Raw genomic sequence first — 55357 nt, 5'->3', positions numbered from 1 at the left:
TGCCGACCGACTGGTGCGCGCCTCCTTCGGGAGCCAGCGTAATACCGGATGGCGTCGCAACGACGATAAAACGGGCATCCTGGTAGCAGGCATAATTCAAGGCGTCCAGACCGCGGCAAATAAAGGGGTCGTAGAGGGTTCCAATCGGCAGAAGGCGAGCGCCAAATAGCGAGTGCGACAGCCCGAGAGCCGCCAGCAATGTAAACAGATTGTTCTCGGCAATTCCCAGCTCCAGGTGTTGCCCCTGAGGCGACAAAGCCCAACGTTGGGCCGACACGACCTTTTGTTCCTTGAACACGTCCTCGCGTCCACGGCGATCGAATATGCCGCGTCTATTGACCCAGCCTCCAAGATTCGTCGAGACGGTAACATCGGGAGAGGTCGTGATGATTCGGCTCGCGAGTTGGCTGTCCTCACGGGCGAGGTCGGCCAGAATTTTGCCGAAACCTTCCTGAGTCGACATGCGTTCACCGACAGGCCGCGGAAACGCTTCTGGGACAGGAACATAATCGGCTTTGTAGCGGCGCGTTCCCTCCGCATTGAAGGGCACCGCTTTGATATAAGCCTGGAGCTTTTCCGCGGGTTGCTGCAATCCGGCGAACTTATCCCATTCCTGGCCCGGCGGCACGCCCATGCTTTCCTGGAAAAGTTGCATCTGATCCGGGTTCATGAGGCCCGCGTGGTTATCCTTATGTCCGGCAAAAGGTAGATTGTACCCCTTGATCGTGTAGGTGATGAAGCAGGTCGGCGTTTCGCTTTGGGCCGCAGTGAAAGCCTCTAGAACCGTTTCCAGGTCGTGCCCTGCAAGATTACTCATCAATCCATGCAGCGCCGCGTCGTCATAGTCATCAAGCAAACCGCGCACGCCACTGGCAGAGCCAATATCTACTTGGAGCTGCTTGCGCCAAGCAGCACCGCCTTTAAAGACCAGTGCGGAATAAAGTGAATTCGGGCAATCATCAATCCAACTACGCAAGGCTCCGCCGCCCAGCTTTTCAAAGGCGGCCTGCAATTTCTTCCCGTACTTGAGCGTCTCCACGCGCCAGCCCATGTTATCGAACAGTTTGTCGATTTGGCCGAACAAGCGATCTGTTACCACCGCATCCAGGCTCTGCCGGTTGTAGTCGATCACCCACCAGGTGTTTCGAAGGTCGTGCTTCCAGCCTTCCAGCAAGGCCTCATAAACGTTGCCTTCGTCCAGTTCCGCATCGCCCACCAGTGCAACGGCTCGCCCCCAGGGACGGTCACCATCGATTAGGTTTTTGAGCCGGACGTAGTCTTGAACCAAGCTGACAAAAGAGGTCATTGCGACGCCCAACCCCACCGACCCGGTTGAGATATCGACGTCATCTATGTCCTTCGTGCGCGACGGGTAGGATTGAGCGCCGCCCATCGCGCGGAAATCCTGCAGCTTTTCCAGGGTTTGGTTGCCGAACAGATACTGTATTGCATGAAACACCGGAGAGGCGTGCGGCTTCACTGCGATCCTGTCTTGCGGCCGTAGGACGTGAAAATAAAGCGCGGTCATCACCGTTACCAGGGATGCGCAGGAAGCCTGGTGGCCGCCGACCTTCAAGCCATCGCGGCTCGGACGGAGATGGTTGGCGTTATGAATGGTCCAGGCGGAAAGCCATAGAATCTTCTTTTCCAACTCCCGAAGACATGCCAACTGATCTTCACCCGGGAGCCGACTTTCATTCCCAATGTCACGGGTCAGAATAGTGCCCGCCGTCTTCTTAGCCACGCGACTCCTCCATCAACTCGCCTGGCAGCCCGCCCATCCAATAAGAGTGGTTAAGGCGCAGACCTGCCCAATGAGCAGCAGTCTGCCCCGCAGCGCCGGGCGACGCAACGCGGTAGGACCACAATAATCCATCGACTGGAAAACAGTTTGTAGAACCGTGCTGATTACATTCAGGCCGAATGCACTGGGTCGCTGAATCGCTCTGTGAAACTCTGCAAGTTAAGCATTCTAGGGCCGGTTTCCACAGGCGACCGGTAGCGACTTTCAATAACCACCGTGAACCGCACATGCGGAATTCCCATTGGATCGGCGGTAATAGCCAACACCTCGGCGGTTTCGATTACTTTTGAACTGATATGACGAAAGCGGGCCCCCGGCACAATCTCCGCAGCAAAGCGGCTCTTGCGAAACAGCCCAATGACGCGAGAATCGGAAATCATCCGCTCACCTAGCCCCCACATCCTGCCCCAACGGCTTTTGTTACAAAGCTCTGTTTTACGAACGGGCGCAGACTGCCTTACCGACAGATCACCTTGATTTATATTAGGGAAGGCGTTGACGTGCAATGCTTTTCCCCTTTCACATCCGTTAGTTTCCGGCTCCTGGAAAGAACCCTCCGCGAAAAAGGTAACCGCGATTCAATTAAAACATTGTTAAACAGCCGAGTGATACGGCGCCAAATGCTGCAACACTTCAGGAAGAACATCGGGCAAATCTTCGGCGATCAGTCCGGGACCGAACAAGCCGGCTGCTTCACCATGCAGCCAAACCGCAGCAGCTGCGGCCTCGAAAGCTGGCATGCCCTGAGCCATCAAGGCGGCTATGAACCCCGCCAGCACGTCACCACTGCCCGCGGTTGCCAACCACGGCGGCGCGTTGGCGTTGATTATCGCCCTGCCGTCGGGAGCCGCCACGACGGTGTCATAGCCTTTCAAGACGATAACGGCGCCGGCACGCTGCGCCGCATCGCGTGCGCGCTTGAGCTTTCCGCCATTTGGCGCCTTGGACGCATCAGGGAACAAACGCGCGAACTCGCCGGCATGTGGCGTCATCACGGTCTTCCCCGGGATGGATTGAAACAATAGATCAGCCTTGTCTTGGAATGACGTGAGCGCGTCGGCGTCAAGAACCATGCCTCGCGTGCCATCTTGCGCCATGCAGGCAAGAACCTTTTCGCGTGTGTCCGCACCGACGCCCAGCCCTGGCCCTAAAAGAATGCAGTTGATCCGCTGGTCAGCCAGAAGATTTGCCCAATCCTCAGCGTTCTCTACCGACGCCAGCAACGTGCTCGGCCCGGCGAGCGCAAGCATCGGAAAAACGCTGCGCGCACCTGCCAGCGTGACCAATCCGGCACCGGCGCGCTGGGCCGCGCGAGCAGCCAGACAGGCGGCTCCGGTCATTGTATCTCCAGCACCGATAACCAGGTGTCCATGGTGATACTTGTGGCTGTCGGGTCTGCGCCAGGGGAAACAGGAGATCCACGCATCCGGCCCATTGAGCCAGCACTCCGGGCCGATACCCGACAGTATTGCAGCATCAATTCCGATGTCGGACACAACAAGGTCACCGACCAACTGCCGTCCCGGCAAAAGGTAATGACCCGGCTTGGCACGGAAGAATGTCACGGTGACGTCTGCTTCGATTGCGCTAGTGCCCAGCACCTCGCCACTATCACCGCTCACGCCGCTCGGGATATCGATCGCAACGACCGAAGCGGAGGAACGGTTTACAGCCGCGACTACATCCTTTGTTACTCCAGCTAGCGGTCTGGAAAGACCAGCGCCGAACAACCCGTCGACGATCAAACCGACACCTTCCGGAACCTGGGGGGCAAGCGGCTCGACTACCCCTTGCCAGCGCTCAGCGTGAATAGCAGCATCACCTCGAAGTGCCTTTACGTCACACGCGCTCATCACCGTGACCGGCCAGCCCGCATCCTGCAGGCGCCGAGCAACCACGAAGCCATCGCCACCATTGTTTCCGGGCCCGCAAAGAACCAGCGTTGTCATCGAATTCCAACGCTCTTGGATGAGGGCTGCAACCGCGGCGCCGGCGTTCTCCATCAGGACCTCACCTTTGGTGCCGGCTGCGATGGTCATTCGATCGGCGACAGCCATTTGCTCGCCCGTCAGAAGGGCCGGGCCAGGGGCGTTCACCCTGCCTAAAGGCCGATCTGACATGAGACCCCGTCCCCTATATGGTTCCTGTGAGGCTGCGAAAGGCTTCGATGGAGTTCCTAGCGCCATTGCGCAGCAGCGCAACGTCGGCATCCGTCAAAATCAAACTGGCTCCGCTTTCCACAAGCAGTTTTACCGGCCGCTTTGGCGTCGGAATATGGCCAATTAGCTTTCCAGCAGACTTTGCGGCAGCCTCCACCTTCGCAATTGCTTCATGAACCTGCGGGTGGTCGACCTGCCCTATCAGCCCCATTTCCGTGGAAAGGTCAGAGGGACCGACAAACAACATGTCCACTCCTTCAACCTCAGCAATTGCGGCGGCGCTTTCAACAGCTTTACGAGTTTCTATCTGACAAATGACGAGCAGCTCGTCTTGAATCGTATTCAGGTACTCGGCCGCATTCACGCCATATCCGGAAGCGCGAATAATGGAGGCAGCGTTTCCCCGTCTGCCCCCGGGCGCATAGCGGCAGGCCGCGACTGCCTGACGCGCCTGCTCGGCACTATCTACGGAAGGCACCATGATACCGCGCGCACCAGCATCCAAAGAGCGTTTGATCGCAACGTGATCATTCCAAGGCACGCGGACCAGCGGCACGCAGTCGGTCCCCTTCATGGCCTGCATCACAGAAATACAATCCAGGAAGCCGCCCGGCCCGTGCTCCATGTCGAGCATCGCGCAATTGTACCCAGCTTCGGCCATGACCTCGGCCGCCATCGGGCTGAACAGTTCAAGCCAGAAACCGAGCAACTGCTCGCCGTTGTGCATCCGAGATTTAAGGTTATTGGCCATGCTGGATTCTTCCTTTTACCTATCCGTTGTTCATGAATCGCACGCTTGGCGATCTTGTATTGCAAAGCACTGTCCTTAGAGCGCGAGCGCTGCACAGTAGGCATTTTCAATACCGGCCCGAAGCGTTCTGCAGAAAACTTCGGCATCCGCCCCATCGACCATACCCTGCGCAAACACCCGGTAGCCGCTGCTCCCTCCCAATGGCACAATGCTGATTGGATGTCCTGCAAAAAGACCTTTGTACAGGGCCAGTGTCTTGCGGCGGAACTCCTCCGCGTCGTCCCTGTCGCCGAATGTACCCAACCAAACGACAATTCCCTTGTCCGATCCTAAGGAGGCGTCGTCGTCCGCCCCGCTCTCTGCAGCCGGTTCAACAGGTGCCGATACAGAAGCTTGCTGTTCTATCACTTGTGGCGCCGGGACATCCGTCTGACTTGGTTCAACTATGGCCGATTGCGCGTCGTCGGGTAGAATTTCTTCATTGGGTTTGGGCGCAGCCGCTTCCACAACGGCAACACTATCGGTCCTCTCTTCTATCTCCGTTGAGGCAGCCATTTCTTCCTGCAGCCCAACGCCGGTCTCTCGCAATTTGCGGGCTTCCTCGGCAGCCGCCTCGTGGCCCTGCCGCTCCGCCAGCGAGAACCAGGTAAGCGCCGCAACACTGTCCGCATCGACCCCGACCCCCAACAGATAAACCTGCCCCATTGCAAACTGCGCATCTGCCAAACCGGACTCGGCGGATTGCTTGAACCATTCGCGCGACTTGGCAATGTCTGCCAGGACCCCCTCCCCTCGATAGTAAGCAAGACCGAGGTTGTAGGCAGCGAGCGCATTGCCGAGGTTCGCGGCCCGTGACCAAAGCGAGAAAGCCTTTGTGGTATCCCGCGCGACACCCGACCCTTGCGCATAGAGCCCACCCAAGTTTGTCAAAGCATCTGGGTGATTCTGCGCGGCTGCGCGGCTGTACCAATGGATCGCTTTTTCAAGGACCACCTCGTCAGCGCCGGCCTTCGTTTCATAAAGTACGCCCAGCGCGTACTGCGCGCGCGCGTCACCGTCTTCCGCCAAAGGTTCCCATATGGTTTCAGCCTGCGCGTAGGCCGCCGCATTGAATGCGCGCAACCCTTGTTCGTAATTCGCGAGAGCCGTAGACGTTGGTAAGACCAAAACGGCAGCGGCCAGGAGCAATAATCCAAAAGCCGCAGTCTTATGCATTCAATATTCCTCCTCACGGGCACCAACACACAAACCGACAAACAAAGTGCCAGTCTCTCGGAAAAACTATATCTCAGTTAACCAAGGATCAGCTTACCTTGCATCGAATTTTCCTAAGATTCTCGTATTAGTTTTTTTAATTTTCACAAACATATGAATTTGGTAATCTGACAAAACTTGGTAAAAAGGGCTGTCTCGGACACAAGAGACGTAAAAAAGAAAATACCTTGAGGGGGCAACTATCGTGAAAGCCGGAATAGAACCCAGAAAAGAACCAAGTCGTTCTGGCGCCATCTCTCCAACAAGGTTTTTTTAGATCCCAGACGGTGCTTTGCCGTTTGGAGGGGGCTGGACTGCTGCATCTATTCCATCGGGAATTGACTGTGGCGTCTCAGGGTGAAAGGAGTATTGGCGTGTACAATAGCCAAACGACACAAGACCGGGACACAAAGAATCCCGGCAAAGACCACATCATCGATGAAGGACTCAACAACGAAACCAACGGGACGCTGCTAAATCGTATCTTACTTATAGAAGATGAGTCCGATCTTCGTGCCGAGCTTGCCGAATATCTTCAACGGCACGGATTCGTTGTAACCAGTTACGCAGATGGGCGCACTCTTCGGAACTCCGGCGGCAAGCTCCCATTCGATCTGATCCTGCTCGATCTCATGATCCCGGGTGACGATGGCATCACGCTAACCCGCGAAGTTCGCGCCCGGTCCAATGTACCCATAATCATAATTACCGGCCGCAACGACGTGGTGGACCGAGTTGTCGGCCTTGAGATCGGGGCGGACGACTACATTAGCAAACCTTTTGATTTCCGTGAGTTGCAAGCACGAATCAAAGCCGTTATTCGCCGCCATGCGATCGCCAGGGTAAGTGGCATCCGCGCCAGCAATCGCGTATGGGATTTTTTAGGTTGGCAGGCCGATGGGCGTAGCCGAACCTTAATGCGCCCAGATGGTGAATTCGTTGATCTTACGACGGCTGAGTACATGTTGCTCGAGGCGTTTCTCATCAGACCGGGGCAACTCCTCTCCCGCGACCTTTTGTTGGAGTATGTTTACAACCGACGCTGGTCGCCGCTCGATCGCAGCATCGATAATCTCGTCGCCCGTCTCAGGAAGAAACTGGAAGACCGTCATAAAGGTCCAATAATGATCAAGACGGTTCGCAGTAGAGGTTATCTATTCACACCCGAAGTCGTTGAAACCAAAGTGAAAGAAACTTCATAAGCTGAATCTAGATTGAAAGCGTAAGGCAGAGCCCAAAGAAATGGCCAGCCTATCCGAAACCCTTCGGCGTCATGATACCGTGGTGGCCGGGGCATCACGCACCGTCGCGCCGTTGGGAAGCCGAGGGCGGTGGTGGCGGATATTCTTGGTGCTCTGCCTTCTGCTTCCCGTCCCTGCCACCGCCTGGCACCGCGATCACCATGATTGGCAACACAAGCGAAGCCCCGAAGAAGTCAGGGGCTGGGCCATCATCAATTTGGTGCGCTTTTCCGCTTGGCCGTCCCGCGCCTTCACGGACCAGTACGCACCTGTAAAAATTTGCAGCAAACCAAATGTGATAATCCTTCCCAACGAACCCGGCGCATTGGGCTCCGCCATTCGAAGAATCAATGGGCGCCGGGTCGTCATGCGGCAGATTCACAACTATGAGCATCTGGAAGGATGTCATGTTCTTTACCTGACCGCAGAAGACAGCGGTGACCTTCCATACATTCTGGACCCCATTCGTGATCTACCTATTGCGCTCGTCAGTGATGCCGAGGGTTTTGCGCAAAATGGCGGCGCATTTGAACTGATCCGCAATGAAAACACAGCCTTCTTCAAGATCAACGCGGCGGCGCTCCAACAAACGGGCATCCATTTGGCCCAAGCCCTCATGCGTCTTGGCCTGAGCCGCAGTCATGGGAGCGTGCCATGATGGGTGTTTGGATGGGGCACAGCTTGTTGCAGCGCTTGCTCAGGGCATCACTTGCAACAACGGTTCTGGCGCTCCTCGTCGCTAATCTGACGTTCAGCTTGTTTCAGTATGATCGAAACCGGGTCACCGCGATCGACGAAGCCACGGCCATCGCTGATATCCTGATCCAGAATCTGGCGGCGGCTATCGTATTCGAAAACGAACTCGCTGCGGAGGAAGTCATCCAATCGCTGGCGTTGAAGCCTTCGGTGCGGGCGGCTTATATATTTCGTAATGACGGAACAATTTTCGCGATCTTCGGTGACCCGACATATATCGACACGTTTCACGGGACGGAGACCCGGTCGATAGAGACACCCGTTAGGTTCAACCAAGTTCACATCAGCAGGGAAATAAAGGCTGCCGGAGAAGTAGTTGGACGACTCGGTCTGATAATCAGAGTCGAATGCTTTGCCTCTTGGTTTCTTCACACGATCAAGTTCATGTTGCCCATCCTGGTCGTATCGATCTTGATCGCCACGCTGATCTCCCGACGCCTGATGCGCGAGATCATGAGGCCCTTTGAAAGGCTGGTGGAAGGATTGAGAACGATTGGCACCTCAAGCGACCATGTCACGCTTCTCGCCGATGTTGATGCGGGTCGTGAATTGACCCCCCTCTACAGTCGTTTCAACGAACTCGTTGCGGAGATCGATAAGCAGCGTCGACTGCTGGCAGAAAGCGAAGCCCGCTATCGCAGCATCGTTGAAACGCAAAGCGAAGCGATCTGCCGCCTTGATAAGAATTTTCGCTTGCAGTTCGCCAACAAGGCTTTCCAAGACATCGTCGGCATCCGCCTGGGGGATCTAATTGGAACCCGCCCGACAAATCTGGTGCCGGCGGAAGACTGCAACATCATTGAAACGGCGCTCTCCAAACTAAGCCCGACAAGTGAAACACAGGAGATAAACTGCCGCATCAATGGCGGGAAACAGGAGCTGAGATGGATACAGGCAACAATCCGGGCCTTCTTTGACAACCAGGGCCGGCCCAGCGAATACATGCTGGTCGGTCGAGACATCAGTGAGAAGAAAATCGCCGAGCAAATTGCCATCCAAACGTCAAAACTCGCAACTCTGGGCGACATATCCACCAGCATCGCGCACGAGCTGAAACAGCCGCTGGCGGTTATCGATCTCGCCGTACAAAACACACTCAGCGCCCTTGAGGATAGAACTCTTACGGAGCAGGAGATAAGGCGCTATCTGAGTGATAAAATGAACCGGCTCGCCAATAACAGCGAGCGCATCCGGACTATTATTGATCATTTGCGGGTGTTTGGCCGCAAGGTTGACGATCAGCGCTTTGCCTTCGATCCGCGTGAGAGTATGAAAGCAGCCCTCATGCTGATCCAGCACAGGTTGGAACAGGCTGGGATCACACTGCAATACTCTTCTGGAGAGGCCCCACCGTTGGTGCGCGGCCATCCGATCCTTTTCGAACAGGTCTTGCTCAATCTCCTGACCAACAGCATTGATGCCATAGAGAGTGGAAAGGCAGCGGCAGGCGGCTCATCCGACTCCTACATTCTCGTATCGCTTGTCAGAAATGACTTTGGACTCTGCTGCATATTGGAAGATAGCGGCGGCGGCATCCCCGGCCCCCTGATGACGCGCGCGACAGAGCGCTATTTCACCACAAAACCCGCCGGTAAAGGAACAGGCCTGGGGTTGGCGATCAGCAGCGATATCGTTAAGGAAATGGGCGGCAAGATGCGCTTGGAGCAGGGAAAGAAGGGGCTGAAAGTCACAATCGAATTGCCCCTTAGCTGCAGCGACAATCACGACAACGACTATGCTGTTGCCTAATCCCTCTTGCTGGGGACGAAGGGTCGTATCTGTCGGGGTTCATCAGAAATAGTGGGGTGGCTGATGGGATTTGAACCCACGACCTCCTGGACCACAACCAGGCGCTCTAACCAACTGAGCTACAGCCACCACAGCGAAGACATCTCAGTAATGCCGCGTCTTAAAGGCTCCCCCTGCTGCCGTCAAGTATCCCCTTGATTAGCGGCCTGCGTTCAGCCTGCTGAGACGTTGGCCATTCAGTCGGCGGCCCGGGAACCAGTACTTTCCCTCCGTTACAAAAATTAGCCCTTTCGGCTGTTCTGGCCCGATAGGGCAAACGCACATTAGAGGCTGTGGGCCGATGAGAATCCTTGCCGAGCGATCCTCCTACGGCCTAGCTTCACGAAACACCAACCGGAGATGGGCGAATAGAGAATGACGACGCTGCAACAAGCCAATGCCATGTCACGACTGGGTACAGAAACTGCTTTCGAAGTTCTAGCCCGTGCCAAGGCGTTAGAGGCCCAGGGCCGTTCCATCATCAACCTTGGTATTGGTCAGCCTGACTTCCTTACGCCCGACCATATTGTGGAAGCAGCGGTCAAGGCCTTGCATGACGGCCAGCACGGTTATACGCCCGCCAACGGAATTCCATCGCTTCGGGAGGCTGTTTCCGCATACCTGCATAAACAGTACGCAGCAGACGTGGATCCTTCGCGGGTCGTGGTGGTACCCGGCGGTAAGGTCACCATGTTTTTTGCGATTCTGATGTTTGGGGAACCCGGTGCCGAGATCATCTATCCTAATCCCGGCTTTCCGATTTATGAGTCCATGATCCGTTTTACCGGTGCAAAACCTGTCCCCCTGCCCTTACTTGAGAAGAATGGCTTTGGTTTCGATGCCGAAACGCTACTCAGCCTTATTACCGTCAAAACACGGCTCATAATTCTCAACTCACCAGCCAATCCGACCGGGGGGGTCACAGAGAAATCCGAGATCGATAATCTGGTGCGCGGGCTCGAAGCGTTTCCAAAGGTCGCTATCCTGTCCGACGAGATTTACAGCAGATTGCTTTATGATGGCCGCAAGCATACCAGCCTTCTGAGCTATCCAGAGTTGGAAGACCGACTGATTCTTCTGGAAGGTTGGAGTAAGACTTACGCAATGACCGGATGGCGGATGGGATATGGTGTCTGGCCCAAACAATTGGTCGAAGGGGCTACCAGACTCGCGGTCAACAGCAACTCCTGTGTCAACGCGGCTGCACAATTTGCGGGCATTGCGGCCCTAGAAGGGCCACAAGACAGCGTCGACGGCATGCAGCGGGCATTTGATGCCCGTCGGCGTTTCCTTGTCGAGCGATTGAACCAGATACCCGGCGTCTCATGTGTGGAACCAGGTGGAGCCTTTTACGCTTTTCCAAACATCGCAAATACTGGATTAACGGCCAAACAGGTCGAATTGGGCCTTCTTGATCAGGCTGGGGTGGCAACAATTGCCGGAACCTCGTTCGGCGCGCACGGCGAAGGCTATGTTCGTCTATCTTATGCAAACTCGATGGAGAACATCGAAATAGCATTGCAGCGCATACAGGAGTGGCTTGAATCTCACCAGGAATAGAACGGGCAACCCTTTGACTGCTGTATACTGCACAGCGCCACGGCACCCTGCCTATTTTTTGTGCAGAAAAGAACTGCGAGCCAATAGAGAGCGCCCACCCACGGCTAAGTTGATGAGGATTTCTGCCATTTATACTAATTTGGCATGATTCTTGCTTATTACACTACCAAGGAGCGGGCCTGCTGCCCGGTCCGAAGCGATTATGGGGTCCCGAAAGCAATGAAGAAAATCGAAGCGATCATCAAACCCTTCAAGCTCGACGAAGTGAAGGAAGCCCTTCATGAGGTCGGCATCAAGGGCATCACGGTCATCGAAGCGAAAGGCTTCGGTCGCCAAAAAGGCCATACGGAGCTTTATCGTGGCGCAGAGTACGTCGTCGACTTCCTGCCCAAGGTGAAAGTCGAAGTGGTCTTGGACGACGACCTAGTCGAGCGCGCCGTCGAAGCAATCCAACAGGCCGCGCAAACAGGCAGGATAGGCGATGGAAAGATTTTCGTATCAAGCATTGACGAGGCGATCCGTATCCGCACTGGCGAACGCGGTTCCGACGCAGTTTAAGCCGGGCATACACCCAACCCTTTAGAAAACCCCTACCACAAAGAGGAACCATCATGTCCGAGGTCAAAAAAGTTCTAGATATGATCAAGGAAAACGACGTGAAATACGTCGATTTCCGTTTTTCAGATCCACGCGGCAAATGGCAGCACGTCGCTCAGCACATCGATACGGTAGACGAAGAAATGCTGACCGAGGGTATCATGTTCGATGGCTCTTCCATCGCCGGATGGAAGGCAATCAACGAGTCCGATATGGCACTGCTGCCGGATCTCTCCACCGCTGTGATGGATCCCTTTGCTGCACAACCGCAGTTGATCCTGACCTGTGATGTCTTGGAGCCTTCGACCGGCCAGCCCTACAACCGTGATCCGCGCACGACTGCGAAAAAGGGCCTTGCCTACCTGCAGTCTTCCGGCATTGGCGATACTGCCGTGTTCGGACCAGAAGCAGAGTTCTTCGTGTTCGACGACGTGCGCTTCGGGGTCAACATGAACCACTCCTTCTTCCAATTCGAAAGCGAAGAAGGCCCCTATATGTCCGGCGTCGAGTATGAGGCGGGAAACATGGGACACCGACCGGTGGTAAAGGGCGGCTACTTCCCCGTGCCTCCCGTCGACTCAGGCACCGACCTGCGTGCAGAGATGGTGACGGTCATGAAGGAGATGGGCGTCAACGTAGAAAAGCATCACCATGAAGTGGCGCCCAGCCAGCATGAACTGGGTATCAAGTACGATACCCTGCTCAAATGCGCCGACAACATGCAGATCTACAAGTATGTCGTCCACAACGTTGCCCATTCCTATGGCAAGACGGCTACTTTCATGCCAAAGCCGGTTTACGGCGATAACGGATCCGGCATGCACGTTCACCAGTCGATTTGGAAAGACGGCAAGCCCTTGTTTGCAGGTGACGGCTATGCGGGCCTTTCGGAGATGGCACTCTACTACATCGGCGGCATCATCAAGCACGCCCGCGCCTTGAATGCTTTCACCAACCCCAGCACCAACAGCTACAAGCGCCTGGTGCCCGGTTTTGAAGCGCCTGTGCTATTGGCCTATTCAAGCCGCAACCGTTCGGCCTCCTGTCGCATTCCCTTCGGCGCCGGCCCAAAAGCCAAACGCGTCGAGATTCGCTTCCCGGACGCTATTGCCAACCCTTACCTCGCATACACGGCAATGCTCATGGCTGGCATCGATGGGATCAAGAACAAGATCCATCCCGGCGACCCAATGGACAAGAACCTCTACGATCTGCCGGCCGAGGAACTAAAGGACATTCCGACCGTTTGCGGCTCCTTGCGTGAAGCATTAACAGCTTTGACCGACGATCACGACTTCCTGTTACAGGGTGACGTGTTCGACAAGGATCAGATCGAAGGCTACATCGATATCAAATGGGAGGAGATTTACGCTTTTGAGCATGCTCCGCACCCAATCGAGTTCCAGATGTATTATTCGTCCTGATACAATTCTAACAACCGAACGAAAATGGGGCCGCCTTTCCAGGCGGCCCCTTCTATTCCAGCGAGGCCAATCCGCTATTCAGCGCCGCAGTTCAATCTCGAACTCCTTGCCGCCATAGCCATGAATCGAGTCACGTGCCCTCACCCGAACGACCTTAACGTCATCCGGTATATGCACGTTCTCCAAAGACCGTGTGAAGGGTTGCTCCGTGACGTGCGGGTGATAGATTACCCGTGTCGCCAAGACTGTATCGTCCGGCCCCATTACCTCCCAGCGATCCGCATAGTGTTCCCAGCCAGCATCCGCGTGGGCGACCGTCACATCAAAGCGCCAGGTGTTGTTACGATCTTTATAAGCAACCGCGTCTACAATATCGGCTTCGGCCGCAAAGGCCTGTGCTGTGAAAACCGAAATCAGCATCAATAAAAATGTGACGATCGTTCGCTTCATAATGCATACTATCGCAGCACCTGTTCAAAAAATAAAGTCATTCGCGTACTGGTAGCGGTCTTTTCCCGCCATCAGCATCAATGGCGACATAAACGAACATACCTTCGGTCACCTTCATGATCTCATCTCCAGCGCTTCTTTCGACCCAGGTTTCAACCCGAACCTGCATCGACGTTGCGCCCTCAGCGAGAATTGTCGCGTAACAACTCACCAGATCGCCAACGAAAATGGGCCGGTGAAATCGCATAGCATCAATGGCCACCGTTGCGACCCTACCGCGCGCGCGCTTGACTGCTGGAACGGCCCCGGCCAGATCCATCTGCGCAAGGACCCAACCGCCAAAGATATCACCGTTTGGATTCGCATCGCCCGGCATGGCCAGAGTCCTGAGAGCGGGCTCCCGATCCGGCGGCCTAATCTCTTCATCCATGATTTTCCCCCAATAAAAGCCAATATCTAGTAGATTGGGGATGCAAATGCCACAGCATTTGCTTGCTCCACCCCTCGGGGCTCCTATAATGCGGCTTATGAGCGATCTCTTCCAGAATCTAGCCCATAAAGACGATGGCTATAGCGCCAAGGACATTGAAGTTCTTGAGGGTTTGGAGCCAGTACGCCGTCGTCCGGGTATGTACATTGGCGGCACCGACGAGCGGGCCCTTCACCATCTTGCAGCCGAAGTTCTGGACAATGCCATGGACGAAGCAGTTGCGGGCCATGCGAGCCGGATCGAGCTGGAAATGTCCGAAGACGGCTGTGTGACGGTACGTGACAACGGACGCGGCATTCCAGTCGACCCACACCCTAAATACCGTGACAAGTCAGCATTGGAAGTGATCCTCACGACACTCCACTCAGGCGGGAAATTCGGTGGGAAGGCTTATGCTACTTCAGGTGGTCTTCACGGTGTCGGCTTATCAGTTGTCAATGCACTAGCCGACCGCTTGGTCGTCGAGGTCGCGCGCGATCGGAAACTCTGGCGACAATCTTACAGTCAAGGGCATCCGGTTAGCGCGTTGGAGGACTGCGGCCCGGTTCATAACCGGCGTGGGACGACCGTGACATTCCACGCGGACCCGGAGATTTTTGGCCCCACTGCGCGTTTCAAGCCGGCAACACTCTATCGTATGACCCGATCAAAGGCCTACCTGTTCAAGGGTGTCGAGATTCGTTGGGCATGCGCACCGGGGTTGTTGCTGGGAGACGACAGCACGCCACCGAATGACATCCTCCATTTTCCCGATGGTTTGAGAGATTTCCTGCAAGCGTCCCTGGGCCAGCGTCGAAACCTGTCACCAAATGTGTTGGCAGGTGAAGCGGCCTTCCCTGAAGACAAGGGGCGCGCAGAATGGGCAATGAGTTGGCCTGCTGACGAGAACGCTTTTCTAAACTCCTACTGCAACACCATCCCGACGCCTGAAGGAGGCAGCCACGAACAGGGGTTCCGCCAGGCGGTGTTGCGCGCCTTCAAGGCGTATGGCGAGATGATCGGCGTCAAGAAGGCGCAGCAGATCACCGCGGACGATGTTTTCGGTGGCGCGATGTCCCTGCTCTCGGTTTTTATCCGCGAGCCGCAGTTTCAAGGGCAAACCAAGGAAAAACTCGCGTCCCCGGAAGCCACGCGATTGGTGGAAACCGTTGTAAAGGATCACGTCGATCACTGGCTGTCGGGCGACCCCGAGCAGTCCCGCTTGGTGCTGGAGCGCATCATCGAACGTGCCGAGGACCGGTTGCGCCGCCGCCAGGAAAAAGAACTTAACCGCAAAACCGCAACCAGCCGAAAGCTGCGTTTGCCCGGAAAGCTGGCCGATTGTTCACGCAGCCGCGCTGAAGGTACCGAGATTTTTCTTGTCGAAGGCGATTCCGCGGGCGGATCTGCAAAACAGGCGCGCAGCCGTGATGTGCAAGCCATTCTGCCACTGCGCGGTAAGATTTTGAACGTCGCCAGCGCAACCAGCGACAAGCTGAAGCAGAACCAGGAACTGAACGACTTGGTACAAGCCCTTGGCTGCGGAACCCGAGGTTCCTTCGACAAGGATAAACTGCGCTATGAGCGTGTCATTATCATGACTGATGCCGACGTGGACGGCGCACATATCGCATCCTTGTTGATGACCTTCTTCTATAGGGAAATGCCTGGAATCATTGATGCAGGACGGCTTTATCTGGCTCAGCCCCCACTCTACCGACTGACGCAAGGCAGTAAGAGTTTCTACGCCCGCGACGACCTCCATAAAGAAGAACTCATTGAGCGGGAATTCAAAGGTAAGGGAAAGGTCGAGATCAGTCGATTCAAAGGATTGGGCGAAATGCCGCCCAAGCAATTGAAGGAAACAACAATGGACCCCGCCACGCGGACGCTCTTGCGTGTGACGGTTGTCGAACCGGATGATGTCGACCCGATCGGTGAACAGCGCCGGGCCGGAGATATCGTCGAGCAGTTGATGGGGCGCAAACCAGAGTTGCGATTTGCCTTCATACAAGAGCATGCGCGCTTCGTTGAAGAGCTCGACATCTGATCAACATGACGGTGCAGCGATTGGCGGGGTCTGCTAAAATCCGCCTCATGAGACAAATCCTGGAGCATATAATCGTCATGACCGCTCGTAGGAACCGGCTGGTTAAGGCGCGGGCGACTGGCCTGCTGGCCGGTGTATTGCTGACAATGCTGGCCGGCTGTACAGCGCCAGCCGGTAGCGGATGGGTGATCTATAATCATCGATTGGACGCCTACAACCCGGAAGCCCGGAACTATGCAGCAAGCCGCGGCGGCATGCTGCTGGAGCTCCCAAACAACCCCTTTGCTGCGTCGGACCAGGAGTTAGGAACCGTAATCGCCGATATGCTCTATGGCGCCCCCTCGGGCCAGGACTTTCCCTTCTTTACCGAGGCTGAGAAGCCCGACGGCTACGCATCCCCTTACCGACTTGTCGTTTTGCTGGATGCGACGCCAGGTGCAAAGAGCGAGATCGTTTGTAGAGAGCCCGGCCAGCCAGTCGCAACCGATCCCCTGCAAATGCGTGTGCTGATGGCACTTTGTATTGGAGATCGACTGATGAGTACCGCCAGTGGCGCAGTGGCACGCCCGGACAGGCCACGATCATTGCCGCTGTCAAATCTCTTGCGACGGATGGCCTATGTGATCATGCCGCACTACGACCCGAATCAAGACGATTCCCGCCGGGCTAACTGGCTAGACTAACGTAGCAACCAACACCTGAGTGCAGCCGTCACGTCAGCGGGTCGCTCCAAACTGGAGAGGTGTCCGCAACCGCCCAGAACCACCAGATCGGCATCCATAATCGCCGCCGCCATTTCCTCGTGCCGGTCAGGCGGTGTCAAAACGTCATCGCGCCCACAGAGCACCAGCGTCGGCACCTTGATTCCCGCCAATTCTTGCAAGCTGTCAGGCCGCGTCATGATGGCCTTTTGCTGATTAAGAAACCCATCGCGCCCTATGCGTCCGGCCATCCCCAAAATGACAGACTTCAGTTCGTCATTTTCGAGAAACCGCTCAGCGATCAGCATCGGTAGGAGCCGCGGCGTCACACCTTTGAAGTTGCCTTTTTCCGCAAGTTGTATCAGCCCACGACGGCGACGTGTTTGTTCGGCGCTGTCTGCGCGTGCGGTTGTGTCCAGCAACGCCAACCGCTGAACACGCTCTGGCGCACGGCGCATAATCTCAAGTGCGACATAACCGCCCATGGAAAGCCCGGCCAAACAGAAAGTGCCCGGCATCTGATCGAGAACCGTGGCCGCCATTTCGCCAACCGTCTGCTGGCTCTTGAAATCGGCCACATGACACTCAGCAATATCCGAAAGCCCTTCGATCTGCGGCCTCCAAAGCTCAGCATCGCAAAGGAGGCCTGGCAACAATGCCAGTTGCATGGGCTCTGCAGTCATCTCTTCCATCCTTTTACCTTGTATCGCGTTCATTCGGTCAGCTCGCATAGTCCACACTGATGGGGTTGAAGCAACAGTCACTGACGTTTGATTTCCCTTTAACAAGGGTTTAATTGACTTTAGCGGCTTTGTTCTTATATTAGCGGCCAGTTGAGGCAGAAATTTTTTCGCCTTTTGAACTGAGTTAAGAAAATCAATCCAGTAAAAGAGAGTTCATGAGTTTTAATGACCTTGGCTTGAGCCACGAACTGGTTCAAGCCGTGGGTGAGCTTGGCTATGACAAGCCTACCCCGATTCAGGAAAAAGCCATTCCCTACGTGCTGATGGGACGTGATGTCCTCGGCTGCGCCCAAACAGGCACGGGAAAAACGGCATCCTTCACCCTTCCAATGATCGATATTCTCGCTTCCGGCCGCGCAAAGGCAAGGATGCCGCGCTCGCTCATTCTTGAGCCGACGCGCGAGCTTGCCGCCCAGGTTGGCGAAAGCTTTGAGAAATACGGCAGTCATCACAAGCTTTCCATGGCGCTGCTGATTGGTGGCGAGTCCATGGCTCAGCAGGAAAAGAAACTCGACCGAGGCGTCGACGTCTTGATAGCCACGCCAGGTCGTCTGATCGACCTATTCGAGCGCGGCAAGATCATTATGGCCGACGCACGCATCCTGGTTATCGACGAAGCTGATCGCATGCTGGATATGGGCTTCATTCCCGACGTCGAGAAGATTGTGGCCCGCCTGCCCTTCCCGCACCAGACGCTGTTCTTCTCCGCAACGATGCCGCCGGAGATCAAGAAACTGGCAGACAAGTTCCTGTTGAACCCGAAGGAAATATCCGTCGCGCCACCCGCATCGCCCGCGGAAACGGTCGTACAGCGCCTCGTGCGCTGCCGACGCGAACCCCAGGCAAAGCGTGCTATGCTAAGGCAGTTGATTGAGCGGGAAGAAATTCAGACCGCTTTGATTTTCTGCAATCGCAAGCGTGATGTGGATATCCTGAGGCGCTCCTTGGAGCGGCATGGGTACGACGCCCAAGCGTTACACGGTGACATGGCTCAGCCCAAGCGAATGGAAACCCTGGATGATTTTCGCAAAGGGAAAATCAAATTCCTGGTGTGCTCGGACGTTGCCGCCAGAGGATTGGATATTCCGGCGGTATCTCACGTCTTTAATTTCGATGTTCCCAGCCATGCCGAAGACTATATTCACCGGATCGGGCGCACGGGTCGCGCGGGCCGCAGCGGTGCGTCCTTTACGATCGCGACATCGGAAGACGGAAAGCTGTTGGCAGCTGTCGAACGCATGTTAAAACGCAAGATCGAAGAGTTGAAGCTCGACGGCACAAGTACGGACGTAGCAAAGCCGCAACAAGCCGAGGAGGCAAACGTGGGCAGGAACATGACCGAAGCTTCCGTGGAAACCGAGGCTGAGAAACAAGCCGCTACTACGCCGCAGGAAGCCGCAGCGGAGTTGAGCACCGAAAAGTCAGCCGCAACCAAGCCCGCCCGCAGCCGTCGTCGCAAATCTACCTCTAAGGCCTCGCCCAAGGCTTCTGTAGCCGAAGATGGCACCATGCCTGAAGCAAATGTCGAAGCAAAAACAGAAGCAAAGCCAAAAACGCCTGCACGTGCTGGAAAGAAAACTGAAAGCAAACCGCAGAGCAGCAGTAAGAACCGTTCGGATCGTTACACCACGCCTTTCGGTGACGATACTCCGGCCTTCTTGCTCCGCCCCGTCCCGCTGGTTGCTTAACGGCGCTGCACATTCGATCCGGCCGTTCTAGACGTGCCGGATCGCGATCTTCCCAACGAAATCCTTTTTAAGGAAGGCTGTCTGCGCAGCCTGAAGTTCCTTGAGTGGAAACTCCCTGGCGATTAGCGGCCTTAGTTCGCCGCGTTCGATGTAACTGATGACGTCGGGCAGTATCCGATCCGGCTGGAGCGTTGATCCAAAGAGGCTCAAGTCTCGGAGATAAAGCGTGCGTACATCCAACTCCACCAGCGGACCGGCAATCGCCCCCGATGCAACATAACGGCCGCCGCGCCGTAGTGCGGTAATCATATCCGGCCAGCGCGGGCCCGCGGTCAGATCGACAACAGCGTCGAAGAAGTCCTTAGGGAGTGGATCGTCTCGCCCGACGATTTCATCGGCACCGATGTCGCCCAATGCTTTGGCTTTCGATGGGTTGATCATAGCCGCAACATGCGCACCTCGTCGTTTTGCCAGCTGCACCGCAGCGGAGCCGACTCCTCCGGATGCGCCCGTTATCAAAACGCGCTCCGCGCCCAACGCGATACGCTGCAGCATCCCCTCCGCCGTGGAGTAGGCACAAGGGATCGAGGCCAGTTCCTCGTCGGTCCAGTCACAGTTAACCGGTAAAGCATCGAAGGAAGATACCTTGGTGTACTGAGCAAACGCACCGTCGCTCTCCGAACCGAGTGTCCTGCATTGCAGTTCACCACTCTCCGTCTTGACCGTCTGCATCGCGCGCAACAGCACGCGCTCACCGATCCTGCTCTCGGGAACATCTCTTCCAACAGCCACAATTCGACCGCAGCAGTCGGCGCCCTGGATGCGTGGGAAAACCAAGGGCTCCCCTGACCAAGCGCCATCGGCCTCGGCGGCCTCGGCGACCTGCTTTGACGCAGAAGCCGTATCGCCACGCACCGACTTCGAATACCAGGCAATACGCGTGTTGATGTCGGTATTGTTAACCGACGAGGCGAGCACCTCGACCAGCACTTCATTGTGCTCTGGTTTTGGCACCGGAATGTTATCGCGCCACTGAAGTTTATCGAGGCCGCCATGGCCTGTTAGAAGCATACCGCTCATTAGTTCGGGAAGTTTCATCACGTAATCCCTAATGTTTGAACCATTGGAACCTTACGGATTTTATAGTCGACTAAGCAAAGATGATCCTTTGATGCTCCGCTTTCCTCTTTGGCCCGGACTGCCTATGCGATAGGATTTCGCGCTTTCGGGCATGACAAACAACCGCAGGGGAGGCTAGAGGTCCCATGAAATTTGGTTTGAAGAGCATAGCTGTATCGGCAGCCATCGTATTGAGTTGGGGTGCCGCCACAGTTGCAACGGCAAAGGCAGAGGCCGTCAAGATAGGCATGATCACCACGCTCTCGGGCGGTGGCAGCGCATTGGGTATCGACATTCGCGACGGCTTCCAGTTGGCGGTTGATCAAGAGGGCGGCAAGCTAGGAGGCGCGGAGATCGAGCTGATTATTGAAGACGACGCCCGTGAGCCGGACCGCGCAACGGAGATTGCTTCGCGAATGGTCGATCGCGATCAGGTCGACATCATGACTGGCCTTGTTTGGTCCAACTTAGCCATCGCCATTGTCCCCAAGGTGGTACGCGACGACATTATCTACATCAGCCCGAATGCAGGCCCCTCGCTGCTTGCTGGCGCCGGGTGCAATGCAAATTACTTCAACGTTGCCTGGCAAAATGACAATCTGCATGAGGCCATCGGCCAGTATCTCCAGGACCGTGGCGTCGGCAGCGCCTTTATCCTGGCGCCGAATTACCCTGCTGGCCAAGATGCTCTTACAGGCTTCAAGCGCTACTACAAAGGCGACATCAAAGGCGAACTCTATACGAAGCTTGGTCAGACCGACTACGCCGCCGAGATCGCGCAAGTTCGCGATGCTTCCCCCGACGCCGTGTTTTTCTTCCTGCCCGGCGGCATGGGTATCTCCTTCATCAAGCAGTATAATCAAGCCGGGTTGGATAAATCCGTCCCTCTGTATGGGCCGGCATTCTCCTTCGATCAGGCGATACTGGGCGCAGTGGGAGATGCAGCTCTAGGCGTTATCAATTCCTCGCAGTGGAACAAGGACCTGAACAACGAAGCGAATAATCGCTTTGTTGCCGATTTCCAGAAAGCCTACGGTCGCCTGCCGTCGCTTTATGCAAGCCAGGGGTATGATGCGGCCCGACTGATAGCCAGCGCTTTGTCGGCTACCGGTGGTAACGTTTCGGACAAGGACGCGCTGCGGGCAGCAATCAAAGCCGCCAATTTCGATTCCGTCCGGGGTGAATTCCGTTTTGGGAACAACAATCACCCGATACAGGATATTTACGTGCGTCGGGTGATCAAAGAAGGCGATGTTCTGACCAATGAAATCATTGGCAAAGCGTTCCACGATCATCAGGACGCCTATGCCGCAGACTGCAAGCTCTAAAGCCTTGCTATTTTAGAGGCAGGGGCGGCATTAAGGCCGCTCCTGCCTTTTCCTTTGATGGGGGCCCACAACCACAATGCTTCTTCTGCTGGAGCAAATTCTCAACGGCTTGCAGTTCGGTGTCATGCTGTTTCTTTTAGCGGCGGGACTGACCTTGGTTCTGGGCATTATGAATCTCGTCAATCTAGCGCATGGTTCGCTTTATATGGTTGGTGCCTTCGTGACGGCGGCCGTCACGAGCTGGAGCGGCTCCTTCATGATCGGTCTGGCGATCGCCTTACCCGCCACGATGCTGGTCGGCATGCTGGTCGAAGTTATCGTGCTGCGGCGGCTTTACCCCCGCCACCACCTTGACCAAGTGTTGGCTACCTTTGGTTTGATCCTGTTCTTCAACGAGTTGGTGCGAGTGCTCTGGGGGCCTCGGCCGGTGTTTTTGGATGTCCCAGAGTTTCTGAACGGGTCGGTGGAACTGCTGCCCGGCATTCCCTATCCCGCCTATCGCCTCGCGATAATCCTAGTGGGGTTGCTTGTCGCGTTATTCCTCTATTTTCTGACCCAACGCACGCGAATCGGCATGCTAATTCGCGCTGGTGCCTCCAATCGAGAAATGGTCGGTGCCTTGGGCGTCAACGTGGGGCTCTTGTACACAATCGTTTTTGGAATCGGAGCGATGCTCGCTGGCCTCGCAGGCGTCATGGCTGGACCCGTCTACTCTGTCGAAATGGGGATGGGCGAAGCTATCCTGATACAGGTTTTCGTGGTCATCGTGATTGGTGGCATCGGCTCGATCCGCGGCGCTTTGATCGGCTCAATATTGGTTGGGCTTGTCGATACCTTGGGGCGCTCGTTCTTGCCGACCGCCTTGCGTTTGATTATGGATCCCTCGCGCGCTGATGGCATGGGATCGGCGCTTTCTTCCATGTCGATTTACATGTTGATGGCATTGGTGCTCTTCGTAAAACCGCAGGGGCTGTTCCGCGCGCATGGTTGACCGCAAGTACGCCACACTCCTCCTCCTCTTCTTCCTGGTTCTGCCTTTCGTTGCAGAGGCATTGGGTTACGGCTATGTCACGGGAATTGCCACGCGGATACTAATCTTGGGAATTGCCGCCAGCAGCCTCAATTTCATCTTGGGTTTTGGCGGGATGGTCAGCTTTGGGCACGCGGCCTTTTTGGGCGCTGGCGCCTATATCGTTGGCATACTGAGTTACCACGCGACGCTAGGGAGCCCTATATCCCTGGGATTCATTCAATGGAGTGCGACCGAAGAAGCTCTGATCGCCTGGCCTTTGGCAATGCTCGTTTCGGGGATTCTGGCGCTGCTTATAGGTGCGATTTGCCTACGCACCAGCGGTATTTACTTCATCATGATCACGCTGGCCTTCGCGCAGATGCTCTTCTTTCTTTTCATCTCCTTTCGCGACTATGGCGGTGAGGATGGCCTGTCACTTTGGAGCCGCTCTACCTTGCCGGCGCTCGACCTCACGGATGACCGGCAATTCTACTATCTGACACTGGCGCTGACCGCCTTGGTCGTGCTGTTTCTCGGACGCGTTGTCCGTTCCCGTTTTGGAATGGTGCTCAAGGGCGCGCGCGATAACGAGCAGAGAATGCTGGCGCTCGGATTCCCGGTTTATCGCTATAAGCTCGTCGCCTTTACTCTCGCCGGTGCAATTGGTGGCCTATCCGGCGCTTTGATGGCAAACCACACGGAATTCATCAGTCCGGGCTTACTATCTTGGCACCTTTCCGGTGAATTGCTGGTTATCGTGATCCTGGGTGGCATCGGCAGTCTTCTTGGACCTATCCTCGGCGCTCTGGCCTACATCGCGCTGGAGGAAGTGCTGTCGGCTTGGACAACGCACTGGATGATATTCCTGGGGCCCTTGTTGATCTTTATCGTGTTGTTCGCACGCAGCGGCCTATGGGGTTGGATCGGCGGTAGGGAGAGCGGGCATGACTGAGGCACTGCTGCAAGCCAGGAGCCTAAGCCGCCGCTATGGAGCCATAGCAGCTTGTGACGCCGTCGACCTTGACCTGCTCCCCGGTGAGATTCACGCCGTCATTGGCCCGAACGGTGCGGGTAAGTCCACCTTGATCAACCTCCTTTCCGGGCTGCTGAAACCTGACAGCGGCACCGTCAAACTGCTGGGTCGTGATGTGACCCGTTCAAGCGCCCCGCAGCGAGCGCTGTTAGGCATGGCCCGCACGTTTCAGATAACCTCGATCTTCCCCCACTTCACTGCACAACAGAACGTGGCGTTGGCGGTGCAGGCAAGACAGGGCCATTCCTTTCGTTTCTGGCAACCCACCGTCAAGGACTACCCGCTTAACGACGAAGCGCGCGAATCGCTCCGCAAGGTTGGCCTGATAATGCGCGCGGACCAGCGTGCTTCCAGTTTGGCGCACGGAGAGCGCCGACAACTCGAGTTGGCCATGGCGCTCGCTCAAGCGCCGAAGGTACTCCTGCTGGATGAGCCCATGGCCGGCATGGGCCGTGAGGACAGCCAACGCATGATCATACTGCTGTCACGCTTACGCATGACCGCGCCAATATTGTTGATCGAGCATGATATGGACGCCGTGTTTGCGTTGGCCGACCGGATCTCGGTTCTCGCAGGCGGGCGTGTGATCGCCAATGGCACGCCGGATGCAATCCGCCAGGATTCTTTGGTTCGCGAGGCCTATCTCGGCGCTGGCCATGAGGAGATCGCCGATGCTTGAAGTGCACGGTCTTGAGGCGGCCTATAACGAAAGCCAGGTTTTGTTTGGCGTCGATCTGACAATCGGATCGGGAGAACTTGTGACACTTCTGGGCCGCAATGGTATGGGCAAAACCACGACCGTGCGCTGTATCATGGGACTGCTGAAGCCAAAAAGTGGAGTGATCAATTTCGCGGGGCGCAGTATCGCGGGCAAGGCATCCTACCGGATTGCCCGTACCGGGTTGGGCCTTGTACCGGAAGGACGGCAGATATTCCCGAACCTGACTGTGAGAGAGAACCTCATCGCCACAGCTAGATTACCGCACAGTGCCGGCGAACAGCCTGAGAGGCCCTGGACCCTGGACCGGGTCATGGCCCTCTTCCCGATATTGCGGGAACGCTCCGCCCACTGGGGCAATCAACTCTCCGGCGGCGAACAGCAGATGCTGGCCATTGCCCGAGCCCTGATGACCAATCCACGATTACTGATACTCGACGAAGCCACCGAAGGCCTGGCGCCCCTGATTCGCGATGAAATTTGGTCTACCTTGGCCGAATTGAAAGCTCAAGGTTTGGCATTGCTGGTCATCGACAAACACGTAAGCGCCCTCGCGGACATGGCCGATCACCACGTGATCCTGGAACGGGGTCGGGTTGTATGGCAGGGCAATAGCGATGATATGCGGCGCAATGCCGACCTGACGCAGAGCTACCTTGGTGTCTGAGGAGACGGCATGAATCGACAGGACTTGGAGACATTCGACCCGGAGATGCTGCGTTTGGCTCGGCAAGCGCGGGACAATGCCCATGCCCCTTACTCCGGCTTTCCGGTTGGTGCCTGCATCCGCTCATCCGACGGGCGCTATTTTGTCGGATGCAATGTCGAGAATGCCAGCTACCCGGAGGGTGCCTGCGCGGAAACCGGTGCGATATCGCAAATGGTCGCCGCAGGTGATCGCAACATAACGGCTGTCGTGATTGTCGCCCAGGGCGACCGGCTTTGCACACCTTGCGGCGGCTGCCGACAGCGGTTGCGTGAATTTGCTGGGCCGGAAACACCGGTGTTCATTTGCAGCCCAGAGGAATTGCGAAAGGCCTTTACGCTCGGCGAATTGCTGCCGCAAGCCTTTGGTCGGCAAAACGATGGGTGAAACGGCGCACAGAGTAAAATCGAAAGCGTGACACCATGGAATTCTTCCCTCAGGAAGTCATTCGCACCAAGCGCGACGGAAAAACCCTTTCCGGCAAGGAGATCACGCAATTCATCAACGCCATGGCCTCTGGAGCGCTGGAAGACTCACAAGCGGCGGCTTTCGCCATGGCTGTATATTTTCAAGGCATGAGCCGCGATGAAACCGGCGCCCTCACGCTCGCTATGGCGAACTCTGGACAGCGGCTTTTCTGGCCCGATAATGACCAGGTCACTCTCGACAAGCATTCGACCGGCGGTGTCGGCGATAAGGTAAGCTTAATTCTGGCGCCTTTGCTTGCGAGCTGTGGTGCGAGAGTTCCTATGATCGCCGGGCGTGGCCTGGGACATACCGGGGGAACGCTGGATAAACTCGATTCCATTCCAGGCTATGATACCCAACCATCTCTAGAAAAATTCCAGGCGGTGGTGGCGCAAGCCCAGTGTGCCATTGTCGGCCAAACCGCAGAATTGGCGCCGGCGGATCGGAAGCTCTATGCCATCCGGGACGTCACGGCGACGGTTGAATCCATCCCTCTTATAACAGCGTCCGTCCTTTCGAAGAAAATCGCGGCTGGGCTTGATCACCTGGTGATGGACGTCAAGGTAGGCAGCGGGGCCTTCATGAAGGACTTGGACAGTGCCAAGGCTCTTGCCACGTCTCTGGTTGAAAGTGGCAACAAGGCTGGCCTGCCTGTCCGTGCCCTGCTGACGGATATGAACGAGCCGTTGGGGTTGACGGTCGGGAACACACTTGAGGTCTTGGAAAGCATTGATTTTCTCGCCGGAAAACAGCGCGAATCACGATTGTTGGAAGTCACATTGGAACTGGGCGCGGCTGCATTGGAAATGGCCGGTCTTCATCCAGACTCGAAAATGGCCAAAACCGCTTTGCTGACGGCGTTGGATAATGGCAGTGCCGCCGAAACCTTTGGTCGCATGGTCGCAGCACTCGGCGGCCCCACAGATCTTATTGAACGGGCTGAGCAACACCTTAGGGTTGCTTCGGTCCGACGCCCCGTTACTGCTGGGGCGACCGGCTATCTTTCATCCTGCGATGCGCAGGCCTTGGGGCTTGCGGTCATGGCGCTCGGTGGTGGTCGCAAACAGCGTCAAGACAGAATCGATCACAGCGTGGGTTTTCGTAACATTCTACCGCTGGGCAGTAGGGTCGAATTCGGTCAACCCATTGCCGAGGTTGTTTCCAATGATCCGGAATCTGCTGAAATTGCCTGCGATGCCTACCGCTCCGCTATCGTCTTTGCCTCAGAGTGCCCTGCCCCATCCTCAGTGGTGATATCCCAGGTCGATTCATGAGCATCTCTAAATCGGTCGCAATGCCTGGGCCCAGATTTAGCCTCTACTATGGCGCGTTGTTCTTTGCCGCAGGAGTGCAACTTCCCTTCTGGCCTATCTGGCTCGATTCCAAGGGCCTAAGCGCAAATGAGATCGCCTTTTTCCTGGCTGCCACCACTTGGGCAAAAATTTTGGCAACACCCTTCGCCGGGACACTGGCGGATCGGTCCCGGAATCTTCGGGCACTTCTCGCCTTTTGCGCAATTGGCAGCCTGTGTTTGATCGCGACCATGGCACTCAGCCACAACTATTGGCTGCTTCTCGCATTGCAGATTCTGGGGTTTGCGCTGTTTCAACCCTTGATACCCCTGGGCGAGAGCCAGGCGATGCGGGCGGTTCGCCAAAGTGGGATGGATTACGGCCGCGCCCGTCTTTGGGGGTCTTTAACATTCATTCTGGCAGTACTGGCAACCGGACGCGCGGTCGAGACCCAGGGGCCCAATGTTATCGTCTGGGTGTTTTGTGCAGGTATCGCAGTTACCGGATTCTCTGTGCTCTTGCTGCCGTTGCGATCAGGAGCAGCCAGCATTGAGCGGCGTAGCTGGCTCTCCCTCCTCCGCCATAATGGCTTTCTTTGGCTTTTACTCGCCGGAGCGCTCTTGCAGGCGAGCCATGCTGTCTATTACGCCTTCTCCGCCATACACTGGCGGTCTGTGGGTATGAGCGAAACATTGGTGGCCGGGCTTTGGGCGGAAGGCGTAATCGCAGAAATCTTCCTGTTCTTCCTGGGCCGTCGGTTGTTAACCCATATATCCCCCCTCAGCTTTCTAGCGATCGCCGGAATTGCCGGTGTATTTCGCTGGACAGTGATGGGTTTGACCGACTCGCTGCTACCACTGGCATTTTTCCAAGTGCTTCATGCGCTGACATTCGGGGCGGCCCATCTCGGCACCATGCATCTGCTGTCCGATCTCCTCCCCGAAGACAAGGCTGCCAGCGCGCAGAGCCTCTATTCTGCTGCCGTTGGCGCAACGATGGGCCTAGCTATGCTGTTGTCCGGTACACTCTATAGCGCTTACTCAAGCGCGGCCTATTATGCCATGACATTGGTTTCGTTAATCGCGGTCCTGGTGATATGGCACCTTTGGATAAAGCTTGGTGGGCGCCTTGGCGACGCCTGACTACTTCGTACCGTATATACGATCGCCCGCATCGCCGAGCCCAGGGACGATGTAACTGTTCTCATTCAAACACTCATCGATCGAGGCTGTGAAGATCGGTACATCGGGATGCGCCGCGCGCATTTCCTTGATGCCCTCGGGGGCTGCAAGCAGACAGGCGAAGCGAATATCCTGCGCCCCGGCTTTCTTCAAACGCGTGATCGCGGCAACAGATGTATGACCAGTAGCCAGCATGGGATCGACAACGATGACCCGCCGTTCCTCAAGATGGCCCGGCACCTTGAAATAGTACTCAATCGCTTCCAGTGTCTCGTGATCGCGGTATAGGCCGATGTGTCCTACAACGGCATTGGGAACCAAGTCCAACATCCCCTCAAGCAAACCATTTCCCGCCCGCAGAATGGAGATGAGGCAGAATTTTTTGCCGTCGATTACATGCCCAATGGTTTCGCTCACAGGCGTTTCGATCGGCTGATCCGTTAAAGGTAGATCGCGTGTCAACTCGTAAGCCATTAGCAGGCTTATCTCGCGTAGCAGGGTTCGAAAGTTCGGGCTTGAGGTTTCCTTGCGCCGCATCCAGGTCAACTTGTGCTGAACAAGCGGATGATCGATGACAGTGACGCCCTGGTTCATTGGCGCTTTCCTCTTGTAAGATCGGATCGAATACCGGGGAACAAATAGCAGCCTATTGCAGGGCAGGAAAGTCCCGGAGGATATCTTGAAGCAGGTTATCAGCCGCTTGCCGCGCCACCGTGCCGGAACCCAAGTACAAGCGATTATACTGCGCGCAAGCCCAGCGGTTCCTCTTTCGGGCGGCTATGCCGTACCAAACCAGTGCTTCTACGTAATCGGCTTCGCCGCCTGCTCCCCGCTCCAGATAATCCGCTAGATTAATCTGCGCAACGACACTGCCCGCCTGGGCCGCCAAACGGTAATACCGACGCGCAGCGGAAATGTCTTTTCCTACCCCTTGCCCCCTTTCCAACAGTTCCGCCATTGCCACCAGCGCATCTCTGTCCCCAGCCAAGGCTAGAGGATTCCAAAATTGAACAGCTTGTGAATATTGGCCGGCGTCATAAGCAGCCAGGCCGTCCGAAAAATCGGCTCGACCATGATTGGGAATGACTAGGGATAAGGCCGATAAGAAGACGGCGGCAAGGAAATGAACCCTTGCCGCCGCAGAATCGCCGATACCGACAGTAAGCATCGATACGTGGCTATTTCACCCGGTATTCTTCGGGCAAGAAGAACATTGAGTCGGTGTCGGTTGCCATGTGGCAATCTGCGCAGAATTGCACATTATCCGACCCTTTGCCGCCGGTGACGCCAAAGACCGCACCATTCGGCATGATCATGGAATACCGCCAGTCGTTCGTCTCGGCAGCGAAGCCGGCGCCCATCTTCTCCATGATAAACAGCGGGCCGATACTAACCTGCCCCGCAGCTGTTACCGAGAAGCTGTCTTTAGCAAGCGTTGCACCCTCCGGCATCACGCCGGAGCTTTCGTAGGCACCGTAGGCTTTTGCCGCGGCGTTCGCGTAGTTTGTCACGTAGCGTTCACCGTGTGTGAAGGAGACGTAGGGAACCTTACTGTAAAGGCGCCATGACTGATAGGACGCCGCGATGTCGGAGCCCGACTTGCCATAGGCTTTTTGCAGTTCTTCCATCGCGCAGCCATAGACCGCCGCAGCTTCAGCATCCGTGATCTCTACGCCACCGCCTGCACAGGGATTGCAACCACCACAGGGGTTGCAAGGATTGCAGGCCGCTGCGGCACAGGGGTTGCAGGGATTGCAGGCCTTGGCCGCACAGGGATTACAGGGGTTGCAGGCCTTGGCCGCACAAGGATTACAGGGGTTACAACCTTCTGCAGCGCAGGGGCTGCAAGGATTGCAGGCCTTGGCCGCGCAAGGATTGCAGGGGTTGCAGGCCTTGGCCGCACAGGGGTTGCAGGGGTTGCAAGCTGATGCCTTTTGCAGTCGCGGCACGAAGCAAGCACTCTTCGCGCCGGCAGCGGCGCAGGGATTACAACCACCACAGGGATTGCAAGGATTGCAGGCCGCTGCGGCACAGGGGTTGCAAGGATTGCATCCCTCGGCCGCGCAAGGGCTGCAAGGATTACAGGTCTTAGCGGCACAGGGATTGCAAGGATTGCAGCCGGCTGCCTGCTGAAGCGCCCGCGGTTTTGGTTGCGCTTGAGGCAAACTCCCCTTTGCTACAGGCACTTTCGTAGCTGTCGCCGCCTGGGATGCCGTACTACCGATGACCGATCCGACTGTGATTACGCCGACACCCGCGGCCACACCAACCGCTAAGGCCAAAGGCATGACCGTCGAGTTCAAAAGTCTCGCTTTAGTGCTTCTCATGATGTCTCCCCGATTTCCACCTATTGACCAGCACAGTCAATGATCGATTATGGAAAATAATGTTCACCCATTCAGCGTAGGCGCGACCCGCAGTGGCTTGAAAATCAAGCTGCGTCACGAAGTCGTGAGAGAGTTCGCGGGTACCGCGAGGCCGCGACCAATCGGCGGCCTTCGTCTTCAATCGGATATCTACTCTCGTTACTGGGTTTCCAAATACGTGATGACATTTTCACGGTCCTGTCGCTCCTTCAGACCGCGAAAAGTCATCTTGGTTCCAGGCACGGTGCCGCGTGGATCCGCCAGGTAGGTATCGAGCGTTGCAGCATCCCAAACCACACCATATCCGGCCATCGCAGAGGAATACCGGTATCCATCCGCAGTACCGGCAGTGCGGCCAGCGACCCCAGCCAGGCTTGGCCCCACTCTGTGCTTGCCTGCGTCCGTTGTATGGCAAGCGGCACAATTACGCTTGAAGAGCTTCTCACCCGTCGCCGCGTCCCCAGCCGCGCCGGCAGAAATTGGCAGGAAAGCCGTTCCCACAAGCATGACGGCGGCAAGTGCCAATCCTTGTCCAGACATTGTGTATTGCTCCAGTTCTGTATTTTCTGCTTTGGAATGCTATGACAAATCGTCGCGCCGCCACTGTCTCTACCCTGGGTCACTTGTGCAATAGAATGGGCTGTAACCTTTGGACACGAATACGCGAGTTACCTCATCGGCATGCATCTAGAGTCCTAAAAGGAAAGAAAGATTCCATTGAATTCATACCAATTTACTCTTGATTTATGATAAGAAATCGATAAGTGAGTAATACACGACCGTATTGGTAGGAATTGAGGACAAGATGTTCCGCCTGAATCGCCTGACAGACTACGCCGTCGTGGTCATGACACAACTGGCCACGCGCGGTGATCAGACGACACTCTCTGCACAACAGTTGTCGAGGGATACAGCCGTTCCATTACCGACGGTTTCAAAGGTTCTGACATTGCTGGCAAAGGGTGGGTTGATTACGTCTCACCGCGGCGCCAGCGGCGGCTACGCCTTGACCCGGCCAGCCGTGGAGATCTCCGTTGCAGCCATCATCGAGGCCATTGAAGGGCCAATTGCCCTGACGGCTTGCGTAGATGGGTCGGCGGATTCCTGCGGCGTTGAATCGCTCTGCCCGATGCGGGGTACGTGGGACAGGGTCAATCACGCCATACAGTCGGCGTTGGACGAGGTGACGCTGCAAGAGATGACGGCATCTTTTTTTGATTTTCCGGCGGTTTCACCCGTATCGGCCCCCTTAACCAGTTCGGCAGGCAAGAGCTCTGGTCGCGCGGATTGAACAGAAGGCACTGACTTATGGCAGCGAACAGCCAAACGATTGAACAGGTACGCGCTCTCGGGGAGCAGAAGTACAAGTATGGCTTTGTCACCGATATCGAAGCGGATACGGCGCCCAAAGGCCTGAGTGAAGACATCATCCGTTTCATCTCTGCAAAAAAAGATGAGCCCGAGTGGCTGCTGGAATGGCGTCTCAAAGCCTATGCTCACTGGCTAAACATGCCCGAACCCGATTGGGCGCGTGTCGGTTTCCCGCCAATCGATTATCAGGATGCCTATTACTACTCCGCGCCCAAGAACAAGGACGACCTGCCCAAGAGCCTGGATGAAGTCGATCCGGAGCTCCTCAAGACCTACGAGAAGCTCGGCATCCCGTTGCGCGAGCAGGAAGTGCTGGCGGGCGTTGCCGTGGACGCTGTTTTCGACAGCGTGTCGGTGGCCACGACATACCGTAAGAAACTTGAGGAAGTGGGCGTTATTTTCTGTTCCATTTCGGAAGCCGTGAAAAATCATCCGGAATTAGTGCGCAAGTACCTCGGCTCTGTGGTTCCGTATGGCGACAACAAGCACGCCTGTCTGAATTCCGCTGCTTTCACGGACGGCTCCTTCGTTTTCATCCCCAAGGGCGTTCGTTGCCCGATGGAACTTTCCACCTACTTCCGGATCAACGCCGCAAACACGGGGCAATTCGAACGGACCTTGATCATCGCGGACGCTGGTTCCTATGTGAGCTACCTTGAGGGCTGCACCGCACCGATGCGCGACGAAAACCAATTGCATGCTGCCGTCGTGGAGCTGGTCGCGCTCGACGATGCCGAGATCAAGTATTCGACGGTCCAGAACTGGTACCCCGGCGACGAGAATGGTGTCGGCGGAATCTACAATTTTGTCACCAAGCGCGGTGCTTGCAGGGGCCGAAATTCGAAGATCTCCTGGACGCAGGTGGAAACCGGATCGGCCATCACCTGGAAATACCCGAGCTGTATTCTCCAGGGCGACAACTCAGTCGGCGAGTTTTATTCGATCGCCATCACCAACAACATGCAGCAGGCCGACACCGGCACAAAAATGATCCATTTGGGCAAGAACACCCGGTCTCGCATTATCTCGAAGGGCATCTCGGCCGGACGATCAAACCAAACCTATCGCGGCTTGGTCCGGATGAGTGCTAAGGCAGAAGGCGCGCGCAACCATACGCAGTGCGATTCGCTGTTGATCGGCGATCAATGCGGCGCGCACACCACACCTTATATCGAGAGCAAGAACCCAACCGCACAGATCGAACACGAAGCTACGACCTCACGGATCAGCGAAGATCAGCTCTTTTACTGCCGGCAACGGGGTCTATCCGCGGAGGACGCCGTGGCGCTGGTCGTCAATGGCTTCTGTCGGGAGGTGCTGCAGCAACTCCCGATGGAGTTTGCCGTTGAAGCGCAAAAGCTCGTCGGGATCAGTCTCGAAGGTAGCGTTGGTTAATAAGTTAGGTTAGGGAAATCTATCAAATGCTTGAAATAAAGAATCTTCATGCCAGCGTTGACGGGAAAGAAATCCTGAAAGGCATAGACTTGACGATCGCGGCCGGTGAGGTCAATGCGATCATGGGGCCGAATGGCTCAGGCAAGTCCACGCTGTCATACATTCTGACAGGACGTGAAGGCTATGAGGTAACCGAAGGAGAGGTTCTGTTCAACGGTGCCAACCTTCTGAAAATGGAGCCCGAGGAGCGCGCCGCCGCCGGTGTTTTCCTGGCTTTCCAATACCCGGTCGAAATTCCCGGAGTGCTCAATTCGACGTTCCTTAAGGAAGCCGTCAATGCGGTGCGCCGTGCGCGTGGTGACGGCGAAATGGACGCCATGCAGTTTCTCAAGATTCTGCGCGCCAAGTGCAAGGAGCTTCATATGTCAGACGACATGCTCAAGCGTGCCGTCAACTCTGGGTTTTCCGGCGGCGAGAAGAAGCGGAACGAGGTTCTGCAGATGGCGATGCTCGAACCCAACCTTGCCATTCTCGATGAAACCGACAGCGGGCTGGATATCGACGCATTGAAAACCGTCGCAGAGGGCGTCAACGCTCTGCGTAGCCCGGAGCGTTCGTTCCTGATCATCACTCACTATCAGCGGTTGCTGGATTACATCGTGCCGGACCGTGTACATGTGCTGGCCCAAGGCCGCATCGTTCGCTCCGGCGACAAAGAACTGGCCAAGGAGCTGGAGGCCAGCGGTTACGCGGAGTTTAAGCAGAGCGCTGCTTGAAAGTTGATCGATAGAGGTTTGAAAGAAAAAAAGATTATGCAGACGAGTGTGGAAGAAAAACTGATGGGCGCCCTATCCGGGGCTGGTGCCGAAGCGGCCGCGCTTCCAGCCCAGGATTGGCTTGCCGAATCACGGCACCAAGCGCTTGAACGCTTCCGCCAGAAGGGTATGCCATCGCGGCAACTGGAAAGCTGGAAGTACACCAGCCTGAATGCACTCGCCAAGCTGGATTATGCGGGCGGCTCGGCCGAGCTTGCCCTGCCCGACCGTCTTCCCAGTCTCCTCGCCGATGATGCCCACGGCTATAGGCTGGTCTTCGTCGATGGCCGCTTGCAAGAACAAACCAGCCGTTTGGACGGGATACCCGACGGGGTGACACTCAACGGTTTGAGCATCATCAGCCAAGGCGAACGACCCGCATGGCTGCAAAGCTCACTGGGGCAGATTGCAACGGAAGAACGGGAAGCGCCGCTGCTGGACCTCAATAACGCCTTTCTGTCCGATGGCGCCGTGTTGAGGATCGCTTCAGGTCTTGAACTCGATCGACCTGTAGAACTGATCTTCCTTTATAGCGCCGCGGCCAACGAAGTTCGGGCCAGCCAGCCACGCTTGTTGGTGGTGCTGGAGGCAAACAGCCGGGCAACCGTGATTGAGCATCATCAAAATCTCGGGGGCGGCACATCGTTTTCAAACGGCGTCGCGGAGTTTAGCTTAGCATCAGGAAGCGCTCTTAAGCACTTGCGGTTACAAGAACTTTCACACAGCAGCCACTATTTTATGAACAGCCAGGCAAGCCTCGAGCGTGATGCGAGTTACGAGGGATTTCTGCTGGCTCTGGGTGCTGCCGTGGCGAGAGAGGACTTCAGAATCCGGCTCGCGGGCGGAGGCTCTTCCTGCAAGCTGAACGGCGTCTATCTGCTAACTGGTCGCCAGCACAGCGACATTACCAGCGTAATCGATCATCTAGCGCCCCACACCTCCTGCGACGAGGTCATCAAGGGGGCCTTGGATCAGCAATCTCGCGGCGTTTTCCAGGGGCTTATCAAAGTTGAGAAGCACGCCCAGAAAATAGAAGGCAACCAATCTCATCGGGCGCTGTTGCTGTCACGCGGGGCCGAGGTCAATGCAAAGCCTGAGTTGGAAATTTATGCCGATGATGTCGTGTGTTCTCATGGCGCAACGGTAGGAGAACTGGATGCCGACGCCCTCTTTTACTTGCGCAGTCGCGGAATTCCGCCCCACCAGGCCCGTAAGCTCCTGATTGAAGCATTTCTGCGCGATACCGTTGAGCTTTGCAGCGACATTGCGCTGCGCGCCGGCCTGACGGACCGTTTGGGTGCCAAGTTGGCGGCAATGACAGGAGAAGACCTATGAGCCTGTTGAAAACGCCGACATTGCCGAACGACTCAAGACCTGGCGACAACTCCATCGCAGCCTTTGATGTCGAACGCGTGCGTGAAGATTTCCCGATCCTGAAGCGAGAGGTCTATGGCCGACCGTTGGTTTACCTGGACAATGGAGCCAGCGCCCAGAAGCCACGACAGGTCATTGATGCCATGACCAGGGTCATGGAGGAGAGTTATTCCAACGTGCATCGGGGCGTTCACCGTCTGAGCCAGGAAGCCACAGACCTTTTCGAAGGGGCCCGTGAGAGGGTTGCGGCTTTCGTCAATGCCGGCTCGCCCGACGAGATCATCTTCACACGCGGCGCCACGGAGGCCATCAACATGCTGGCCGCTTGCTTTGCAAGCCAAGTCCAGCCTGGCGACGAAATCATCATCTCCGAGATGGAGCATCATTCCAACATCGTGCCCTGGCAGTTCTTAAGGGACCGCAGCGGTATCGTTCTCAAGGCCGTGCCCATCGACGACGATGGCAACTTCGACATGGACGCCTATCGCGGGCTTTTGTCCCCTCGCACGAAGCTAGTAGCCGTCACTCATATTTCCAACGCACTCGGCAGCATCACGCCGCTCAAGCAAATCATCCAGGAAGCGCACGCCGCAGGCGCACAGGTGATGGTTGACGGGTGCCAGGCCCTGCCGCACATGCGGGTCGACGTCCGGGAGCTGGATGCTGATTACTACGCTTTCTCCAGCCACAAGATGTACGGGCCCACCGGCATCGGTGCGCTCTATGGCAAGAAAGACCTGCTCAACCGCCTTCCGCCTTATCAGGGTGGCGGCGACATGATCGCAACGGTGACCTTGGAGAAATCCACGTTCAAGGCCGCCCCTCACCGCTTTGAGGCAGGCACGCCCGCAATCATCGAGGCGGTCGGCTTCGGCGCGGCGGTCGATTACCTGAACAGCATCGGGATGAATGCCATTGCCGCACACGAGGAAGGCTTGCTGGCCTACGCAACGCGCAAGCTGGAAGCGATAGAAGGGTTGCAGATCATTGGTAAGGCGAAGGAGAAGGCGGGCATCATTTCTTTCGTGCTGGAGGGCGCGCACGCGCACGACATCGGCACGATTGTAGATCGCAGCGGCGTGGCCCTTCGCGCTGGACACCACTGCGCACAGCCGGTCATGGATCGCTTTGGCCTATCTGCTACGGCCCGCGTTTCCTTCGGCTTGTATAATACGCCGGCCGAGGTAGATGTCCTGGCTGAGGCCTTACAAACTGTCAGGGATTTCTTTGGATAATGTTAGACGAACTGCGAGAACTCTATCAGGAAGTTATCCTCGACCACGGGAAGAACCCTCGTAATTTACGCCGAATCGGGGATGCCAATCACCACGCGCAAGGCAACAACCCCATGTGCGGCGACACCCTGAGTGTTTATCTGCTGACGAACGGCCAGAACTTGATTGAAGATGTTTCCTTTATTGGGAAAGGTTGCGCAATTTCAATGGCATCTGCCTCAATGATGACTGAAATTCTTAAAGGAAAGACAGTTGAGGAGGCTGAAACTCTGTTCCATGGTTTTCACGACCTCTGCACCAAAGACGACGCCGATTTGAGTGAAGCCGAGGCGACAGACGCCGATGCCGTGGAGCGCCTGCAGGTGTTGTCGGGTGTTCGGACATTCCCGGTGCGGGTCAAGTGCGCGACGCTTGCTTGGCATACGATGGATGCAGCCCTGAAAGGCGATGCGGAGATTTCGACCGAATGAATGACGGCGACGAGGACCAACTGGCGAATGATGAAGGAGAGACGACCATGATGCCCGGCCACCCAATGTACTTCATGGGCGAAGGCGAGGATACCGAGGGTCTGACCGCTCGGGCTGGCGAAGCATTGCCCAAGGGCACGCCGCTCGCCAACCGGGAGAAGATAGAAGAGGCGTTGCGCAGCGTTTATGACCCTGAGATTCCAGTGAACATTTATGATTTGGGACTGATCTACGAAATTGATCAGAAAGACGACGGCGCCGTATCGTTATTGATGACCCTGACCGCGCCGGCCTGTCCGGTCGCCGGTGAGATGCCCTATCAGGTTGCCGAGGCGGTAGCCAAAGCGGACGGCGTCGGTGAAGTGGAAGTGACCCTGACTTGGGATCCGCCTTGGGACAAGGAGCGCATGACAGAGGATGCAAGACTGGCACTGGGCATCTTCTGATCCCATATGAAAAGCGCTATGATGATTTTTGCGCTTTGACTAAAGAGACGGCTGTACAACCCTACGAGAACACAGATGGAGACTGCAGAATGGCCCAATCCCTCATCACGCTGACCGATGCTGCGGCCGCACGCGTTCGGAAGCTGATGGCAGCTGCGGGCGACGAACCCGTGCTGGGCTTGCGTGTCGGTGTGAAGACGCGCGGCTGCTCAGGCCTGTCTTATTTTGTCGAGTACGCCAAGGATCAAAAGAAGTTTGAGGATGTCGTCGAAGACAAGGGCGTCCGGATTTTCATTGATCCAACGGCGGTTATGTTCCTGATCGGCACCGAAATGGATTATGTCGAGGACAAGCTTCAGTCAGGTTTCGTTTTCTCAAACCCCAACGAGGCAGCGCGTTGTGGCTGCGGAGAAAGCTTTAGCGTTGCTAACTGATCCGAAACAGCGGCGCCGGATGCTTTAGCTCCGGAGAAGCGTTCCTTTTCCTCTTATGGCAGGCAGCGCCGAACGGCTTCATGGCGATATCACCCCACAATAAGGACCACGCACTTCCCTTTCGCGGTAGAGCAAAGGTCATCGCCAAGGATGCGCTTACTTCTCAGGTATGTAGGCTTCGTTTGGAATTGCCTGAAGGCAGCGCTTTTCGATTCAAGGCTGGGCAGTATTTACGCCTTTATCTCAGCACGTTTGAACCGCGCGACTACTCCATAGCCAATCAACCAGACGAAGGTTTCCTCGAGTTTCATATTCGGGACCAGGGAGATGGAGGAGCCTCCAGCTTCGTGCAGAATGAGCTGCAACCCGGCGACGAGTTCGATGTCGAGGGTCCTTTCGGTGCCTGCACGCTTCGCCCTGATCATACTGGCCCTATCCTTGGTATTGCCGGCGGCACGGGGCTAGCTCCAATAAAAGGCATTATCGAAGAGGCTTTGCGGGCGGGTTGGGACCACGAAGTTCGGCTTTATTTTGGCGTGCGAAGCACCGATGAACTCTACATGCTCGATCATTTTGCCGCTCTTGAGGCAGAGTTTTCCAATTTCCGCTTTGTGCCTGTCGCCGGCGACGGTCACCGTTTGACCAACGGGTGTCGACCAGGATTAGTGACGGACGCGCTTGCCGAAGATATAAATGCCGCGGAGCTTTGCGCCTTTAGCAAAAGCGAAGCCTATGTCGCCGGGCCTCCCGCGATGGTAGATGCCACTGTGGCGCTTCTCAAAGAGCAGGGGCTTCCGGAAAACAAGATCCACGCCGATGCATTCACGCTGGGCCCTGCACTACCACAGTCGCATGACAGCTTTTAATGAGCAACCTTATAAAACTACTATAAGACATGGAAATTAAAATGAAAACTGTACTTCCACTTTGGGATAATCCGAGCCTGCCGGTCGCTGGCAATGACGCTGTCTTTCCGGTTCATAATATTTACTGCGTTGGCCGCAACTATGCCGACCATGTGCGTGAAATGGGGCACGATCCCGACCGTGAGGATCCCTTCTTCTTCATGAAACCTCCCAGCGCTCTGGTGCAGCATGGCAACACGTTTGCCTATCCTCCAGGAACTCAGGATCTCCATCACGAAGTGGAATTGGTCGCTGCCATCGCAAAAGGCGGACGCAACATACCGCTGGACGCCGCAATGGGACATTTGTTCGGCTTTGCCGTGGGTATTGATCTGACCCGGCGCGACCTTCAAGCAGTGGCGAAATCAAAAGGCCGCCCCTGGGAGGTTGGCAAGGTTTTTGACGGCGCCGCGCCCTGTGGAACGCTTCTGCCACTAGACCAGAGCGGCAGCATGGAGCGAGGCAGAATTGCACTCACAGTCAATGGAGAACTGCGCCAGGAAGGCGATGTAGGCCAAATGATCTGGAAGCTCCCGGAGATCGTTTCAAAGCTGTCAGAGTTGTTCACTCTACACGCAGGCGACTTGATCTTTACCGGCACACCGGCCGGGGTTTCCGCACTTGTCCCGGGCGACCGTCTGGAGGCCACCGTTGAGGGCATCCCCGCTCTAGCAGTAACGGTCGGCAAACCGGCCTGAGCCGCTTCAACTCCCGGTGCTAGGGCAGCGGCGGCGCGGTCATGGCCTTGGGAATTTTCAATCCCATTCGGTCAAGGATGGTTGGGGCTACCGATAGCTGATCCGCGAGTTCCGGCGCCGCGCCCCCCTTTGGGTGCCCTATATCGTAGAAGGCGACCATCCGCACATCGTCGGTGTTGCCGCCGTGGTGACCAAAGGCGGACATTCCATGATCGGCCGTCACCAAAACGCGGTAACCGGCGCCCTGCCAGCGATGCAAGTGCTGGGCAATCTGATCATCGGTTGCCCAGGCCTGTTTCTTGTACTCAGGTGACTCCCCGCCATAGAGGTGGCCTACGGAATCACACCCGGAAGAATGCAAAAGCAGATAATCCGGCGCATGGCGATGCACCAGAATACTCGCCTGGTTCAATAGATCTGCTTCCGATGCCAAACCGATGTTGAACCGAGTCTTTCCATGTTGCAGATAGAAGCGGCCGTACTGCACGCAACGACTTTCGTCATTAACCTCCATATCCTCAATAGGATCGAAGGGCGCGCGATTGAAAAGCTCGGAAAAATTGAAGTGCGCCACCGCCCCCGTACGGCGCCCTTGGGCACGTGCCACCTTGAACACATGATCCGTCCCCGTCATGCGCACGTTATCATTGCTCGTGATGCCGTGATCATGAGGCTGCACGCCGCTATGCAAGGTCTCATAAATTGGCACGGATAGGCTAGGCAGCACGCTGGCCATCTTCCAGCGCCGGGCCTTGCCTGCCTGGACGAGGCTCTCCAGGAAGCCGCAGTGCTCCACCGCCGTCTGGAATCCTAATCCGTCAATCACGACGAGCATTACCTTGGAGGTCATTGTTTCACCCATCCCCCGCGCTATCAGACAGTCATCTGTGCTTCGAGCAAACGTCTCCAATCCGCAAAGCTACGGACATCGCGCCCCACTTCCTTGCCACCCTCGTCCCATTTGCGCACGGCGAGCGCAGCGGCCTTGTGCGGGTTTGCCTCGAAATCGCTGACCTCACAATCGCTCATCGGGCCGCCTTGCTGCTTCAGAGTAACCTGGGAAGCGTGCGACAGACGGTCATGATAACCGGGGTCGCGCGCGCAGAGATAACGTTTGGCTTCGACATGGAGTCGAACCGGCTCTACCACTGTTGGCGGGAAATAATCCTCCAGAAAAGCGCCCGCAGCGGCGTCGTGCATCCGGTGCCAGTCATCAGGGTTTCCCTCGCTTAGCAGATGCCCCACGTCATGCAACAATGCGGCGGCAATCAAGGTTTCTGGGGCCCCCTCCCTTGCCGCAGCCTCGGCGCTTTGGAGCATGTGTTCGGCAATAGTGACATCCTCGCCATAATGCTCCGCCCCATTTGGCCCTTCGTATAGCGCCTGCAAACGATCAAGAAATGCGGCCTTTGTCATCGGCGTACGGCTCACTGGTGAAGATTCACATAACTGGTCAATGCATCCCAATCGGCATAACACCCCTGCAATCGCCGCTGGCCTCCGGAAAAAGCGCCGCGACCATGTAGAACCCTTCGGTTATCAACGACGAAGAGACTGCCTGCATTGAGTTTGAATGAGATGATGTAGGTCGGATCGTGCAGTAATCGCCCGAAAACAGAATAGGCTTGATAAAAGGCTGTCAGTTGTTGCGGCGATAATTGTAGATCTGCGCGCGATCGATTGTTGTAACGCACGCCCACCAGGCCGCCCTGACCGTCAATTTCGATAAGTGGTCGGTTGCTCCGGAGATCGGCGGTGCTGTCGGTGAAGCGAAAGGGTACAGACGTATTTGCCAGTATCTCGAAGACCTCTGGGTTGTCGCTGCGAAGGTCCTGCGCTACGCGGAACCCATCGACCAGAAGGCTTTCACCGCCCTGCCCGCTGGCCTCCAGGCAGTGAAGAAACTGCATGCCCGGAACCGGATCCCGGTAGGGGTTGTCGGTATGTAGTCCAAGACCAAGACCGGTGTAAGCCAGATTGTTAGGGTCCGGCTTAGCAACCACATCGAAAAGGCGGCCGTAATTCGTTTCGCGCACGAAACCAAATAATTCAACTGCGCTTAGCACGGTGCCCGTGGTGCTGCCGCATTCCTCCAAGAGGGCAAAGCCATAATCCCGGATGCCGACCAGCCAATTTGCCAGTGCTGCAGGGTCGCCAGCAATATCGGCATATCGAGCTTTAGGAAAGCGTGATTCTGGAAGAGATGCATCCCACAAACGCGCTTCCGGCACCCGGCCGGCGAGCTGCGCTTCCGGCGCTGACAGCAACTGGGCCAACCGGTCGAACGTTAGCTCAACACGGTGGCTTTCCGGCAACAAAGTGACGATTGCGCTGCAGTGATCGACACCAACCTCAACCGCCGCGATCCGCTGATCCTGCGGCAGTGCGGCCAGGTCAATAAGCCGCTGTCCGTTAGCATGTCGGCAAGCACCACAATCACAAAGGTCGCGGACCTGAAGTGCCGGTATCTGAAGCCGCCGCCCGCTAGTCATATCCAGCCAAAGCGTTCGGCCATCTTCCGAGATACTTAGGTCCCGAAGGTTCATTTGCTCTGCCTGGCTATGCATTGGTTCTTTGCCCATCGGATACACCGCCACTGAATTTGGTCAACAAGGCGTCTAGAATGAGCCTTTCAGGGGGCCGGAGGCAACGCCGAAACGTAAACTATGACTACACTTCAGATATTTCCTTTAAGCCTTTGTTAATATTACCTTGCTTAATGTTAACCTTAGGAGATTGCTCTAGGAGGAATGCTCTTGATGAAAGCCGCCGCCGCCTTTCTGTCCACGGACAGTGGTGCAACACGCACCGAGGTGGGATTGCTTACAGCAATGGCTGTCATATTCGCTGTTTTGGCCATGACTGACTTTGGCGGTCAGTTGGGACACTTTTTTGTGTCCTTCAAGTCTCATATGGCGGACGGAAAACCTCTATAGTTGCCAACCGTGATGATATTCACGGCGACCTCTTTCCATTATAAAAAGATAAAACTATAGATCGGTTACCCATGACGCTTTCATCCCTCGCAACCTATCTCGGCTTGTTCGGATTCTTTTCCCTATCGCTCGCCTGTGCCGTTACAGACGCTCAGCGATTGAAGATTCCAAATAGCTTCACGCTGCTAATCGCCTTGCTTTACCCAATCTTCGTCATGAGCGCGCCCTTTCCGGTGGATTGGATATCAGGCCTAGCTGTGGGTGCCGGAATCCTGGCAATAGGCTTTCTGATTTTTGCTGGCGGACTGATCGGTGCAGGCGACGTGAAGTTTTTGGCGGCGGCCGGGCTTTGGGCCGGTCTTGCCCACCTTTCCACGCTGATACTTGTGACGGCGATTGCCGGTGGTGTCCTAGGTTTGGGCTACCTGGTTGCTGATCGTTTGCGACGCATCCCCTGGATGCCCCTTCCCCCACCCGAGATCACCGAGGAAGACGGCAAGAAACGCATGATTTTCTTGCCGTATGGAATAGCTATCTGCGCGGGCGCGGTCACCGTGGCTTACCGCCTGACGCTGGAAGTAGGGTTGGCGCAGTAAATTAAACGACGAACTGACCGGCTACTCCCCTATCCGCTCAGCGAGCAGTGACCTTAGGGTCTTCAACGCGCGTTGCTCAAGTTGACGGACCCGCTCTTTGCTGACGCCCAGTTCCTGTCCCAAGTTTTCCAATGTGACCGCCCCCTCTCCGAGGTGACGCTGGCGTATGATCCGGGCTTCGCGTTGGGGTAATCGCCTGAGCGCCTGACTAAGCCACTGTGCCCGGGTTTGGTTATCGCGTAGTTCCGTCACGATCTCCTCTGGCCCAGGTCGGCTGTCAATCATCGTGTCCTGGTACTCCATGTCACCGTCTTCACCAGTCGGCAGATTGACGGATAGATCAGGCACCCCCAATCGGACCTCCATTCGCTGAACCTGATCGGGCCTTACCTTAAGTTCCTCCGCAATCTGCCCCGCCGCTTCGTAGGACATGTAGGGATTGCTCGTTCTCGCGATCTTTGCCCGTAAGCGCCGAAGATTGAAGAAGAGGCTTTTCTCGGACGTGGTCGTACCGATCCGAACAATCGACCAGTTGCGCAGGATGTAGTCCTGGATCGCTGCCCGGATCCACCAGACCGCATAGGTGGAAAAGCGCACGTCGCGGTTGGGGTCGAACCGCATCGCAGCTTGCAACAGCCCCACAAAACCCTCCTGGATAAGATCCCATTGCGGCAATCCATAGCCACCAAACTTGGTGGATATGCTCACCGCCAGGCGCGCGTGCGCGCTCACGAGTTGATGCATCGCCTTTTCATCGCCACCCACGGCCCAGGCCGTGGCTAGCATCCTCTCTTGTTCACGCGAGAGGATCGGCGCGCTCATCGCCTTGCGAACGAGCCGTCGATTTGCTTGCCGGCTGTCTTGTTGGATTTCCGTCCCTGGCATAATTCCGCACTCCTGGGTTCCTGTTCATTCGGGAAAGTCTATGCCTTTCCCTTAATTTATCTACGCACCCAGGAAGAAAATGGATCAGTACTTAAAGGCAAAATTTAGCAAACGCCCGATTGGGCCAGCCAAATAGACCGGCGCATCTGTGACTGCCAAACAAATACAGTCCTCATCGTCGTCGGCGACCGGCTGGTGCACGACGCTACTGTTTGCAACTGCGATATCACCGCGCAAATAATGCCCCTGGCTGTCGGAGAACGCACCTGAGAGGACCAAGGTCAATTCCAATCCCTCATGTCTATGGAGCGGCACTCTGCACCCCTTACGAATGCGAAGAAGCCGGGTGGTGAAATCCTTGCGATCCGGAAACAAGGCAACATCGGCAACGACACCTCTTTGCCGCCAAGGTAGGTCCGATAATCGGCGGCCCAGATAGCCGCGCAATGGCTGAGGCAAGATTGTATCCGCCCCTTCCGCTACAGGACTTGATGCTTCACTTGCGGCTGCGGTCTCGCGCCCATCCAACTGAGCCAAGACTGAACTCAGACTGTCTTCGGAAAGCGCCGTCGGCGATAGGTCGTCCAGCAGCGTGCCAGCAATGCTCTCCAAGTCACGCACCGCGTTCCGACAAAGAGGGCAAAGCGCCGTGTGAGTTGCAACCAACAACGCGAGAGGCTCACCAAGATTCCCAATCGCATAGGCCTGCAGTAAGGACTCATCAGGGTGATGAGAAGTCATTGGTTCATATCCTCCAAAGCCGAACGGAGTTTTGTGATAGCCAATCGGAGGCGCGACTTGACGGTCCCTAGCGGCATCAGAAGTTCATCAGCCAGTTCGCTGTGTGATTTTTCCTCGAAAAAAGAAGAACGCAATAACGTGGCCTGCTCCTGAGGCAAAGTATCGATCGCAGCACGGACCCGCAAAGCTACCTGCGCTGCATCGTAAGCTCGGTCGGGAGACGCAGGCCCTTCAGGCACGAGGGCAGGATCGTTCAGATCGATTTCTGGTCGCTTCTCCCGGCGGGCCACATCGATCCTTTTGTTTCGAGCAATCGTGAAAATCCAAGTGGAAAGAGCGGATTTCTGCGGATCATACTGGTCTGCGCAGCGCCATACCGTTAGCAATACTTCCTGCGCGATGTCCTCCGCCGATTTCTCCTCGACCTTCAAACTACGGATATAGGATTTCACCCGCGGCGCGTAATAATGAAAAATCTGCGCAAAGGCATCTCGATCACGGCTGACCGACACAGCCATCATAAGGTCTAGCAACTGCTCTGGCGTCGGCCGGTATTTCGCATCCTGCGGTGGCATAGTGACATGCTGCGCCGAGCTGCAACGCAATACAACCGTGGCAAAGGGTAAACAGCTTAAGTTCTGCTGAATTTCCACCAGCGTCTCCTTGGTTACACTCTGATTTACGTCAAAGTGAGACCACCGGATCACTTACTTTTGGATTTTTTTCTGATCCGATCCGCCCAGAAGCTCGTACTAGCTAAAGTAATTACTCGTAAGGGATCTGATGCTGATATGCGTATTGCCATAATCGGAAGCGGGGCCGCAGGTCTGGGCGCAGCCTGGCTTCTGGCGCAGAAGCATGACATTTCGCTGTATGAAGCAGATTCAAAACTCGGAGGGCACGCAAACACGGTTGATGTGAGCGGGCCGAATGGACCTGTTGCGGTCGACACCGGCTTCATCGTTTATAATGAACTCAATTACCCGAACCTGACCTGCCTGTTTGAGCACCTTGGGATAGAGACCCAACGCAGCGACATGTCTTTTGCGGTATCGCTTGCTTCCGGCAGGTACGAGTATGAGGGGTCGAGAAGTGGCTTTTTTGGGCAAAAGCGCAATCTGATTAAGCCCAGCCAGTGGCTTTTACTTTTTGAAATCAAACGTTTCTTTCGTGAAGCGCCACATCTATTGACGCAACCGTGCAGCGGCTTGTCGCTTGGCGATTATCTGAATAAAAACGGCTATTCACAGGACTTTGCTTACGACCACCTTCTGCCTATGGCCTCTGCGATCTGGTCATGCTCTTTGAAGGATATTTTGTCCTTCCCTGCGACAAGCTTCGTCAACTTTTATGCCAATCATGGTTTGCTGCAATTCGCCGATCGCCCAACATGGCGCTCGGTCACGAACGGTAGCCGTTGCTATGTGGAACGCATGGCGAAAGGGTTTCGTTCCGCAATCCGTCTGCGTACACCAGTTCAGGCAGTAAAAAAGATGGAGCGCGGCATCGAAGTTGTCACCGCTGGTGGCCAAGCTGAAAGGTACGATTCCGTCATTTTCGCAACCCACGCAGATCAAGCGCTGAAGATCATGGGCTCTACGGCGAGCCCCTTGCACAGAAAAATACTAAGCACTTTCCGTTACCTGCCGAACCGGGCAGTTCTCCATAGCGATCCATCAATGATGCCTCAGCGGCGCCACCTTTGGGCGAGTTGGAACTATTTGTCGAATCACAGGCGAAACAAAGAACAACAACTGGCCGTCACCTACTGGATGAACAGGTTGCAAAAACTGGACCGCTCCTTTCCGCTCTTTGTAACGCTCAACCCTTATCGGGAGCCACGTCCCGAACTCGTACACGCGGCTTTCACCTACCGTCATCCTCAATTCGATGAGCATACAGCCGTGGCTCAGAGCCTGCTCGGCGAAATTCAAGGGCAAGACGGGTTCTGGTTTTGTGGAAGCTACTGCGGTTATGGTTTTCACGAAGACGCTTTACAGTCCGGGCTGACCGTAGCCGAACAGTTCGGTGTCAATCGCCCCTGGGCAAAATACTTCCGGCCACCAAGCACTGCCTTGCGCGGTGTCGAGTCCCTGTCGGAACGTCTTCATAACGCGGCGGAGTGAGCCTTGTCTCTCGAAGAAAAACTTCAACCTGGACCGCCAGCTTACGGTAGCTGCCTTTACCGTGGGCATGTCATGCATCGACGCCTGCATCCCTTCGGAAACCATTTTGTTTATCGCGTGTTCTCACTTCTGGTGGACATCGATGCACTCCCGGTTCTGGACCGCCGGTTACGGTTGTTCAGCCACGATCGTTTCAACCTGTTTAGTGTTTGGAATCATGATCATGGCAGCAAGGACCAGACGGCGTTAAGGCCTTGGATTGATAGGCAACTTGCCGATGCGGGTATCAATCTCCAAGGCGGCCGTGTCATGCTGCTTTGCTTCCCGCGAATTCTGGGGTTCGTTTTCAATCCTTTGAGCGTTTGGTACTGCTATGACCGCAGCGGCCACCTCGCCGCAATGCTCTACGAGGTCAGAAACACCTTCGGCGATTGCCATTGCTATTTGATCCCCACGCCGCCTGATTTCCGTCCCGAGAGAACCTTGCTGCAATATTGCAACAAGGTGCTGCATGTCTCCCCCTTTCTGTCGACCGAAGGCGCCTATGCCTTTCGCCTCCAGGTTCCCGGCGATCGCTTGTCGATAGCAATACGGCACACAACCGCGGAAGGTGAAACGCTAGTCGCGGTTCAGAAAGGCAGGCGACATGCGCTCACCGACATGGCCCTCTTCAAGGCCTTCTTTTCCTATCCACTGATGACAGTTAAAGTTATTGCCGCGATTCATTGGGAAGCTTTCAAGCTGTGGCGTTTAGGGGCTCGTTTCTACCGGAGGCCAGATGCACCGCAATCTGAGGTCAGCGTGGTGAGGCCGCCTTTAGATCAGGCCGCCGAGTAAAGGGGGGTTCGCTGATGTCGAATTGTCTGTCCCCAGGCGAGGAACCGAAAGACCTGCCCAAATCTGAGTGTAAATTTCTGGCCGTCACGTCGCGCCTTTCACGCGGGCGCCTCCATCTGACGCTACCGAGCGGGCACCGGCAAACGATCAAAGGTCAGGAGCCTGGCCCCGACGCCGATCTTCAAATCTTTCAAAGCAGCTTTTTCCGGCGCCTTTTCACGAGTGGCGCCAACGGATTTGCCGAAGCTTATATTGCTGGTGAGTGCGATAGTTCGGACATCACAACATTTTTAAAACTCATTGCTGTAAACCACGAGGAAATCGAGCAGCAGTTGGAAGGCCGACGATGGTCACGCGTAGCTGAACGGGTGATCCACCTGCTGCGCCCCAATAGCCGTTTCGGCGCTAAGCAGAACATCCGCGCGCATTACGATCTGGGAAATGCTTTCTATCAAACTTGGCTGGATAACAGCATGACCTATTCCTCGGCGATTTTTGAACGGCAGGACATGACTTTGGAACAGGCCCAGGAAGCCAAATACAAACACCTGGCTGCGACCGCAGGGATCGAACGCGGCCATAGCCTGCTTGAAATTGGCTGTGGTTGGGGCGGTTTCGCAACCTGGGCCGCGCGGGAGTTGCAATGCGACGTGACGGCAATCACCATATCCAAAGCTCAGCACGACCATGTAGCCGAACGCCTGCAACGCGAGGGTTTGGGAAATCGCGTCAAGGTTCTGCTGCAAGATTACAGAGACACGCACGGGTTCTTTGATCGCATCGTTTCCATTGAAATGTTCGAAGCGGTTGGGGAGGCCTATTGGCCTCATTATTTTTCGACGGTCCGCAACAATCTGAAACCCGGGGGTCGCGCCGGATTGCAGATCATCACCATTGCAGACCAAGTTTACGATCAGTACCGACGTGGCGCTGATTTCATTCAACGCTATGTGTTCCCTGGTGGAATGTTGCCTTCCATCACGGCTCTGCGGGAACAAATCGATCGGGCGGGTCTGGCTTGGCAAGACAGCAAGAGCTTTGCTGAACACTACGCCACCACGCTATCGCGCTGGCATGAACGCTTCGATTTAGCCTGGCCTCAGATCAGCGGTTACGGGTTTGACGAGAGGTTTCGACGTTTGTGGAAATTTTATCTCGCTTATTGCGAGGCGGGCTTCTCCACAGGGCGCATCGATGTTCGCCAAATATCGCTAGCCCGCAGCTAACAATCGCGCTGCCTGTTAGTTGGCCGATAGCTTTCGGCGAATTTTGCGTAACAGCCAACCAATCACGGGAAGCGTCTCGTAAAGCCCGGCCGCCGGATCCCAGAAATCGCGGTGTGAGGAGACCTTCCCTTCGGCATCGAACAGCAGTTCGGAGACCCCTTCGAAGGAAATGTTGTTTCCCTGTCTGGTTGTACCGGAGAACTGCCAAGTAATGTAGCCGGAAACACACGTGCCGCAGGATCGTGTTACCACGAAGGAGATACTCGGAACATCCTCGTACATCTTCTCTAAAACACGACGATAAGCCGATCGACCACGGGTTAAGTTGAAAGGATCTGAGAAGACCATATCGGACGTGCAATAGTCCTCAAGCACATCGAGGCTATCTGGCGAAAATCCTTCGAGATAGGAAACATATCTTTGCAGAGGATCGAACCCACTTTCCTCATCCTTCTTAATACTAGCCATTGTCTCTCGTGCCTCCAGGAAGGAATTGAGCTGTGACCCGAAGCGACAGGGCATAGGGAAGACAGCGCAGTAGTTTCATGATCACCGCAAGCCGCATGGGAAAGACGATTTCGAAGCGGCGTGACGCTAGCCCGCGCTCGAAGGCCCTTGCCGCCGCATCAAGTTCCATTAGAAAGGGCATTGGAAAAGTGTTCTTGTCTGTCAGCGGTGTCCGCACAAACCCCGGGTTGACGGCCTGAAGATGAACACCTTCAACGGCTAGTTCGGGTTGCAACGCCTCACAGAGGTTGATCAATCCCGCCTTGGTCATTCCATATACCGATGCGCTCGGCAGGCCTAAAAATCCAGCCATGGACCCGACAACTGCTATTTGTCCGCGCCGTTGGCTCCGCATTCTTGGCAAGACGGCATAGAGGCAGTTCAGGGTCCCAAGGAGATTTGTATCGACAAGCATCTTCACCGTTTCAGGTTTGAAGTTACTCAAATCCGTTGCGACATGAGTGCCTGCATTCAGCACCGCCAACGCTAGAGGCTGATCCCGCAGAGCCTCATCTAAAGCAACCTGTATGGCTGCTGCGTTGGTAATATCGAGAGGCAGTGGCACCAGCTTACCCGCGAACGTTCGAGTGTCGTCCGCAAGTGCTTCTAAATCGCTTACTGTCCGGGCCGATGCCAACACCGTCCAACCGGCTTCCACCAGTCTAACGGTTAAGGCACGGCCAAGCCCCTTCCCCGCACCGGTGATCCACGCAAACCCGTCCTCCGGCTTTACCGGCTTTAGGTTCATGCGTTGTCGTCCCTGAGAGCGCGGTTGCAATCAGATCGAGCGTCAAAGTCTAGACGTCGAAACACGGCCACGGCGCGTTCAGAAAAATAGTTGTGCTGCATATGATTCACCAACCTCCTACCTCGTCCTCTACGAGGTAAAAACTGGCTCGGATCACAGCACCGGGTAATTAGTCGCTGTTTTTAGGGTTTGGATGAACTGCCGCTTGTTGCACTGCTGCCGGAAGAAGAAGCACCCGTCGAGCTACTATGACTTGGCGACGCGGTCGCCTGGCCGGTTGTGGCGCTGCTGGTACTTGCCGTCGCGGTACTGGCAGCAGGCTTGCTATTGCGTCTGCGAACATGGCCGTTCAAATAAGCGCCTGCCTCCACCGCCAGCGAGTCATGAACAACATCGCCCTCGATCCTCGCGTTTGCCGAAAGACTGACGGTTGCACCATCAATCTGCCCCTTGACGGTTCCATGAACATCGACCCGATCGGCGAGGATGGATCCAGATATGGTAGCGCCACGACCCACGGTCACTGTGGTCGCTTTGATATCTCCGTCAATCTCGCCATCAATCTGCAACTCACCGCGGCTGGCCAGATTGCCGACAACCTTCATATCCGATGCAATCACCGAACGGCCACCACCGGCGGGACGAGCCGTCCCTTCCCGTACCGATGCGGTGGTCTGGGCACTGGATTCTTCCGGTCGCTGTGGTTTGAACATTATCTTTTTCTCCCATTATGACTGTAGGTGCGACTGTCCCGATCAGTCCTCTTTAGATTTCATCACGCCATCTCAGCTTTGCGCGTCGGCCGCCAGGGTTTCAAGCCCTTTAGCTTAGCTCCGGACTCAACAACAATCTCATGATGATGAATCGTTCCCTCCACTTCGGCTGTGCTTTCGATGATCACGCTATCCGCGTCCGCCCGGCCCACATAGTGCCCGGCAATACGAAATCGCAACACATCTACCTCGCCTTCCAACGACCCACCCGGTGCGATGTAGATATCACCGGCCATGATGTCGCCCTGCATACGGCCGTGTATCTCCAATGATCCGGTTCCAGCCATGTGCCCTTCGAGCACAGCCGTATCGTCGAGCACGGAGTGCCCGCCGGACCGACCAGCGCGCGGCTGATCAGCGGCTGCGGGTTTTGCTTTCCATGGCAATTCCATCGTCAAATCGATCTCGACCCCAAGGGGATACGAATAGTGATGCTGCAGATTAGGCCGCCAGAGGCCTTTGGCTCAACAGGCTGATTGCATTTTTGCGATCATCGCCAAGAACGCTTCCGCTGAGCGCCGCTGCTGAGGGTATTCTAGAGCCAATTCGGCAAACGCTCGGGATTCGTCCAATCGATGTAATCCAAATGCCGCTCGGGCTCCCAGGACAGCGAACTCTCCATTCATGGGGAAAAGAGATCCTCCGGAGTCAGCGATTTCTAGAGCGTCATCGAACTGCTTGTTCTTGATCAGGCAGTGCCCCTGCCGCAAGAGCGCCTGCGGGCTGTTCCGATCCAATTCAAAGGCCTCTCTAAATAAACGGGCGGCATCGGCCATCTTTCCGTCGTGCATTAGCCGAAGACCGTCAGCAAACCGCATACGTGATTTTATCATGCTCGTTCTGGGGTCTTTGAGCAGACTGTCGATCCCAGCTTGATCGATGGCCGCGTCCCCTTCGACGGGCATTTGCGAAAGAACCGGTAGCAATACCTCTCCATGCTTGGGTGCGTTCTCAAGCTCGAAATACTTTGCAGTTTCAATGTACTTCTGCCCCCAGGCATCACAGGCCATCAATGCAAGCACCCGCATTTGTGGATTCTCAATATGTTCAATGAGAACCCGCTTGGCCTGCGCAGAATGAATCCGCAGAGCATCGAGGCGCTTCGCCGGTGACCATACTTTACGGCCCGGAATAAGACTGTCAGGCCGTGTATGCTTGAGGTAAAGAGGGCGAGGCACCACGCATCCGCCGCCATAACACAACGCTTCCAGACCCCAAAGAACCTCTGCTGCGAAACTGTCGTGACGGTTGTAGCGCAACCTGTGCCCCTGTTTCAGGATGCCGGAGTCGGTTACGGCACGCAAAGGAAGGCCGCTTGCGCCTTTCAGATAAAACTGTAACAGGCGCTCATCCAGATTGCCGCGCAACTCCGTGGCGACTCTCAAATTCTCATTTGTGCCGAACTGCTGCATATGTGATTGCGCGAAAACACAATCTGGCGCTTGCTTCAAAGCCTCCAGCAGCGCTGCGATGTAGTCCGGTTCCAGCAGGTCGTCATGCGGTAGTAACGCGAAGTACGGCGTATCGACCTGATCAAGCAGGAAGTTCACGTTCCCCGCCCAACCGAGGTTTCTTTCCTGAACCCAGATACGCAAGCCACCCGGCGGGCTGTAGCCTCGGCAAATCGTTTCCGTGTCGTCGTCATTACTATCAATCGATACCAGCACACGAATTTCGGAGTGTGTTTGATTCAGCACCGAGTCCAGCGTTTGCCTAATGAAACCGGCGGCCCGGTAAGCTGGGATACAGATTGATACTTCTGCCATGGCTGCGCTGATCTCCTTAGCTCTTCGGGCAGATGCCCTCAGCGATCTGTTCGGCGAACAACGGTGCCATGCAATACTTGCCTGTATCGACCGAATGATAACGCCCGGCGCTGCGCGGGCCGATATCGAATCGCTGGTGCAACTGACTTTGTGGATCGTCGATATCTCCCTGGCCCCAAGCAAAAATCTGTCCGCCGCCGAGCTTAGTTTGCGCAGCCCGCAAGTCGAGATCGGCACAGGCTGGTACGAGCTGTGCAAGCCCTTTGATGATATCACTTTCTAGCTTCGCTCTGGCACTGTCGCAGAGCCCGAGCAAGGGATTGCTGGGAACCAGCGCCTGGGTGGACGCGATACAACCGGTCGGATACCAGGAGAGGTAGTAGCGGCCCTTGCCGAAGTTGACGATAGCCCCGTAGGGGCCCAGTACGAAGGTGGTCGAAGGCAGCCTGGGATCATCGGTATCACAGAGGCTTTCCGTGTGCAGAGCCACCTTATAGCGAAATAGCCAGGGCCGGTCCGGTTTCCAGCCGAATGTCGCATCCAGCCTCAAGCGGTCACGCCAGGTGGCGTTGACAACCGCGTCGTAGGAATGTCGCTGACCGGGATCGGCAGTCAGTGAAATGCTGGGTGTCCCCTTGTCGTCCTGTACGCAGGAGTCCACCCGCTGGCCGAGCAATACGGTGATCCCGGCTTCAGCCATAACAGCCTGGGTAAGACGCCTCGCCACCGCTTGAGGATCGACCGAACGCTCCCCGGTTTCAAAGACAGCCGCAACACGGTCTGTGTCAAAATCCCGTGCTGTTTCAGTGTCGTCAAGACGCCGAAAAATCCGCCTGTCGGAGAACCCGAAATAGGCGCGGCGCTGATCTTCATCATAGTGCTCGATGAGCGATTGTATGCTGGAAAAATGCGCATCAACCTGCTCAGGAGAAAGGAGAGAATCCCTATGAACCGCGTAGCGGAATGGGGTAGATATCTCGCTCTCCGTCAGTGTTCCGCCACTCCAATGGCTCAGCAATTCGTTGAAGCGTAGCGACCCTTTCATCAGGAAGGCGGCAGTCCGAGACGTGGAATCATTCCCAAAAACGAACCCTAGGTGAATTTTCCCTTCGTTCCACAGGCTGGCCTCGGAAATAAGGCACGCATTCTCCTCAAAGAGATCAATCTTGCAGCCGCGTTGGGCCAGCGCAAGAGACACACACAATCCCTGTATTCCACCGCCGATTACCGCGACGGATTTACCCTTTGCGACGGTCAATTCTTTCGCCCTTCAATCTCACGCAGTTGGCATTTGGCCTGCCAATTCTTCGCGAGCCAATCCGCCGCGTCAGATGCCGACGAACCGGAAGTTAGAATTGTAAGTAAGGTAAAGGGGATGTGATCGGCCGACCAGTGGAATAAAGCGATCAACGCCTGGCAGTCTGGTTCTTCTTTGCCACTGCTCGATGACTAGGATTACCGAAGCCGCAGGGATGCCTGTTACGACATCCCCACGCCTGCTCAGAACGATCCGATCATTAGAACGCGGCTTTCCACTGCTCGGTATCGACGAACCAGCGCTCTTCGGCAATCTTTCCATCAGAAAACCTGAAAAGCACGCTGAGCTGGCTTCCCTCAGGGACTTTTTCGCTCTTCCATTCGACGATCGACACCACTTCATCTCCGTCGCCGATTTGGCGGATAGAATCGATGCTGAAACCTACCGGCAAACCAGCACCCAAGTTATCCAATACATCCCGGAACGCCGACTTCCCTTTCAATAGATCATTCTGGCCCGGCATTACGAAAACCATATCCTCGGTATAATCCGCTACCACCGCATCCCAATCGCCCCGAGCAACGGCCTCCCAGCCTCGCTGAACGATCGCGGCGCTATTCACTCGATCATTGTTCATGTTTGCAGCCTTTGCGTAGGACATTTCCAACCTCCATACATTACAGTAGGTACACTTGTTAGACTACGACGCTTCAAACATGATTAGAATCAAGCAGTTGCAGTAATTGGCATCCTGCAAATGCTGTATTTTGCGACCGGTAATTTAGCTATAGTTCAGGAATGGGCGATCGTTACTAGAGGTTTCTTGTAGGAGCGGAGTGGAACATACCGAGGTGAAAATCGAACCGCTGAGCCCTAGAGAACAGGAAATTGCACAGGCTTTTGCCAACGGCGAAAGCTACAGGCAGGTTGCGGACCGGCTTTGCATCGCGCCTTCGACCGTAAGAACGCATTTAACAACTGTTTACCGTAAGCTAGGTGTTTCCTCGAAGTTGGAATTGCACAGGTTCTTCGAAACGACTAACGCAACTCTCGTTGATCGGCCCAAGGCGTTCCCAAGCCGGCCGGACAAGCCCTCAATCGCCGTGTTGGCCTTTGAAAACATGTCCGGCGACCCGGAACAGGAATTTTTCTCGGAC

60 protein-coding genes and 1 tRNA gene (2 of these 61 only partly in view) are annotated in these 55357 nt (G+C 55.9%); 34 read left to right on the top strand and 27 right to left on the bottom strand.

Annotated features, from left to right (window positions below):
- From FHR98_RS10560 to FHR98_RS10540, 5 genes are all read right to left on the bottom strand, one after another.
- Positions 1-1744: the 5' portion of a thiamine pyrophosphate-binding protein gene (locus tag FHR98_RS10560; protein ID WP_437126637.1), read on the bottom strand. The gene continues 722 nt to the left of window position 1, outside the view; 1744 of the gene's 2466 nt are visible here — the first part of the coding sequence; it begins with the start codon at positions 1742-1744; its stop codon lies off the left edge, out of view.
- A gap of 170 nt (positions 1745-1914) precedes the next feature.
- A complete protein-coding gene (locus tag FHR98_RS10555; RefSeq protein ID WP_183416654.1) occupies positions 1915-2184 on the bottom strand; it encodes a hypothetical protein in 270 nt (89 codons plus the stop codon).
- A 213-nt stretch (positions 2185-2397) separates the two neighbouring features.
- On the bottom strand, positions 2398-3924 hold the full coding sequence (locus FHR98_RS10550; protein WP_246377704.1) for an NAD(P)H-hydrate dehydratase: 1527 nt from the start codon (positions 3922-3924) through the stop codon (positions 2398-2400).
- A 13-nt stretch (positions 3925-3937) separates the two neighbouring features.
- A complete protein-coding gene (locus FHR98_RS10545) occupies positions 3938-4714 on the bottom strand; it encodes an HpcH/HpaI aldolase family protein (protein WP_183416653.1) in 777 nt (258 codons plus the stop codon).
- Positions 4715-4789: 75 nt separating this feature from the next.
- Complete coding sequence (locus tag FHR98_RS10540) at positions 4790-5929, bottom strand: SPOR domain-containing protein (protein ID WP_183416652.1); 1140 nt, start codon at positions 5927-5929, stop codon at positions 4790-4792.
- A 413-nt stretch (positions 5930-6342) separates the two neighbouring features.
- Between FHR98_RS10540 and FHR98_RS10535 the strand changes: the two genes are divergently transcribed.
- The 3 genes from FHR98_RS10535 to FHR98_RS10525 are packed head-to-tail and all read left to right on the top strand — an operon-like array spanning position 6343 to position 9714.
- Positions 6343-7170: a response regulator transcription factor gene (locus FHR98_RS10535; protein WP_183416651.1), complete on the top strand. Its 828-nt coding sequence runs from the start codon at positions 6343-6345 to the stop codon at positions 7168-7170.
- A 40-nt stretch (positions 7171-7210) separates the two neighbouring features.
- Positions 7211-7867, top strand: a complete 657-nt coding sequence (locus FHR98_RS10530) for a YfiR family protein (protein ID WP_183416650.1) — start codon at positions 7211-7213, stop codon at positions 7865-7867.
- On the top strand, positions 7864-9714 hold the full coding sequence (locus FHR98_RS10525) for an ATP-binding protein (protein ID WP_183416649.1): 1851 nt from the start codon (positions 7864-7866) through the stop codon (positions 9712-9714). The genes FHR98_RS10530 and FHR98_RS10525 overlap by 4 nt, the downstream gene beginning before the upstream one ends.
- Before the next feature lie 52 nt (positions 9715-9766).
- On the opposite strand, the gene FHR98_RS10520 is transcribed toward FHR98_RS10525, so the two are convergent.
- A tRNA-His gene (locus tag FHR98_RS10520) sits at positions 9767-9843 on the bottom strand.
- A gap of 285 nt (positions 9844-10128) precedes the next feature.
- On the opposite strand from FHR98_RS10520, the gene FHR98_RS10515 reads away from it, so the two are divergent.
- The 3 genes from FHR98_RS10515 (at position 10129) to glnA (ending at position 13334) form a co-directional block, all read left to right on the top strand.
- Positions 10129-11313 (top strand): pyridoxal phosphate-dependent aminotransferase, encoded by a 1185-nt coding sequence (locus FHR98_RS10515; RefSeq protein WP_183416648.1) that lies wholly within the window; start codon positions 10129-10131, stop codon positions 11311-11313.
- A 219-nt stretch (positions 11314-11532) separates the two neighbouring features.
- Entirely contained in the window at positions 11533-11871 is a 339-nt protein-coding gene (locus FHR98_RS10510; protein ID WP_183416647.1) for a P-II family nitrogen regulator, read from the top strand.
- 53 nt (positions 11872-11924) lie between these two features.
- The gene (glnA, locus tag FHR98_RS10505; RefSeq protein WP_183416646.1) at positions 11925-13334 is read left to right on the top strand and encodes a type I glutamate--ammonia ligase; all 1410 of its coding nucleotides are present in this window, start codon (positions 11925-11927) and stop codon (positions 13332-13334) included.
- Positions 13335-13412: 78 nt separating this feature from the next.
- On the opposite strand, the gene FHR98_RS10500 is transcribed toward glnA, so the two are convergent.
- Together FHR98_RS10500 and FHR98_RS10495 are read right to left on the bottom strand one after the other, a co-directional pair.
- Entirely contained in the window at positions 13413-13784 is a 372-nt protein-coding gene (locus FHR98_RS10500) for a hypothetical protein (RefSeq protein WP_183416645.1), read from the bottom strand.
- A 37-nt stretch (positions 13785-13821) separates the two neighbouring features.
- Positions 13822-14214, bottom strand: a complete 393-nt coding sequence (locus tag FHR98_RS10495; RefSeq protein ID WP_183416644.1) for an acyl-CoA thioesterase — start codon at positions 14212-14214, stop codon at positions 13822-13824.
- 97 nt (positions 14215-14311) lie between these two features.
- On the opposite strand from FHR98_RS10495, the gene parE reads away from it, so the two are divergent.
- Positions 14312-16303: a DNA topoisomerase IV subunit B gene (parE, locus tag FHR98_RS10490; protein ID WP_183416643.1), complete on the top strand. Its 1992-nt coding sequence runs from the start codon at positions 14312-14314 to the stop codon at positions 16301-16303.
- Between the two features lie 77 nt (positions 16304-16380).
- Complete coding sequence (locus FHR98_RS10485) at positions 16381-16986, top strand: hypothetical protein (protein ID WP_183416642.1); 606 nt, start codon at positions 16381-16383, stop codon at positions 16984-16986.
- On the opposite strand, the gene FHR98_RS10480 is transcribed toward FHR98_RS10485, so the two are convergent.
- Positions 16983-17687 carry an alpha/beta fold hydrolase gene (locus FHR98_RS10480; protein WP_183416641.1) on the bottom strand — a complete coding sequence of 235 codons (705 nt, stop codon included), beginning with the start codon at positions 17685-17687 and terminating at the stop codon, positions 16983-16985. The genes FHR98_RS10485 and FHR98_RS10480 overlap by 4 nt on opposite strands.
- 215 nt (positions 17688-17902) lie before the next feature.
- On the opposite strand from FHR98_RS10480, the gene FHR98_RS10475 reads away from it, so the two are divergent.
- Positions 17903-19435, top strand: a complete 1533-nt coding sequence (locus FHR98_RS10475; protein ID WP_183416640.1) for a DEAD/DEAH box helicase — start codon at positions 17903-17905, stop codon at positions 19433-19435.
- 27 nt (positions 19436-19462) lie between these two features.
- On the opposite strand, the gene FHR98_RS10470 is transcribed toward FHR98_RS10475, so the two are convergent.
- Positions 19463-20533: an alcohol dehydrogenase family protein gene (locus FHR98_RS10470; protein ID WP_183416639.1), complete on the bottom strand. Its 1071-nt coding sequence runs from the start codon at positions 20531-20533 to the stop codon at positions 19463-19465.
- 167 nt (positions 20534-20700) lie between these two features.
- Between FHR98_RS10470 and FHR98_RS10465 the strand changes: the two genes are divergently transcribed.
- The 8 genes from FHR98_RS10465 to FHR98_RS10430 all read left to right on the top strand — a co-directional run bounded on the left by FHR98_RS10465 (position 20701) and on the right by FHR98_RS10430 (position 28253).
- Entirely contained in the window at positions 20701-21882 is a 1182-nt protein-coding gene (locus tag FHR98_RS10465) for an ABC transporter substrate-binding protein (protein ID WP_183416638.1), read from the top strand.
- A 76-nt stretch (positions 21883-21958) separates the two neighbouring features.
- Complete coding sequence (locus FHR98_RS10460) at positions 21959-22873, top strand: branched-chain amino acid ABC transporter permease (protein ID WP_183416637.1); 915 nt, start codon at positions 21959-21961, stop codon at positions 22871-22873.
- Positions 22866-23846: a branched-chain amino acid ABC transporter permease gene (locus tag FHR98_RS10455; RefSeq protein ID WP_183416636.1), complete on the top strand. Its 981-nt coding sequence runs from the start codon at positions 22866-22868 to the stop codon at positions 23844-23846. The genes FHR98_RS10460 and FHR98_RS10455 overlap by 8 nt, the downstream gene beginning before the upstream one ends.
- Positions 23839-24606: an ABC transporter ATP-binding protein gene (locus FHR98_RS10450; protein ID WP_183416635.1), complete on the top strand. Its 768-nt coding sequence runs from the start codon at positions 23839-23841 to the stop codon at positions 24604-24606. Before FHR98_RS10455 ends, FHR98_RS10450 begins: the two co-directional genes overlap by 8 nt.
- On the top strand, positions 24599-25312 hold the full coding sequence (locus FHR98_RS10445; protein WP_183416634.1) for an ABC transporter ATP-binding protein: 714 nt from the start codon (positions 24599-24601) through the stop codon (positions 25310-25312). The genes FHR98_RS10450 and FHR98_RS10445 overlap by 8 nt, the downstream gene beginning before the upstream one ends.
- Before the next feature lie 9 nt (positions 25313-25321).
- Positions 25322-25738, top strand: a complete 417-nt coding sequence (cdd, locus tag FHR98_RS10440; RefSeq protein ID WP_183416633.1) for a cytidine deaminase — start codon at positions 25322-25324, stop codon at positions 25736-25738.
- Positions 25739-25773: 35 nt separating this feature from the next.
- On the top strand, positions 25774-27093 hold the full coding sequence (gene deoA, locus FHR98_RS10435) for a thymidine phosphorylase (RefSeq protein WP_183416632.1): 1320 nt from the start codon (positions 25774-25776) through the stop codon (positions 27091-27093).
- A complete protein-coding gene (locus FHR98_RS10430; protein WP_183416631.1) occupies positions 27090-28253 on the top strand; it encodes an MFS transporter in 1164 nt (387 codons plus the stop codon). The genes deoA and FHR98_RS10430 overlap by 4 nt, the downstream gene beginning before the upstream one ends.
- On the opposite strand, the gene upp is transcribed toward FHR98_RS10430, so the two are convergent.
- The 3 genes from upp to FHR98_RS10415 all read right to left on the bottom strand — a co-directional run bounded on the left by upp (position 28254) and on the right by FHR98_RS10415 (position 29920).
- The gene (gene upp, locus FHR98_RS10425) at positions 28254-28886 is read right to left on the bottom strand and encodes a uracil phosphoribosyltransferase (RefSeq protein WP_183416630.1); all 633 of its coding nucleotides are present in this window, start codon (positions 28884-28886) and stop codon (positions 28254-28256) included. It lies immediately after the preceding gene.
- A 52-nt stretch (positions 28887-28938) separates the two neighbouring features.
- Positions 28939-29280 carry a tetratricopeptide repeat protein gene (locus tag FHR98_RS10420; RefSeq protein ID WP_183416629.1) on the bottom strand — a complete coding sequence of 114 codons (342 nt, stop codon included), beginning with the start codon at positions 29278-29280 and terminating at the stop codon, positions 28939-28941.
- Between the two features lie 190 nt (positions 29281-29470).
- Positions 29471-29920, bottom strand: a complete 450-nt coding sequence (locus FHR98_RS10415) for a cytochrome P460 family protein (RefSeq protein ID WP_183416628.1) — start codon at positions 29918-29920, stop codon at positions 29471-29473.
- A 34-nt stretch (positions 29921-29954) separates the two neighbouring features.
- On the opposite strand from FHR98_RS10415, the gene FHR98_RS10410 reads away from it, so the two are divergent.
- Positions 29955-30425 (top strand): hypothetical protein, encoded by a 471-nt coding sequence (locus tag FHR98_RS10410; protein ID WP_183416627.1) that lies wholly within the window; start codon positions 29955-29957, stop codon positions 30423-30425.
- A gap of 392 nt (positions 30426-30817) precedes the next feature.
- Here FHR98_RS10410 and FHR98_RS10405 read toward each other — a convergent pair whose 3' ends face one another.
- Positions 30818-31198: a c-type cytochrome gene (locus FHR98_RS10405; protein ID WP_183416626.1), complete on the bottom strand. Its 381-nt coding sequence runs from the start codon at positions 31196-31198 to the stop codon at positions 30818-30820.
- Positions 31199-31463: 265 nt separating this feature from the next.
- On the opposite strand from FHR98_RS10405, the gene FHR98_RS10400 reads away from it, so the two are divergent.
- From FHR98_RS10400 to FHR98_RS10355, 10 genes are all read left to right on the top strand, one after another.
- A complete protein-coding gene (locus tag FHR98_RS10400) occupies positions 31464-31949 on the top strand; it encodes an SUF system Fe-S cluster assembly regulator (protein ID WP_183416625.1) in 486 nt (161 codons plus the stop codon).
- 17 nt (positions 31950-31966) lie between these two features.
- Complete coding sequence (gene sufB / locus FHR98_RS10395; RefSeq protein ID WP_183416624.1) at positions 31967-33424, top strand: Fe-S cluster assembly protein SufB; 1458 nt, start codon at positions 31967-31969, stop codon at positions 33422-33424.
- Positions 33425-33450: 26 nt separating this feature from the next.
- Complete coding sequence (gene sufC / locus FHR98_RS10390) at positions 33451-34200, top strand: Fe-S cluster assembly ATPase SufC (RefSeq protein ID WP_183416623.1); 750 nt, start codon at positions 33451-33453, stop codon at positions 34198-34200.
- Positions 34201-34236: 36 nt separating this feature from the next.
- Positions 34237-35574, top strand: coding sequence for a Fe-S cluster assembly protein SufD (gene sufD, locus FHR98_RS10385; RefSeq protein ID WP_183416622.1), 1338 nt, complete (start codon positions 34237-34239; stop codon positions 35572-35574).
- Complete coding sequence (locus FHR98_RS10380; RefSeq protein WP_183416621.1) at positions 35571-36848, top strand: aminotransferase class V-fold PLP-dependent enzyme; 1278 nt, start codon at positions 35571-35573, stop codon at positions 36846-36848. Before sufD ends, FHR98_RS10380 begins: the two co-directional genes overlap by 4 nt.
- Positions 36848-37318, top strand: a complete 471-nt coding sequence (gene sufU / locus FHR98_RS10375) for a Fe-S cluster assembly sulfur transfer protein SufU (RefSeq protein WP_183416620.1) — start codon at positions 36848-36850, stop codon at positions 37316-37318. The genes FHR98_RS10380 and sufU overlap by 1 nt, the downstream gene beginning before the upstream one ends.
- Complete coding sequence (locus tag FHR98_RS10370; RefSeq protein WP_437126636.1) at positions 37315-37764, top strand: DUF59 domain-containing protein; 450 nt, start codon at positions 37315-37317, stop codon at positions 37762-37764. Before sufU ends, FHR98_RS10370 begins: the two co-directional genes overlap by 4 nt.
- Positions 37765-37853: 89 nt before the next feature.
- Entirely contained in the window at positions 37854-38198 is a 345-nt protein-coding gene (locus tag FHR98_RS10365) for a HesB/IscA family protein (RefSeq protein WP_183416619.1), read from the top strand.
- 80 nt (positions 38199-38278) lie between these two features.
- Positions 38279-39064 carry an FAD-binding oxidoreductase gene (locus tag FHR98_RS10360; protein ID WP_183416618.1) on the top strand — a complete coding sequence of 262 codons (786 nt, stop codon included), beginning with the start codon at positions 38279-38281 and terminating at the stop codon, positions 39062-39064.
- Between the two features lie 41 nt (positions 39065-39105).
- Positions 39106-39801 carry a fumarylacetoacetate hydrolase family protein gene (locus FHR98_RS10355; RefSeq protein WP_183416617.1) on the top strand — a complete coding sequence of 232 codons (696 nt, stop codon included), beginning with the start codon at positions 39106-39108 and terminating at the stop codon, positions 39799-39801.
- 19 nt (positions 39802-39820) lie between these two features.
- On the opposite strand, the gene FHR98_RS10350 is transcribed toward FHR98_RS10355, so the two are convergent.
- Genes FHR98_RS10350 through FHR98_RS10340 form a run of 3 tightly spaced genes read right to left on the bottom strand, consistent with a single transcriptional unit; the run spans position 39821 to position 42347 of the window.
- Positions 39821-40651 (bottom strand): alkaline phosphatase family protein, encoded by an 831-nt coding sequence (locus tag FHR98_RS10350; protein ID WP_183416616.1) that lies wholly within the window; start codon positions 40649-40651, stop codon positions 39821-39823.
- A 23-nt stretch (positions 40652-40674) separates the two neighbouring features.
- Positions 40675-41217 carry an HD domain-containing protein gene (locus tag FHR98_RS10345; protein ID WP_183416615.1) on the bottom strand — a complete coding sequence of 181 codons (543 nt, stop codon included), beginning with the start codon at positions 41215-41217 and terminating at the stop codon, positions 40675-40677.
- A gap of 11 nt (positions 41218-41228) precedes the next feature.
- A complete protein-coding gene (locus tag FHR98_RS10340) occupies positions 41229-42347 on the bottom strand; it encodes a TauD/TfdA family dioxygenase (RefSeq protein WP_183416614.1) in 1119 nt (372 codons plus the stop codon).
- Positions 42348-42551: 204 nt separating this feature from the next.
- On the opposite strand from FHR98_RS10340, the gene FHR98_RS10335 reads away from it, so the two are divergent.
- Both FHR98_RS10335 and FHR98_RS10330 read left to right on the top strand, forming a co-directional pair.
- Positions 42552-42737, top strand: coding sequence for a hypothetical protein (locus FHR98_RS10335; RefSeq protein ID WP_183416613.1), 186 nt, complete (start codon positions 42552-42554; stop codon positions 42735-42737).
- Positions 42738-42808: 71 nt separating this feature from the next.
- Positions 42809-43333: an A24 family peptidase gene (locus tag FHR98_RS10330; protein WP_183416612.1), complete on the top strand. Its 525-nt coding sequence runs from the start codon at positions 42809-42811 to the stop codon at positions 43331-43333.
- Between the two features lie 21 nt (positions 43334-43354).
- On the opposite strand, the gene FHR98_RS10325 is transcribed toward FHR98_RS10330, so the two are convergent.
- The 3 genes from FHR98_RS10325 to FHR98_RS10315 form a co-directional block, all read right to left on the bottom strand.
- On the bottom strand, positions 43355-44218 hold the full coding sequence (locus tag FHR98_RS10325) for an RNA polymerase factor sigma-32 (RefSeq protein WP_183416611.1): 864 nt from the start codon (positions 44216-44218) through the stop codon (positions 43355-43357).
- 84 nt (positions 44219-44302) lie between these two features.
- The gene (locus FHR98_RS10320; RefSeq protein ID WP_183416610.1) at positions 44303-44959 is read right to left on the bottom strand and encodes a ChrR family anti-sigma-E factor; all 657 of its coding nucleotides are present in this window, start codon (positions 44957-44959) and stop codon (positions 44303-44305) included.
- On the bottom strand, positions 44956-45612 hold the full coding sequence (locus tag FHR98_RS10315; RefSeq protein WP_322091243.1) for a sigma-70 family RNA polymerase sigma factor: 657 nt from the start codon (positions 45610-45612) through the stop codon (positions 44956-44958). Before FHR98_RS10315 ends, FHR98_RS10320 begins: the two co-directional genes overlap by 4 nt.
- 138 nt (positions 45613-45750) lie before the next feature.
- Between FHR98_RS10315 and FHR98_RS10310 the strand changes: the two genes are divergently transcribed.
- Genes FHR98_RS10310 through FHR98_RS10300 form a run of 3 tightly spaced genes read left to right on the top strand, consistent with a single transcriptional unit; the run spans position 45751 to position 49148 of the window.
- The gene (locus FHR98_RS10310) at positions 45751-47085 is read left to right on the top strand and encodes an NAD(P)/FAD-dependent oxidoreductase (protein ID WP_183416609.1); all 1335 of its coding nucleotides are present in this window, start codon (positions 45751-45753) and stop codon (positions 47083-47085) included.
- Between the two features lie 3 nt (positions 47086-47088).
- A complete protein-coding gene (locus FHR98_RS10305) occupies positions 47089-47922 on the top strand; it encodes a DUF1365 domain-containing protein (RefSeq protein ID WP_221205843.1) in 834 nt (277 codons plus the stop codon).
- A 14-nt stretch (positions 47923-47936) separates the two neighbouring features.
- The gene (locus tag FHR98_RS10300) at positions 47937-49148 is read left to right on the top strand and encodes an SAM-dependent methyltransferase (protein WP_183416608.1); all 1212 of its coding nucleotides are present in this window, start codon (positions 47937-47939) and stop codon (positions 49146-49148) included.
- Positions 49149-49163: 15 nt separating this feature from the next.
- On the opposite strand, the gene FHR98_RS10295 is transcribed toward FHR98_RS10300, so the two are convergent.
- The 7 genes from FHR98_RS10295 to FHR98_RS10265 all read right to left on the bottom strand — a co-directional run bounded on the left by FHR98_RS10295 (position 49164) and on the right by FHR98_RS10265 (position 54861).
- Positions 49164-49616 carry a nuclear transport factor 2 family protein gene (locus tag FHR98_RS10295; RefSeq protein WP_183416607.1) on the bottom strand — a complete coding sequence of 151 codons (453 nt, stop codon included), beginning with the start codon at positions 49614-49616 and terminating at the stop codon, positions 49164-49166.
- Positions 49609-50403 (bottom strand): SDR family NAD(P)-dependent oxidoreductase, encoded by a 795-nt coding sequence (locus FHR98_RS10290; protein WP_183416606.1) that lies wholly within the window; start codon positions 50401-50403, stop codon positions 49609-49611. Before FHR98_RS10290 ends, FHR98_RS10295 begins: the two co-directional genes overlap by 8 nt.
- A 182-nt stretch (positions 50404-50585) precedes the next feature.
- The gene (locus FHR98_RS10285) at positions 50586-51116 is read right to left on the bottom strand and encodes a bactofilin family protein (RefSeq protein WP_183416605.1); all 531 of its coding nucleotides are present in this window, start codon (positions 51114-51116) and stop codon (positions 50586-50588) included.
- 62 nt (positions 51117-51178) lie between these two features.
- On the bottom strand, positions 51179-51568 hold the full coding sequence (locus tag FHR98_RS10280) for a bactofilin family protein (RefSeq protein WP_183416604.1): 390 nt from the start codon (positions 51566-51568) through the stop codon (positions 51179-51181).
- 72 nt (positions 51569-51640) lie between these two features.
- Complete coding sequence (locus FHR98_RS10275) at positions 51641-52942, bottom strand: glycosyltransferase (RefSeq protein ID WP_183416603.1); 1302 nt, start codon at positions 52940-52942, stop codon at positions 51641-51643.
- Between the two features lie 16 nt (positions 52943-52958).
- A complete protein-coding gene (locus FHR98_RS10270) occupies positions 52959-54200 on the bottom strand; it encodes an FAD-dependent oxidoreductase (RefSeq protein ID WP_183416602.1) in 1242 nt (413 codons plus the stop codon).
- Positions 54201-54459: 259 nt separating this feature from the next.
- Entirely contained in the window at positions 54460-54861 is a 402-nt protein-coding gene (locus tag FHR98_RS10265) for a nuclear transport factor 2 family protein (protein ID WP_221205842.1), read from the bottom strand.
- Positions 54862-55051: 190 nt separating this feature from the next.
- On the opposite strand from FHR98_RS10265, the gene FHR98_RS10260 reads away from it, so the two are divergent.
- Positions 55052-55357, top strand: partial view of a LuxR C-terminal-related transcriptional regulator gene (locus tag FHR98_RS10260; protein WP_183416601.1) — the start only. 1116 nt of this gene lie beyond the right edge of the window; 306 of the gene's 1422 nt are visible here — the first part of the coding sequence; it begins with the start codon at positions 55052-55054; its stop codon lies beyond the right edge, outside the window.

Source organism: Limibacillus halophilus (assembly GCF_014191775.1).
GTDB lineage: Bacteria > Pseudomonadota > Alphaproteobacteria > Kiloniellales > CECT-8803 > Limibacillus > Limibacillus halophilus.
Note: the sequence above shows the minus strand (reverse complement) of the source record. Positions and strands in the feature narration are given on the sequence as shown.

What these genes read in the sequence shown, in the direction of transcription:
- FHR98_RS10500 (WP_183416645.1), bottom strand. Translation starts at nt 13,784, where the DNA reads ATGAAGCGAACGATCGTCACATTTTTATTGATGCTGATTTCGGTTTTC.
- FHR98_RS10495 (WP_183416644.1), bottom strand. Translation starts at nt 14,214, where the DNA reads ATGGATGAAGAGATTAGGCCGCCGGATCGGGAGCCCGCTCTCAGGACT.
- FHR98_RS10530 (WP_183416650.1), top strand. Translation starts at nt 7,211, where the DNA reads ATGGCCAGCCTATCCGAAACCCTTCGGCGTCATGATACCGTGGTGGCC.
- deoA (WP_183416632.1), top strand. Translation starts at nt 25,774, where the DNA reads ATGGAATTCTTCCCTCAGGAAGTCATTCGCACCAAGCGCGACGGAAAA.
- FHR98_RS10430 (WP_183416631.1), top strand. Translation starts at nt 27,090, where the DNA reads ATGAGCATCTCTAAATCGGTCGCAATGCCTGGGCCCAGATTTAGCCTC.
- FHR98_RS10265 (WP_221205842.1), bottom strand. Translation starts at nt 54,861, where the DNA reads ATGTCCTACGCAAAGGCTGCAAACATGAACAATGATCGAGTGAATAGC.
- FHR98_RS10380 (WP_183416621.1), top strand. Translation starts at nt 35,571, where the DNA reads ATGAGCCTGTTGAAAACGCCGACATTGCCGAACGACTCAAGACCTGGC.
- cdd (WP_183416633.1), top strand. Translation starts at nt 25,322, where the DNA reads ATGAATCGACAGGACTTGGAGACATTCGACCCGGAGATGCTGCGTTTG.
- FHR98_RS10400 (WP_183416625.1), top strand. Translation starts at nt 31,464, where the DNA reads ATGTTCCGCCTGAATCGCCTGACAGACTACGCCGTCGTGGTCATGACA.
- FHR98_RS10340 (WP_183416614.1), bottom strand. Translation starts at nt 42,347, where the DNA reads ATGAACCTTCGGGACCTAAGTATCTCGGAAGATGGCCGAACGCTTTGG.
- FHR98_RS10365 (WP_183416619.1), top strand. Translation starts at nt 37,854, where the DNA reads ATGGCCCAATCCCTCATCACGCTGACCGATGCTGCGGCCGCACGCGTT.
- glnA (WP_183416646.1), top strand. Translation starts at nt 11,925, where the DNA reads ATGTCCGAGGTCAAAAAAGTTCTAGATATGATCAAGGAAAACGACGTG.
- FHR98_RS10540 (WP_183416652.1), bottom strand. Translation starts at nt 5,929, where the DNA reads ATGCATAAGACTGCGGCTTTTGGATTATTGCTCCTGGCCGCTGCCGTT.
- FHR98_RS10550 (WP_246377704.1), bottom strand. Translation starts at nt 3,924, where the DNA reads ATGTCAGATCGGCCTTTAGGCAGGGTGAACGCCCCTGGCCCGGCCCTT.
- sufC (WP_183416623.1), top strand. Translation starts at nt 33,451, where the DNA reads ATGCTTGAAATAAAGAATCTTCATGCCAGCGTTGACGGGAAAGAAATC.
- FHR98_RS10510 (WP_183416647.1), top strand. Translation starts at nt 11,533, where the DNA reads ATGAAGAAAATCGAAGCGATCATCAAACCCTTCAAGCTCGACGAAGTG.
- FHR98_RS10290 (WP_183416606.1), bottom strand. Translation starts at nt 50,403, where the DNA reads ATGAACCTAAAGCCGGTAAAGCCGGAGGACGGGTTTGCGTGGATCACC.
- FHR98_RS10515 (WP_183416648.1), top strand. Translation starts at nt 10,129, where the DNA reads ATGACGACGCTGCAACAAGCCAATGCCATGTCACGACTGGGTACAGAA.
- FHR98_RS10295 (WP_183416607.1), bottom strand. Translation starts at nt 49,616, where the DNA reads ATGGCTAGTATTAAGAAGGATGAGGAAAGTGGGTTCGATCCTCTGCAA.
- FHR98_RS10345 (WP_183416615.1), bottom strand. Translation starts at nt 41,217, where the DNA reads ATGACAAAGGCCGCATTTCTTGATCGTTTGCAGGCGCTATACGAAGGG.
- FHR98_RS10455 (WP_183416636.1), top strand. Translation starts at nt 22,866, where the DNA reads ATGGTTGACCGCAAGTACGCCACACTCCTCCTCCTCTTCTTCCTGGTT.
- FHR98_RS10480 (WP_183416641.1), bottom strand. Translation starts at nt 17,687, where the DNA reads ATGACTGCAGAGCCCATGCAACTGGCATTGTTGCCAGGCCTCCTTTGC.
- FHR98_RS10405 (WP_183416626.1), bottom strand. Translation starts at nt 31,198, where the DNA reads ATGTCTGGACAAGGATTGGCACTTGCCGCCGTCATGCTTGTGGGAACG.
- FHR98_RS10525 (WP_183416649.1), top strand. Translation starts at nt 7,864, where the DNA reads ATGATGGGTGTTTGGATGGGGCACAGCTTGTTGCAGCGCTTGCTCAGG.
- FHR98_RS10320 (WP_183416610.1), bottom strand. Translation starts at nt 44,959, where the DNA reads ATGACTTCTCATCACCCTGATGAGTCCTTACTGCAGGCCTATGCGATT.
- FHR98_RS10325 (WP_183416611.1), bottom strand. Translation starts at nt 44,218, where the DNA reads ATGCCAGGGACGGAAATCCAACAAGACAGCCGGCAAGCAAATCGACGG.
- FHR98_RS10415 (WP_183416628.1), bottom strand. Translation starts at nt 29,920, where the DNA reads ATGGAAGAACTGCAAAAAGCCTATGGCAAGTCGGGCTCCGACATCGCG.
- FHR98_RS10485 (WP_183416642.1), top strand. Translation starts at nt 16,381, where the DNA reads ATGACCGCTCGTAGGAACCGGCTGGTTAAGGCGCGGGCGACTGGCCTG.
- FHR98_RS10275 (WP_183416603.1), bottom strand. Translation starts at nt 52,942, where the DNA reads ATGGCAGAAGTATCAATCTGTATCCCAGCTTACCGGGCCGCCGGTTTC.
- FHR98_RS10475 (WP_183416640.1), top strand. Translation starts at nt 17,903, where the DNA reads ATGAGTTTTAATGACCTTGGCTTGAGCCACGAACTGGTTCAAGCCGTG.
- FHR98_RS10445 (WP_183416634.1), top strand. Translation starts at nt 24,599, where the DNA reads ATGCTTGAAGTGCACGGTCTTGAGGCGGCCTATAACGAAAGCCAGGTT.
- FHR98_RS10370 (WP_437126636.1), top strand. Translation starts at nt 37,315, where the DNA reads ATGAATGACGGCGACGAGGACCAACTGGCGAATGATGAAGGAGAGACG.
- FHR98_RS10285 (WP_183416605.1), bottom strand. Translation starts at nt 51,116, where the DNA reads ATGTTCAAACCACAGCGACCGGAAGAATCCAGTGCCCAGACCACCGCA.
- sufD (WP_183416622.1), top strand. Translation starts at nt 34,237, where the DNA reads ATGCAGACGAGTGTGGAAGAAAAACTGATGGGCGCCCTATCCGGGGCT.
- FHR98_RS10465 (WP_183416638.1), top strand. Translation starts at nt 20,701, where the DNA reads ATGAAATTTGGTTTGAAGAGCATAGCTGTATCGGCAGCCATCGTATTG.
- FHR98_RS10355 (WP_183416617.1), top strand. Translation starts at nt 39,106, where the DNA reads ATGAAAACTGTACTTCCACTTTGGGATAATCCGAGCCTGCCGGTCGCT.
- FHR98_RS10300 (WP_183416608.1), top strand. Translation starts at nt 47,937, where the DNA reads ATGTCGAATTGTCTGTCCCCAGGCGAGGAACCGAAAGACCTGCCCAAA.
- parE (WP_183416643.1), top strand. Translation starts at nt 14,312, where the DNA reads ATGAGCGATCTCTTCCAGAATCTAGCCCATAAAGACGATGGCTATAGC.
- FHR98_RS10470 (WP_183416639.1), bottom strand. Translation starts at nt 20,533, where the DNA reads ATGAAACTTCCCGAACTAATGAGCGGTATGCTTCTAACAGGCCATGGC.
- FHR98_RS10555 (WP_183416654.1), bottom strand. Translation starts at nt 2,184, where the DNA reads ATGATTTCCGATTCTCGCGTCATTGGGCTGTTTCGCAAGAGCCGCTTT.
- FHR98_RS10360 (WP_183416618.1), top strand. Translation starts at nt 38,279, where the DNA reads ATGGCGATATCACCCCACAATAAGGACCACGCACTTCCCTTTCGCGGT.
- FHR98_RS10350 (WP_183416616.1), bottom strand. Translation starts at nt 40,651, where the DNA reads ATGACCTCCAAGGTAATGCTCGTCGTGATTGACGGATTAGGATTCCAG.
- FHR98_RS10310 (WP_183416609.1), top strand. Translation starts at nt 45,751, where the DNA reads ATGCGTATTGCCATAATCGGAAGCGGGGCCGCAGGTCTGGGCGCAGCC.
- sufB (WP_183416624.1), top strand. Translation starts at nt 31,967, where the DNA reads ATGGCAGCGAACAGCCAAACGATTGAACAGGTACGCGCTCTCGGGGAG.
- FHR98_RS10330 (WP_183416612.1), top strand. Translation starts at nt 42,809, where the DNA reads ATGACGCTTTCATCCCTCGCAACCTATCTCGGCTTGTTCGGATTCTTT.
- FHR98_RS10280 (WP_183416604.1), bottom strand. Translation starts at nt 51,568, where the DNA reads ATGGAATTGCCATGGAAAGCAAAACCCGCAGCCGCTGATCAGCCGCGC.
- sufU (WP_183416620.1), top strand. Translation starts at nt 36,848, where the DNA reads ATGTTAGACGAACTGCGAGAACTCTATCAGGAAGTTATCCTCGACCAC.
- FHR98_RS10460 (WP_183416637.1), top strand. Translation starts at nt 21,959, where the DNA reads ATGCTTCTTCTGCTGGAGCAAATTCTCAACGGCTTGCAGTTCGGTGTC.
- FHR98_RS10545 (WP_183416653.1), bottom strand. Translation starts at nt 4,714, where the DNA reads ATGGCCAATAACCTTAAATCTCGGATGCACAACGGCGAGCAGTTGCTC.
- FHR98_RS10335 (WP_183416613.1), top strand. Translation starts at nt 42,552, where the DNA reads ATGCTCTTGATGAAAGCCGCCGCCGCCTTTCTGTCCACGGACAGTGGT.
- upp (WP_183416630.1), bottom strand. Translation starts at nt 28,886, where the DNA reads ATGAACCAGGGCGTCACTGTCATCGATCATCCGCTTGTTCAGCACAAG.
- FHR98_RS10450 (WP_183416635.1), top strand. Translation starts at nt 23,839, where the DNA reads ATGACTGAGGCACTGCTGCAAGCCAGGAGCCTAAGCCGCCGCTATGGA.